The sequence below is a fragment of the Gilliamella sp. Bif1-4 genome, assembly GCF_001690535.1.
Taxonomy (GTDB): domain Bacteria; phylum Pseudomonadota; class Gammaproteobacteria; order Enterobacterales; family Orbaceae; genus Gilliamella; species Gilliamella bombi.
The window spans coordinates 1-57,671 of the sequence record NZ_LZHC01000062.1 but is presented as its reverse complement, the minus strand read 5'-3'; the positions used below and the strand labels follow the sequence as shown (position 1 = coordinate 57,671).

49 protein-coding genes, 1 tRNA gene, 1 pseudogene and 1 other annotated feature are annotated in these 57,671 nt (G+C 34.0%); of the genes and pseudogenes, 26 read left to right on the top strand and 25 right to left on the bottom strand.

The window, feature by feature from the left end:
• The first annotated feature begins 121 nt into the window (after positions 1-121).
• From htpX to A9G25_RS09670, 4 genes are all read left to right on the top strand, one after another.
• The gene (gene htpX, locus A9G25_RS09685; protein WP_065626751.1) at positions 122-991 is read left to right on the top strand and encodes a protease HtpX; all 870 of its coding nucleotides are present in this window, start codon (positions 122-124) and stop codon (positions 989-991) included.
• 137 nt (positions 992-1,128) lie between these two features.
• Positions 1,129-3,066 carry a peptidase U32 family protein gene (locus tag A9G25_RS09680; RefSeq protein WP_065626750.1) on the top strand — a complete coding sequence of 646 codons (1,938 nt, stop codon included), beginning with the start codon at positions 1,129-1,131 and terminating at the stop codon, positions 3,064-3,066.
• A gap of 546 nt (positions 3,067-3,612) precedes the next feature.
• Positions 3,613-4,200, top strand: a complete 588-nt coding sequence (locus A9G25_RS09675; protein WP_176701112.1) for a helix-turn-helix domain-containing protein — start codon at positions 3,613-3,615, stop codon at positions 4,198-4,200.
• Between the two features lie 49 nt (positions 4,201-4,249).
• Positions 4,250-5,293 carry a YdgH/BhsA/McbA-like domain containing protein gene (locus A9G25_RS09670; RefSeq protein ID WP_065626748.1) on the top strand — a complete coding sequence of 348 codons (1,044 nt, stop codon included), beginning with the start codon at positions 4,250-4,252 and terminating at the stop codon, positions 5,291-5,293.
• A gap of 49 nt (positions 5,294-5,342) precedes the next feature.
• Here the strand turns inward: A9G25_RS09670 and hrpA are convergent, their stop codons facing one another.
• Positions 5,343-9,218, bottom strand: a complete 3,876-nt coding sequence (gene hrpA, locus A9G25_RS09665; RefSeq protein WP_081297219.1) for an ATP-dependent RNA helicase HrpA — start codon at positions 9,216-9,218, stop codon at positions 5,343-5,345.
• Positions 9,219-9,293: 75 nt separating this feature from the next.
• Between hrpA and A9G25_RS09660 the strand changes: the two genes are divergently transcribed.
• The 5 genes from A9G25_RS09660 to A9G25_RS09640 all read left to right on the top strand — a co-directional run bounded on the left by A9G25_RS09660 (position 9,294) and on the right by A9G25_RS09640 (position 16,069).
• A complete protein-coding gene (locus tag A9G25_RS09660; RefSeq protein ID WP_065626747.1) occupies positions 9,294-9,713 on the top strand; it encodes an META domain-containing protein in 420 nt (139 codons plus the stop codon).
• A 323-nt stretch (positions 9,714-10,036) separates the two neighbouring features.
• Positions 10,037-11,449 carry a pyruvate kinase PykF gene (gene pykF / locus A9G25_RS09655; protein WP_065560213.1) on the top strand — a complete coding sequence of 471 codons (1,413 nt, stop codon included), beginning with the start codon at positions 10,037-10,039 and terminating at the stop codon, positions 11,447-11,449.
• Positions 11,450-11,561: 112 nt separating this feature from the next.
• A complete protein-coding gene (gene ppk1, locus A9G25_RS09650) occupies positions 11,562-13,619 on the top strand; it encodes a polyphosphate kinase 1 (RefSeq protein ID WP_065626746.1) in 2,058 nt (685 codons plus the stop codon).
• Between the two features lie 64 nt (positions 13,620-13,683).
• Positions 13,684-15,153 carry a Ppx/GppA phosphatase family protein gene (locus A9G25_RS09645; RefSeq protein ID WP_081297243.1) on the top strand — a complete coding sequence of 490 codons (1,470 nt, stop codon included), beginning with the start codon at positions 13,684-13,686 and terminating at the stop codon, positions 15,151-15,153.
• Between the two features lie 193 nt (positions 15,154-15,346).
• Positions 15,347-16,069, top strand: coding sequence for an outer membrane protein (locus A9G25_RS09640; RefSeq protein ID WP_065626744.1), 723 nt, complete (start codon positions 15,347-15,349; stop codon positions 16,067-16,069).
• A gap of 448 nt (positions 16,070-16,517) precedes the next feature.
• Here A9G25_RS09640 and A9G25_RS09635 read toward each other — a convergent pair whose 3' ends face one another.
• The gene (locus A9G25_RS09635) at positions 16,518-17,501 is read right to left on the bottom strand and encodes an AEC family transporter (RefSeq protein ID WP_065626743.1); all 984 of its coding nucleotides are present in this window, start codon (positions 17,499-17,501) and stop codon (positions 16,518-16,520) included.
• 857 nt (positions 17,502-18,358) lie between these two features.
• Positions 18,359-18,479, top strand: a sequence feature (His leader region).
• A 38-nt stretch (positions 18,480-18,517) separates the two neighbouring features.
• Here A9G25_RS09635 and hisG point away from each other — a divergent pair.
• The 8 genes from hisG to hisIE are packed head-to-tail and all read left to right on the top strand — an operon-like array spanning position 18,518 to position 25,588.
• Entirely contained in the window at positions 18,518-19,417 is a 900-nt protein-coding gene (gene hisG / locus A9G25_RS09630; RefSeq protein ID WP_065626742.1) for an ATP phosphoribosyltransferase, read from the top strand.
• A gap of 4 nt (positions 19,418-19,421) precedes the next feature.
• Complete coding sequence (gene hisD / locus A9G25_RS09625) at positions 19,422-20,723, top strand: histidinol dehydrogenase (RefSeq protein ID WP_065626741.1); 1,302 nt, start codon at positions 19,422-19,424, stop codon at positions 20,721-20,723.
• Between the two features lie 9 nt (positions 20,724-20,732).
• Positions 20,733-21,791 carry a histidinol-phosphate transaminase gene (hisC, locus tag A9G25_RS09620; protein ID WP_065626740.1) on the top strand — a complete coding sequence of 353 codons (1,059 nt, stop codon included), beginning with the start codon at positions 20,733-20,735 and terminating at the stop codon, positions 21,789-21,791.
• 8 nt (positions 21,792-21,799) lie between these two features.
• Positions 21,800-22,867 (top strand): bifunctional histidinol-phosphatase/imidazoleglycerol-phosphate dehydratase HisB, encoded by a 1,068-nt coding sequence (hisB, locus tag A9G25_RS09615; protein WP_065626739.1) that lies wholly within the window; start codon positions 21,800-21,802, stop codon positions 22,865-22,867.
• Positions 22,868-23,455, top strand: coding sequence for an imidazole glycerol phosphate synthase subunit HisH (hisH, locus tag A9G25_RS09610; protein WP_034913047.1), 588 nt, complete (start codon positions 22,868-22,870; stop codon positions 23,453-23,455).
• 17 nt (positions 23,456-23,472) lie between these two features.
• On the top strand, positions 23,473-24,210 hold the full coding sequence (hisA, locus tag A9G25_RS09605) for a 1-(5-phosphoribosyl)-5-[(5-phosphoribosylamino)methylideneamino]imidazole-4-carboxamide isomerase (protein WP_065626953.1): 738 nt from the start codon (positions 23,473-23,475) through the stop codon (positions 24,208-24,210).
• Positions 24,192-24,968 carry an imidazole glycerol phosphate synthase subunit HisF gene (hisF, locus tag A9G25_RS09600; protein WP_065626738.1) on the top strand — a complete coding sequence of 259 codons (777 nt, stop codon included), beginning with the start codon at positions 24,192-24,194 and terminating at the stop codon, positions 24,966-24,968. The genes hisA and hisF overlap by 19 nt, the downstream gene beginning before the upstream one ends.
• Positions 24,962-25,588 carry a bifunctional phosphoribosyl-AMP cyclohydrolase/phosphoribosyl-ATP diphosphatase HisIE gene (gene hisIE / locus A9G25_RS09595; RefSeq protein WP_065626737.1) on the top strand — a complete coding sequence of 209 codons (627 nt, stop codon included), beginning with the start codon at positions 24,962-24,964 and terminating at the stop codon, positions 25,586-25,588. The genes hisF and hisIE overlap by 7 nt, the downstream gene beginning before the upstream one ends.
• Positions 25,589-25,663: 75 nt before the next feature.
• Here the strand turns inward: hisIE and cysB are convergent, their stop codons facing one another.
• The 3 genes from cysB to matP form a co-directional block, all read right to left on the bottom strand.
• Positions 25,664-26,635, bottom strand: coding sequence for an HTH-type transcriptional regulator CysB (gene cysB / locus A9G25_RS09590; RefSeq protein ID WP_065626736.1), 972 nt, complete (start codon positions 26,633-26,635; stop codon positions 25,664-25,666).
• A 168-nt stretch (positions 26,636-26,803) separates the two neighbouring features.
• Entirely contained in the window at positions 26,804-29,413 is a 2,610-nt protein-coding gene (gene topA / locus A9G25_RS09585; protein WP_065626735.1) for a type I DNA topoisomerase, read from the bottom strand.
• Positions 29,414-29,442: 29 nt separating this feature from the next.
• Positions 29,443-29,907 (bottom strand): macrodomain Ter protein MatP, encoded by a 465-nt coding sequence (matP, locus tag A9G25_RS09580; protein WP_034913031.1) that lies wholly within the window; start codon positions 29,905-29,907, stop codon positions 29,443-29,445.
• A 147-nt stretch (positions 29,908-30,054) separates the two neighbouring features.
• Here matP and A9G25_RS09575 point away from each other — a divergent pair, with 147 nt between their 5' ends.
• Both A9G25_RS09575 and A9G25_RS09570 read left to right on the top strand, forming a co-directional pair.
• Positions 30,055-31,737, top strand: a complete 1,683-nt coding sequence (locus A9G25_RS09575) for an amidohydrolase (RefSeq protein ID WP_065626734.1) — start codon at positions 30,055-30,057, stop codon at positions 31,735-31,737.
• A gap of 521 nt (positions 31,738-32,258) precedes the next feature.
• A complete protein-coding gene (locus A9G25_RS09570) occupies positions 32,259-33,620 on the top strand; it encodes an APC family permease (RefSeq protein ID WP_065626733.1) in 1,362 nt (453 codons plus the stop codon).
• A 120-nt stretch (positions 33,621-33,740) separates the two neighbouring features.
• Here the strand turns inward: A9G25_RS09570 and A9G25_RS09565 are convergent, their stop codons facing one another.
• The 9 genes from A9G25_RS09565 to A9G25_RS09530 all read right to left on the bottom strand — a co-directional run bounded on the left by A9G25_RS09565 (position 33,741) and on the right by A9G25_RS09530 (position 40,761).
• Complete coding sequence (locus A9G25_RS09565) at positions 33,741-34,004, bottom strand: HPr family phosphocarrier protein (RefSeq protein WP_065613052.1); 264 nt, start codon at positions 34,002-34,004, stop codon at positions 33,741-33,743.
• A gap of 139 nt (positions 34,005-34,143) precedes the next feature.
• The gene (locus A9G25_RS09560; RefSeq protein ID WP_065626732.1) at positions 34,144-35,082 is read right to left on the bottom strand and encodes a phosphatidate cytidylyltransferase; all 939 of its coding nucleotides are present in this window, start codon (positions 35,080-35,082) and stop codon (positions 34,144-34,146) included.
• Positions 35,083-35,142: 60 nt separating this feature from the next.
• Positions 35,143-35,628 carry a hypothetical protein gene (locus A9G25_RS09555; RefSeq protein WP_065626731.1) on the bottom strand — a complete coding sequence of 162 codons (486 nt, stop codon included), beginning with the start codon at positions 35,626-35,628 and terminating at the stop codon, positions 35,143-35,145.
• A complete protein-coding gene (locus A9G25_RS09550) occupies positions 35,615-36,952 on the bottom strand; it encodes a phosphatase PAP2/dual specificity phosphatase family protein (RefSeq protein WP_065626730.1) in 1,338 nt (445 codons plus the stop codon). Before A9G25_RS09550 ends, A9G25_RS09555 begins: the two co-directional genes overlap by 14 nt.
• Positions 36,952-38,703, bottom strand: coding sequence for a bifunctional alpha/beta hydrolase/class I SAM-dependent methyltransferase (locus tag A9G25_RS09545; RefSeq protein WP_065626952.1), 1,752 nt, complete (start codon positions 38,701-38,703; stop codon positions 36,952-36,954). Before A9G25_RS09545 ends, A9G25_RS09550 begins: the two co-directional genes overlap by 1 nt.
• A gap of 16 nt (positions 38,704-38,719) precedes the next feature.
• A complete protein-coding gene (locus tag A9G25_RS09540) occupies positions 38,720-39,322 on the bottom strand; it encodes a CDP-alcohol phosphatidyltransferase family protein (protein ID WP_065626729.1) in 603 nt (200 codons plus the stop codon).
• Between the two features lie 27 nt (positions 39,323-39,349).
• Positions 39,350-39,715: a hypothetical protein gene (locus tag A9G25_RS09535; RefSeq protein ID WP_065626728.1), complete on the bottom strand. Its 366-nt coding sequence runs from the start codon at positions 39,713-39,715 to the stop codon at positions 39,350-39,352.
• A 1-nt stretch (position 39,716) separates the two neighbouring features.
• A complete protein-coding gene (locus A9G25_RS12640; RefSeq protein WP_141675074.1) occupies positions 39,717-39,905 on the bottom strand; it encodes a hypothetical protein in 189 nt (62 codons plus the stop codon).
• A 136-nt stretch (positions 39,906-40,041) separates the two neighbouring features.
• Positions 40,042-40,761 (bottom strand): epoxyqueuosine reductase QueH, encoded by a 720-nt coding sequence (locus A9G25_RS09530; RefSeq protein WP_065626727.1) that lies wholly within the window; start codon positions 40,759-40,761, stop codon positions 40,042-40,044.
• A 676-nt stretch (positions 40,762-41,437) separates the two neighbouring features.
• Between A9G25_RS09530 and A9G25_RS13095 the strand changes: the two genes are divergently transcribed.
• Complete coding sequence (locus A9G25_RS13095; protein ID WP_218057595.1) at positions 41,438-41,593, top strand: integrase core domain-containing protein; 156 nt, start codon at positions 41,438-41,440, stop codon at positions 41,591-41,593.
• Between the two features lie 51 nt (positions 41,594-41,644).
• Here the strand turns inward: A9G25_RS13095 and A9G25_RS13090 are convergent, their stop codons facing one another.
• The 9 genes from A9G25_RS13090 to A9G25_RS09480 all read right to left on the bottom strand — a co-directional run bounded on the left by A9G25_RS13090 (position 41,645) and on the right by A9G25_RS09480 (position 53,267).
• The gene (locus A9G25_RS13090; protein ID WP_218057594.1) at positions 41,645-43,228 is read right to left on the bottom strand and encodes a hypothetical protein; all 1,584 of its coding nucleotides are present in this window, start codon (positions 43,226-43,228) and stop codon (positions 41,645-41,647) included.
• A gap of 210 nt (positions 43,229-43,438) precedes the next feature.
• Complete coding sequence (locus A9G25_RS09515; RefSeq protein WP_218057593.1) at positions 43,439-44,107, bottom strand: DDE-type integrase/transposase/recombinase; 669 nt, start codon at positions 44,105-44,107, stop codon at positions 43,439-43,441.
• Between the two features lie 184 nt (positions 44,108-44,291).
• Positions 44,292-45,485, bottom strand: a complete 1,194-nt coding sequence (locus A9G25_RS09510; protein WP_065626726.1) for an ABC transporter permease — start codon at positions 45,483-45,485, stop codon at positions 44,292-44,294.
• Positions 45,482-46,642, bottom strand: a complete 1,161-nt coding sequence (locus tag A9G25_RS09505) for an ABC transporter permease (protein WP_065626725.1) — start codon at positions 46,640-46,642, stop codon at positions 45,482-45,484. Before A9G25_RS09505 ends, A9G25_RS09510 begins: the two co-directional genes overlap by 4 nt.
• A gap of 42 nt (positions 46,643-46,684) precedes the next feature.
• Positions 46,685-47,662, bottom strand: coding sequence for an HlyD family secretion protein (locus A9G25_RS09500; RefSeq protein WP_065626724.1), 978 nt, complete (start codon positions 47,660-47,662; stop codon positions 46,685-46,687).
• Between the two features lie 152 nt (positions 47,663-47,814).
• Complete coding sequence (locus A9G25_RS09495; RefSeq protein WP_065626723.1) at positions 47,815-48,036, bottom strand: IS3 family transposase; 222 nt, start codon at positions 48,034-48,036, stop codon at positions 47,815-47,817.
• A 209-nt stretch (positions 48,037-48,245) separates the two neighbouring features.
• Complete coding sequence (locus tag A9G25_RS09490) at positions 48,246-49,376, bottom strand: ABC transporter permease (protein ID WP_065626722.1); 1,131 nt, start codon at positions 49,374-49,376, stop codon at positions 48,246-48,248.
• A gap of 5 nt (positions 49,377-49,381) precedes the next feature.
• The gene (gene rbbA, locus A9G25_RS09485) at positions 49,382-52,180 is read right to left on the bottom strand and encodes a ribosome-associated ATPase/putative transporter RbbA (protein WP_065626721.1); all 2,799 of its coding nucleotides are present in this window, start codon (positions 52,178-52,180) and stop codon (positions 49,382-49,384) included.
• A 13-nt stretch (positions 52,181-52,193) separates the two neighbouring features.
• Positions 52,194-53,267, bottom strand: coding sequence for an HlyD family secretion protein (locus A9G25_RS09480; protein WP_065626720.1), 1,074 nt, complete (start codon positions 53,265-53,267; stop codon positions 52,194-52,196).
• Between the two features lie 276 nt (positions 53,268-53,543).
• On the opposite strand from A9G25_RS09480, the gene A9G25_RS09475 reads away from it, so the two are divergent.
• Entirely contained in the window at positions 53,544-54,008 is a 465-nt protein-coding gene (locus A9G25_RS09475) for an HTH domain-containing protein (protein WP_218057592.1), read from the top strand.
• A gap of 434 nt (positions 54,009-54,442) precedes the next feature.
• On the opposite strand, the gene A9G25_RS09470 is transcribed toward A9G25_RS09475, so the two are convergent.
• Positions 54,443-54,518, bottom strand: a tRNA-Lys gene (locus tag A9G25_RS09470).
• Positions 54,519-54,754: 236 nt separating this feature from the next.
• Between A9G25_RS09470 and A9G25_RS13220 the strand changes: the two genes are divergently transcribed.
• From A9G25_RS13220 to A9G25_RS13215, 3 genes and pseudogenes are all read left to right on the top strand, one after another.
• Complete coding sequence (locus tag A9G25_RS13220) at positions 54,755-54,883, top strand: hypothetical protein (RefSeq protein WP_255307111.1); 129 nt, start codon at positions 54,755-54,757, stop codon at positions 54,881-54,883.
• A 47-nt stretch (positions 54,884-54,930) separates the two neighbouring features.
• A complete protein-coding gene (locus A9G25_RS09465) occupies positions 54,931-55,269 on the top strand; it encodes an OmpW family outer membrane protein (RefSeq protein WP_065626719.1) in 339 nt (112 codons plus the stop codon).
• A 79-nt stretch (positions 55,270-55,348) separates the two neighbouring features.
• Positions 55,349-55,895 (top strand): annotated as a pseudogene (locus A9G25_RS13215) (transposase); the annotation flags it as partial.
• Between the two features lie 395 nt (positions 55,896-56,290).
• Here A9G25_RS13215 and A9G25_RS09450 read toward each other — a convergent pair.
• The gene (locus tag A9G25_RS09450; RefSeq protein ID WP_141675073.1) at positions 56,291-56,743 is read right to left on the bottom strand and encodes a hypothetical protein; all 453 of its coding nucleotides are present in this window, start codon (positions 56,741-56,743) and stop codon (positions 56,291-56,293) included.
• Between the two features lie 207 nt (positions 56,744-56,950).
• On the opposite strand from A9G25_RS09450, the gene A9G25_RS09445 reads away from it, so the two are divergent.
• Together A9G25_RS09445 and A9G25_RS09440 are read left to right on the top strand one after the other, a co-directional pair.
• Entirely contained in the window at positions 56,951-57,250 is a 300-nt protein-coding gene (locus tag A9G25_RS09445) for a transposase (RefSeq protein ID WP_065626715.1), read from the top strand.
• A gap of 83 nt (positions 57,251-57,333) precedes the next feature.
• The coding region (locus A9G25_RS09440) for an IS3 family transposase (protein ID WP_141675072.1) at positions 57,334-57,671 on the top strand (338 nt) is incomplete at its 3' end.

Below are 57,671 nucleotides of genomic sequence, written 5' to 3'. Positions count from 1 at the left end.
TGTCTGATATTTTGGCTAGGCTCATCTATTAATAACATTGCAGAAAATTGCAGAAAAATTATTTTGAAAATAAATTGAATTATAATTAGTTTCATTAACACCAATAAAAAAGGACACTTTCATGATGCGAGTAGGATTATTTATTTTAACTAACTTAGCTGTTATGTTTGTATTTGGAATCATTCTAAGTATCTTAGGCGTTGATTCACATAGTACGCTAGGATTACTTATATTTGCAGCAATATTTGGTTTTGGAGGATCTTTTATATCCCTTCTTTTATCTAAGCGAATGGCTTTGCGGTCAGTAGGGGGAGAGATCATCACTCAACCAAGTAATAGTCAAGAACAATGGTTGCTTGATATTGTTCGTCGTTTATCAACAGAACTTAATATAAAAATGCCAGATGTTGCCATCTATCATGCTCAAGATGTTAATGCTTTTGCAACCGGCGCAACTAAAAATAGTTCTCTTGTTGCAGTAAGTTCTGGTTTATTAAATACTATGACTCAAGATGAAGCTGAAGCGGTAATCGGTCATGAAATGAGTCATGTTGCTAATGGTGATATGGTCACAATGACTTTATTACAAGGAGTTCTTAATACTTTTGTTATTTTTATTTCAAGAATGTTAGCATCCGTTGTAGCTCAAGCATTGGATGATCGTAATCGTGGTTTATCACAGTTAACCTATTTCTTGATAGTTATGGTTTTTGAAACCGTATTTGGTATTTTAGCAAGCCTTATAGCTATGTGGTTTTCTCGTTATCGAGAATTTCACGCTGATGCTGGTTCGGCTAAATTAGTAGGCAGTACAAAGATGATTGCCGCGTTAGAAAAACTAAAAACTAGCCATGAACCAAGTGAAGATACTTCGATTTTAGCATTCTGCATTAATGGTGCGAAAAAAGCAAAATTTTCTGAATTGTTTATGTCTCATCCACCATTAGAAAAACGTATAGAGGCTTTAAGGAATGAAACTTATCGAAACTAAGACTAGATGATCTATGTCAAATTTATATTCAAACACATACTTTCCTGAAAGTTTTTTACAACTATTATTAATTTTATAATAATGCATGTAAAATAAAAACCAAATTATTCGCTAGTTAGATCTTCAAAGAGTTTATAATGTCATATCTTGTCACCAATAATAAATTAGAATTGCTTAGTCCCGCTAAAAATATTGAGATTGCGCAACAGGCTATTTTACATGGCGCAGATGCCGTATACATTGGTGGGCCAAATTTTGGTGCTAGGCATAATGCTGGAAATTCGGTTAGTGATATAGCCCAGTTAGTTGAATTTGCTCATCATTATTATGCAAAAGTATTTGTAACCTTAAATACCATTCTTCACGATAATGAACTTGAACCAGCAAGACAACTTATATGGCAATTTTATGATGCAGGTGTTGACGCATTAATTGTGCAAGATATGGGCATTTTGAGGATGGATATTCCTCCTATTGATTTACATGCTAGCACTCAAATGGATATAAGAACACCTGAAAAAGCCAAATTTTTATCTGATGTTGGTTTTTCACAAATAGTATTAGCTCGTGAGCTTAATTTAACTGAGATAGCTAAAATCCATGAGCAAATTGATGCAAAAATAGAATTTTTTATACATGGCGCGCTTTGTGTTGCATTTTCAGGGCAGTGTTATATTTCACATGCACACACAGGGCGTAGTGCAAATCGAGGAGATTGCTCCCAAGCTTGTCGACTTCCTTTTACCTTAAAAGATGATCAAGGGCGTATTGTTGCTTACGAAAAACATTTATTATCAATGAAAGATAATAACCAATCAGATAATTTGAGCGAATTAATTCAAGCAGGTGTACGATCCTTTAAAATAGAAGGACGTTATAAAGATCTAAGTTATGTTAAAAATATTACAGCCTTTTATCGTCAAAAATTAGATACTATTTTGTCAAATTGGCCTGATTTACAATCATCGTCAAGTGGCAGAACTGAGCACTTTTTTATACCAGATCCACACCAAACATTTCATCGAGGAAGTACAGATTATTTTGTACATGGAAGAAAATCCAATATAGGCGCATTTGATTCACCTAAATTCATTGGTTTGCAAGTTGGTGAGATAACTCAAATTACACCTAAATCTATCGATATAAAATCTGAGAAAATATTAACTAATGGAGATGGCTTAAATGTACTAATAAAACGCGAGATTTTTGGATTTAGAGCTGATAAGGTGGAGAAACTTTCGGCTAATCAATATCGAATTCACCCGAATGAAATTCCTAAGCCGCTTTTTTCAGTTAAATTACCTTATATAGTGAATCGAAATCTTGATCATGTGTGGCAACAAAATTTATTAAAAGAATCAAGTAATCGCAGAATTGGTGTGTCATTTAAACTATATAATATTGAAAAAGGTATAGAGCTAATTGCAAAAAGTGAAGAGGGCATTTGTGTCAAGTCAGAACTTAAAGGGACATTCGAACTTGCAGAACAACCAGATAAATCATTGAAAAATATTAGAGATAATTTATCTAAATTAGGAAAAACTATATATTATCTTACTGATTTTGAGTTAAATTTATCAAAAATTTATTTTATTCCAAGCAGCCAACTAAATCAGCTTCGAAGGGATAGTATTAATAAATTGACTGCTAAAAGATTAACAAGTTATTGTCGCCAAAAACGTAAACCAGAACAAAATCCAGTTCCGTTTTATCCTGAAAATCATTTGAGCTTTTTGGCAAATGTTTATAATCACAAAGCAAGAGAATTTTATACACAACATGGAGTTGAATTAATTGAAAGTGCCTATGAAGCGCATGAAGTTAAAGAAGATGCGCCCTTAATGATAACCAAACATTGTTTACGGTTTGCGTTTAATTTATGTCCAAAACAAGCAAAAGGAATTCAGGGTGTTAAAACTAAAGTTACGCCAATGAAATTAATTCAAAATAATGAAGAATTATTGCTAAAGTTCAATTGTAAAGCTTGTGAAATGCAAGTATGGGGTAAAATAAAAAAACACATTTTAAAAATACCACTCGCAGGAAGCGAGATTATATTTATGGCAAAGAAATAAAGTATTTGAATAAAAATATCCAAAGTGCAACTAACAAAGATACAAATAATAATTTGTTTTGACAATTATTTTTGAGTGGTAGTTTATTCGTAATAATAATGTATATCATTTAACATAATATACATTATTTAACATGTTGATTTTATTTATTTATTTGTTTGTTGTTTATTTGTTTGTTGTTTATTTATAGGTTGATTATAGGGTTGGTGGATTTGGTAGTCTAAATTTAAATTGACGGCATGATTTTATGGTTTGTATCTACAGAATTAACGTACGTTTATCGTGGTTCGCATAATGTATATTATGTTAAATGATATACATTATTACAAATAAATATAAATATTAATTAATGAGCAATTGTTGTTTTATTATAAAATATGATACTCTAATAACTTAATAAATTTTAATTATTTCTTTTATATGCAAAATATTTTTAAGACATTACGTTCAAAAAGTTATTCTGTCCCATGTGAATTATGTAGTATGGGATCTTTCTGTATTCCCATGTTGCTTAACAATAAATTAAACAGTATATTAGAACGAAAAATGTCTTATGTTAAAAATGAAATCCTAGCAAAATCTAATACACCCTTTACTAAATTTTACATTATTCATTCGGGTGCATTAAAAACTTTTGTTACAACTCCTGATAATCATCAAAAAATTAATGGCTTTTATTTACCAGGAGATATTGTTGGTTTAGATTCAATTGCAACTCAAGTGTATAACAATAATATTCAAGCTCTTAGTAATACAATAGTTTGTGAGCTTTATTATGATGAGCTGATGTCGTTAGTCGATACCCAAAAAAATATTAGAGACCTAGTGTTTAATTTGTTAAGCTCTGATATTTATAATTACCAAAAATTAGTATTATGTTATTCTCAAAAAAAAGCTGATGAACGAGTAGCAACCTTTATTTATTCACTTTATCAGCGTTATGAAAAGAGAGGTCATTCTTCATTGAATATTAAGCTCATGATGAGCCGAGCTGATATCGCTAATTATTTAGGTTTAACAATTGAAACAGTTAGTAGAAATTTATCAAAGTTGCAAGAACAAAATATTTTATTAGCTAGAGGAAAATATTTATTTATCAAAAATTTAAAAGATTTAATAGATTTAGGTAATTAGATTTATTTATGTTAAAATAGTCAGAATAATTTTTGTAAGGTCTTAATATATGACAAGTTTAAAGAAAACGATCATTTTAGCAAGTTTGGCCATAACCTCTTTTTCTTCCTTTGCCTCTCAGCAATTAACGGAACAACAAGCTAAAGGTTTACAATCATTTAAAAGTATAACCATCCGAGGAGCTTTTTATACTGATAGTGATTATGTTATGGCAATGTCAAGAGCTGCTGATAAAGAAGGAGCCGCTTCTTTCTATATAACTACAACTAATATCAGTCCTTCGAACGATACTTTGCGGATTGTGTATGCTAAATTATATAAGGCTGATGCTCCTAAACTAGAAGAACAAGCCGAAAACCTTCGTAAGTTTGAAGGTATTTATGAATATCCAAAATCTAAAGCCATACGCTTAGAACCTTTCAACATTGTGCGTATTCGAGGTTATTTTCCTAGTGAATATGATATTAACCAAGCAATTGCTAAAGAAGCATTAGCAAAAGGTGCTTATGCTTATTATATTGATTCACGTAGTGAATTAGGTAGTAATATACAAGTTGCTGCTTATTTGTTTAAGAAAAATGCACCTGAACGTAAACTTCAACCTGAAAATGCAATTCCATATGACTCTGAAGCTGGCCAACTAGCTCTTGCGCAAGGTGGTGATGTAGCTATGCAGGTAGAGAAACCTGGCTATTATTCTCCTTCAGCTTTTAATGAAAAATTTTATGCTGATAAATTTAATAATAAAGTAAAAGTCATTAATCAAGCCGCTCAAAAAGCAACAACGTCTGCCGCAACTAATACTTCTGCATCTCAAGTTACAACGACAGTTGCTGAGCCACAACGTGTCACACGTTACACTGTAACTCTACCTGATGGACGAAAGATTCAAGAATTGAATGATGCAACTGCAGCAAAAATGGTTGCGTTTGATACAATCAAATTTAGAGGTTATTATGTGACTGATCAGGAAATTTCTTATCAAGCAGGTAAACGAGCTATTGATGCTGGGGCAAAGTATTATCATATTGCTAGAATTGCCCATGACTCAAATGGTCCAAATATAACTGTTTTTGTAGATCTGTATCGATAGTTTATATAGATGATCGGGCGCATGAGCGCCCTATTTTTTAGTTATGAACCTATAATTTTGATTTTACTACATCAATTTGTTGCTTAATGCGTTTTGCCGAAATTGGATATGACGTACCAAGTTGCTGCGCAAATAAATTTACTCTTAATTCTTCAATCATCCAACGGATATCTGTCACTTTAGTGTCTAATCGTTGATTGTTTGATAAACTATTAATCCAATTATCATACTGACTCTGAACATCTTCTATAATACTCATTGATTGTCTATCTCTTGCCATATTTTGAAATAATTTTTCAATTCTTTTCTCAATTGCTGCTAAATATCGAGAGATATCATTCAATCTTCTATAACCTGATTGAGCAACAAATCCTCTATAAACTAATTTATTAATTTGCTGTTTAATATCTGATAAGGCAAATGCTAAAGATAAATCAACGCCCCCTTTTAACTTTTTATTAATGCTAAAATGCAAAGTTAATATTAGTTCGACTTGTTGAGCAATATCAACAACTATCTCATTAATATGAGTTTTAGTATAATCAAGTAATTGCTGATAATCATCAGTTGAATGTATTGCTTTATTGTTTGTTTCAATTAAATAATCAATACCACAAGCAATACAATCATCAATAAGCATTAACACGTTACCAAACGAATTAAAATATAAACTTAATTTCGATTTATTGGGTAATTTTTCATGTAAATACTTGATTGGAGAGGGAATATTAAGCATTAATAAGCGTCTTAAACCTAATTTAGTTAATCTTTGTTGCTCTAATTGATTATCAACTAACTTTATACTTACGGAATTTTGATTATCAATAATTGCTGGATAAGCCTTAATTGTATAGTTTTTTTCTTTTTCTTCATAAACATCAGGAAGTTTTCCAAATGTCCAATTTGTCAAATTATTTTGCTCAATTGAGTTATCTTTTTTATTAATAGTAATAGATGATAAAACTTGTTGAAGCTGAGTTTTGAGTTGCTGTTTTAGCGTATCAAGATCTTTACTTGAAGCAATTTCGTTATTATTACTATCAATAATACTAAAATTCATTTTTAAATGTTCAGGGACTTGTTCTAATTGCCAATTTTCTGATGTAATTTTTACACCTGTCATTTTATAAAATTCATTTTCTAAGCATTCAAGAAGCGGTTTTTCTATGGTATCTACCCTATCTAAAAATGCATCTGCATAATTTGGTGCTGGGACAAGGTTACGTCGTAATGATTTAGGCAATGATTTGATTAATGCAATTATTAAATCTTTTCTAAAACCTGGCACTTGCCAATCAAATCCCCTGTTTTTAATTTGGTTTAAAATATCAAGTGGAATTTTTATAGTGACACCGTCACTTTTATGACCAATATCAAACTGATAACTAAGTGCTAACTTAAAATTATTTTGATACCAGAAATCAGGAAAATTATTTAAATTAACCAATTGCGCTGATTGTTTGATCAGCATCTCCTTTTGTACATTAAGATAATCAGGAACAGATTTTTGTTTCTGCTTCCACCATTTATCAAAATGTCTAGATGAAATAACGGATTCATCTAGACGTTTATCATAGAAATCAAATAATTCATCATCATCAATTAAAATATCCTGTCGACGTGATTTATGTTCTAAATCTTCAACTTCATTAATCAATTTTTGATTTTGCTTGTAAAATTTATGACTTGTTAACCAATCACCTTCAACTAATGCATGCCGAATAAACAGAGTGCGACTTAAAATAGGATCAATTTTACTGTAATTTACTATTCTATTAGTAACAATTGGTAACCCAAATAAAGTTACTTTTTCGTTTGCTATTGTTGTGCCCTGCTTTTTAGACCACCTAGGTTCGCTATAGTTATATTTCACTAAATGTTTAGCTATAGGTTCAATCCATTCAGCTTCAATTTTTGCTGCTGTTCTTCCCCATAATCTATTTGTTTCAACAAGTTCACTAGCAATACACCATTTGGGTTGGTTTTTGAAAAGTGCTGAATTAGGAAAAATTGCAAATTTTATATTACGTGCCCCTACATACTCACGCTTTTCAAGCTCTTTTATTCCAATATGAGATAGTAAACCGCTTAGTAACGAAATATGTAATGAATTATAATCAGCTTCTTTACTATTAATCGGAAACGCTAATTGCTTAATTATTTGTCTAATTTGCGTATAGACATCTTGCCATTCACGGATTCGAAGATAATTTAAAAACTCTTTTTGGCATAATCGTCTAAATTGATTCCCTGATAATACGTTCTGTTGTTCTTTAATGTAGTTCCATAAATTAATTAAAGAAATAAAATCTGACTCTTTATCAACAAAACGACGATGTTTCTCATCCGAAGCTTGCTTTTTATCAAAAGGTCTTTCTCTTGGATCTTGAATCGATAAAGCAGCAGTAATTATCATTATTTCTTTAATGCACCCTAGGCGCCTTGCTTCAACCAACATTCTGGCTAGTCTTGGATCTATTGGTAGTTGTGCTAAAATTTTACCTATTTCAGTTAAATGATATCTATTCTGTATGGTATAAATTGCCCCAAGTTCCTCTAATAAGCGAAGTCCATCACGAATATATTTTGAATCAGGTTTTTCAACAAAAGGAAAAGCGGCAATATCGCCTAAGCCCAATGATGTCATTTGTAATATAACTGAAGCCAAATTGGTCCGCAATATTTCGGGTTCGGTAAATTTGGGGCGAGATAAAAAATCTTGTTCATCATATAAACGTATGCAGATACCATTAGATGTTCGTCCACAACGCCCTTTACGCTGATTGGCAGATGCCTGTGATATTGGTTCAATAGGTAAACGTTGAACTTTAGTTCGGTAACTATAACGACTAATTCTGGCTAACCCCGAATCGATCACATATTTAATGCCCGGAACAGTTAACGATGTTTCTGCCACATTAGTAGCAAGGACAATTCGACGTTTAGTATGTGATTGAAAAATTCGGTTTTGTTCTGATGCTGATAACCTTGCATATAATGGCAAAATATCCGTATGACGAAGTTCTAACTTATTAAGTGTATCGGCAAGATCTCGAATTTCTCGTTCTCCTGTTAAAAAGATTAATATATCTCCAAGACTTTCAGTTGATAATTCATCAATGGCATCTATAATTGGTTGAAAATCACAACTTTTATCATTATTATCATCTTCATTCAGGATTGGGGGACGATATCTAACCTCGACAGGATAGGTACGACCCGATACTTCAATAATTGGAGCCTCATTGAAGTGTTTAGAAAAACGTTCCACATCAATAGTCGCTGATGTTATTATGACTTTTAAGTCTGGGCGTTTAGATAATAATTGCTTAAGATAGCCTAAAATAAAATCAATATTCAAACTGCGTTCATGAGCTTCGTCAATAATAATAGTATCATATTGTAGTAAGAGTTTATCTTTCTGAATTTCAGCAAGCAATATTCCGTCAGTCATTAATTTAATCAGGGTTGTGTCACTGACATGATCAGAAAATCTTACTTTAAAACCAACTAACTGCCCTATTTCTGTTTTTAGCTCTTCAGCTATACGATTAGCTACTGAACGTGCCGCTAATCGTCTTGGTTGAGTATGACCAATATAGCCTTTAACGCCTAAGCCTAATTCTAAACAGATTTTGGGAATTTGTGTTGTTTTCCCCGAGCCAGTTTCACCAGCAATTATAACTACTTGATTATGTCTAATAACATCATAAATTTCTTGTTTTTTTTCAGTTACAGGCAAATTTTCGGGAAAAACAATATTTTTCGGTAACGATTCTATTCGGCTTTGATAATGTAAGTTAGCATCTTGTATGGCAGAATCTATATCTGCTATAGTTTGACTTTTCTTAGCTAATTTTATTATTTTATGCTTATTTAGGAAAGTCATTGAGTCAAGATTTTTTAATTGCTGTTGAGATAGCATAGCGTGTCAAATATTTTAATTAAAGTCTCATTAATGCCTAATTATAACAAACTTAACCTATTATTAGGAGTTCAAATGAAAAAAACGCCCTTGTTAACTGCTCTATTTACAGCCTCATTGGTTCTGTCTGGATGTGAGGGGGCAAAAACTCTACAAGAAGCCGATCTTATGCATCATCGTTTTGTGCTCACTAAAGCAAACGGCCAAGATATTTCGTTAGATGATCAAGCTGAAATTATATTTGGTGAAAACCTGACAATTACAGGTAAAATGTGTAACCATTTTTCTGGTAAAGTTACTTTAGACAACGGTAGCATAAAAGGTAGTGGTATTGTGATGACTAAAATGCTTTGTAATGATGATCAATTAAATCAATTAGATTATATCATTGAGAACTTAATTACTGACGGTACAAAGATCAATTTAAAAAATAATCAACTAACCTTAAAAAATAACAATAACGAACTAATTTATCAACTTAAAGACTTAATGTAAGCCAAATGTTTAGTTGCTATAATTTATTATGTTATTATAAATAACAAAATATATTAAAGATAAAAAACTTTATTTAAAGTACTGTTAAGAATATAATAAGAATAATTTTAAAGGGTTTAACTTATTGATGAAATTATTATATTCTTCAAAGATTTTATGTGATTTTGGTAGCTGTATCGAGCTACAAGCCTCTCTTTTAATCAATAAAATTACCAATGCTTTACTATTGGGTTTGCTTTTGCATAACGTTTGTTTATCGAATTTTTTGAATCGAATTAAAACCTTAACTTTAACATTAAATAAATTACTAAGTAGATACTATTATGAAAAAGACAAAAATTGTTTGTACGATCGGACCAAAATCTGAATCAAAAGAAATGTTAGCAAAATTATTAAATGCTGGCATGAATGTTATGCGTTTGAATTTTTCTCATGGTGATTACGAAGAACATGGTAACCGTATCAAAAACTTACGTGAAGTAATGCAAGAAACCGGTTTAAAAGCCGCTATTATGCTAGACACCAAAGGCCCTGAAATTCGCACTATTAAATTAGAAGGCGGTAATGATGTATCCCTAGTCGCGGGTCAAACATTCACGTTTACCACAGACAAAAATGTTATCGGAAACAAAGACCGTGTAGCCGTAACTTACGATGGTTTTGCGCATGATCTTAAACCAGGTAATCGTGTTTTAGTTGATGACGGCTTAATTGCTATGGACGTTAAAGAAATTAAAGGTAATGAAGTTATCTGTACTGTTTTAAATAATGGTGAACTTGGTGAAAATAAAGGTATTAATTTACCTGGTGTTTCAATTAAATTGCCAGCACTAGCAGAAAAAGATAAAAATGACCTCATTTTTGGTTGTGAACAAGGTGTTGACTTTATTGCTGCATCATTCATTCGAAAACGTTCTGATGTAGAAGATATTCGTGCTCACTTAAAAGCTCATGGCGGTGAAAACATTAAAATTATATCTAAAATTGAAAACCAAGAAGGTTTAGATAATTTTGATGAAATTCTTGATGCTTCTGACGGTATTATGGTTGCACGTGGTGATTTAGGGGTTGAGATCGCTGTTGAAGAAGTTATTTTTGCTCAAAAAATGATGATCAAGAAATGTAATAAAGCATCTAAACCAGTCATTACAGCAACACAAATGCTTGATTCAATGATTAAAAACCCACGCCCAACTCGTGCAGAAGCTGGTGATGTAGCTAATGCAATTATTGATGGTACAGATGCTGTTATGCTTTCGGGTGAAAGTGCTAAAGGTAAATATCCTCTCGAAACTGTGAATGTTATGGCGACTATCTGTAACCGAACTGATAGCACAATTCCAGCATCGTTAGAATTGACATCAAAAGAAGAAAAGTTAAGTATAACTTCAGCTGTTTGCTGTGGTGCTGTAGAAATTGCTGAGCGTTTAAATGCTCCATTAATTGTTGTAGCAACTCGTAGTGGTAAATCAGCTAGGGAAGTTCGTCATTATTTCCCTAGAGCTCGTATTTTAGCATTATCTTCAAGTCAAAAGACAGTTAATCAGTTAGCCGTGACAAAAGGTGTAGAGCCTATTTTAATTGATTCAATTAACTCAACAGACGATTTTTATCGTTTAGGTAAAGAAATGGCTGTGAAAGTATGCGGTTTACAACAAGGTGATATTATTGTGATGGTATCTGGTGCTTTAGTACCAAGTGGAACTACTAACACAACATCTGTTCACCGTATTTAAAACGGCATACTTATTATTTGTCTTACAATAAAAAAGTTAGCTACATGCTAGCTTTTTTTTTTACATAAGATATCCTGTATAAAATACTATTAATAGAGTTTGAAAGATTAAAATGATTGAAGAAAAAGTATACTCACCAAAAGAGCTAAGTTGGTTATCTTTCAATCAGCGAGTTTTACAAGAAGCTGCTGATAAAAGTAATCCACTTATAGAGAGGATACATTTTTTAGGTATATACTCAAGTAATCTTGATGAATTTTATAAAGTACAGTTTGCCAATTTAAAAAAATATGTGCTTATTGAACAAGAACAAGCCAACTCATCTTCTAACTCTAAAAACTTATTACGCCAAGTAAACCAAAAAGTTATTCAACTAGAATTACAGTTTGACCAACTTTATAATGAACTATTATTAGAAATGGCAAGAAATCAAATCTTTTTGATTAACGAAAGACAACTTTCAACTTACCAAGAAACTTGGATAAAAAATTATTATAAACAGAATCTTAGGCAATACATTACCCCTATTTTACTCGATAGTCATACCGAACTTATTCAATTTTTAAAAGATGATCATGCCTATTTGGCTGTAGAAATTATTTCTGAAGATAAAACCAATTATGCGTTACTTGAGTTACCGACAGATAATATTCCTCGTTTTGTTTTATTACCGTCAGAAGTTTCAACTAAAAATAAATCGATCATTTTTTTGGATAACATATTACGTTACTGTTTGCCCGATATTTTTAAAGTGTTTTTTGATGCCAAAGAATTAAATGCTTATTCTATTAATATTAATAGAGATGCTGAATACGAATTAAACACGGAATTAGACAGTTTGCTTGAACTTATGTCACAAGGTTTAAAACAACGTTTGACTGCTCAACCAGTTCGTTTTACTTACCAAAAAGATATGCCAAAAGCATTATTTGAGTTATTGATTAATAAATTGTTATTAACTGAACAAGACGCAATGCCAAGTGGACGCTATCCTAATTTTAAAGATCTTGTAAAATTTCCGGACTTTGGACAAAAAAGGCTATTAAATAAAAAAATTCCAAGCCTAAGCTATAATCGATTTAAAAAATTTCGTAATTCGTTTGATGCGATTAAAGATCGAGATGTGTTGCTTTATTATCCCTACTATTCTTTTGGACACGTACTAGAAATTATGCGTCAGGCTTCGTTTGATCCATCTGTTACACATATTCGCATGAATATCTATCGCGTAGCGAAAGACTCACGTTTTATTCACGCTGCAATTAATGCAGCCAATAATGGTAAAAAGGTCACTGTAGTTGTTGAATTACAAGCACGGTTCGATGAGGAGGCAAATATAAAATGGGCAAAACGATTAATTAGTAGTGGAATTAAAGTCATCTATTCACAACCAAAACTAAAGATCCACGCCAAATTATTTTTGATTGACCGTAAAGAAAATGGCGAAATTGTTCGTTACGCCCATATTGGTTCAGGTAATTTTAATGAAAGGACTGCAAGAATTTATACCGATTTTTCGTTATTAACTGCAGATCCTGTAATTACAGATGAAGTTAAAAATGTATTTAATTTCATTGAAAACCCATTTAAACCAGTATCGTTCCATCATTTACTTGTTTCTCCACAAAATACCCGATTGAGATTTTATGAATTTATCCAACAAGAAATAAATAATGCCAAATCAGGTAAAGTAGCAGGTATCTATTTAAAGCTTAATGCAATAACCGATAAGGATATGATAGATCAATTATATCGTGCATCTTGCGCCGGTGTAAAAATCAGAATGGTAATAAGAGGAACTTGTGTTTTGGTACCACAAATACCTAATTTAAGTGAAAACATTACTGTGACAAGTATTGTCGATCAGTTTTTAGAACATGCTCGTGTGTATATTTTTGAAAATGATGGGAAAAAAGATACTTATATTTCTTCTGCGGATTGGATGCCTCGTAACCTAGATAATCGTATTGAAGTAGGAGTAAAAATCTTCGACCCAATAATAAAATCAACTATACATAATATTTTTAATATTCAATGCAATGATAATGTAAAAGCTCGTATTATTGATAAAGATGCAACTAATAATTATGTACAAAGAGGTAATAAGAAAAAAATTAGAGCACAATATGCCATTTATGATTATTTGAATCAGTTAGAAACGGTTGCATAAGGGATTTAAAGTGAATAAATTCAATGAATATGCGGTAGTTGATCTTGGTTCAAATAGTTTTCACATGGTTATTGCTCGTATTATAGATGGTGCTGTACAGATTATTTATAAAAATAAAAAAAATATTCATCTTGCTACAGGGCTTAATACTAATAACCATTTAAGTGAATTAAGCATTATGCGAGGTGTTGAATGCCTTACACTATTTGCCGAAAGATTAAATGGATTTCCACCCGAACATGTTCGTGTTGTAGCAACCCACACATTACGGGTTGCAAAAAATAGATATAAATTTTTAATGGCTGCGGCTAAAGTATTTCCATTTCCTATAGAAATCATATCAGGACAAGAAGAAGCCCGTCTTATTTATTTAGGTACTATGACATTTGAACCAACATCGTCAAATGATACTAAATTTGTAATAGATATCGGTGGAGGATCTACAGAAATTGCAATAGGTAGAGGAAATGATCTAAAACCGATGATTGTTGCTAGCCGCCCTATGGGATGCATAACTTATGCTAAACAGTTTTTTCATGAAAATAAAATTAACGCTATTTCATTTGAACAAGCAAAGCTTGCCGCCGAGCAACAAATTGAAAGCTTGATTAATATTATAAAAAAACAAAATATTACTGTTGCATTTGGTACATCTGGAACTATTAAGTCTATTTATCGTATCTTATTAGATATTGGTGTTTGTGATGGAATTATTACCAAAAAAAGGCTCGATGATTTAACTAGTTATGTTTTAGAATTCAACTCTTTTCATGATATTGACTACCCATCACTTTCTATTGAAAGAAAAAATGTATTTGTTAGCGGGCTAGCTATATTTAGTGGGGTTTTTAACGCATTTGGGTTAAATACTTTACAATTTAGCCCATGCGCATTACGTGAAGGGGTGCTTTATGAATTGATTGGAGGTCCTAATTTCCAAGATATTAGACAAAATACCGCGCAAACTCTTTCAGAACATTACAATATAGACCAACGTCATGCCACGCAAGTTGTTAAAACTGCAAAATATTTATTTTCGCAATGGCAACAACAAGCACCAACATCTATTCCGGCAAGCCTTGAATCTATTTTATATTGGGCTGCTTTGTTACATGAGGTAGGATTAAAAATTAACTTTTCTTCAGTTCATAAACATTCAAGCTATATTTTACAAAATAGTAATTTACCCGGATTTAACGAAGAACAGCAATTACTTTTATCTACCCTTGTACGTTACCATAGAAAAACTATCAATATAGATACACTACCCTATTTTAGTTTGTTCGAATACAAACATATAATACCGCTAATGCAAATCCTAAGATTATCTATACTCATCAATAATCAACGAAATTCAGAAATTGATTTACATGTATTTCGTCTAAAATTATTAAAAAATAAACTAACTATAGTTACTTTAGAAATCAACAAGGAGTTTGTTGAAAATAATAAATTGATATTACTTGATTTAGAACAAGAACAAAAATATTGGGAAGAAATTGAGAATTGGAAACTATCGGTTATAGTATGTTAATTGTAAAAAATTTATATGTAGAAAAAACGTTTAGTTTACACTTCATAGAAAACTAAACCTACCCTAAATTTTGTATATTTGTAAGTTTGTAATGTAGCAATCTCCTAAAATAGGATAAATACCTCAAATTGATTTTTAATTTATTTGCTTTATAATCAGCGAGTCTTAAACAACCATAATAAAGGAAATAAAAATGAAGAAAACATTAATTGCATTAACAACTTTTGCTTGTTTTTCAAATTTTGCTTATGCTGAAACAAATGAATTTTATCTAGGAGGTCAATTAGGGGCTTCTATAATAAAAGTGAAAAATATTAAGGATACCTTACATTATAATTACGACGCTGTTGTCAACGATGGTATTTTTAACTCAATGCATAAAGCTAAATTAGCAGGTGCTTTAAATTTAGGTTACAACTTTTCTAATTATGATATTCCTGCACGTGTAGAATTATCTCTTACCTTACGTGGCAATGCGGATAAAAAAGAAAATAGATATACTAATTATGAAGAATATCGTCTTCGTACTACTCAAAAAGTCAAATCCCGTATGAATACATTAATGTTAAACGGTTATTATGATATCGATATTGACTCGCCAATTACTCCATTTATTGGTGCTGGATTTGGTGTTGCGTTTACTAAATTAGAAAATAGCCATAAGGAAAAATATAACGTTTCTGTTGATGGTTCTAATTATGAACGTTCATTATCAAAAACAAAAACAAAGTTTGCATGGAATGTTGCTACTGGCGTAGCTTATAAGTTAAATAATAATATGGTTGTTGATTTCACTGCTCGTTATGTGGATGCAGGAAAAGTAAACATCAAAAAACATAATGAATACTATCGAACTAATGCTAGTGCTGAGCTAAGTTCAATTGATTTATTAGCAGGTGTTCGCTATAGCTTCTAGTTAGCAAACTAAAAAAGACAATGGCTCTTTTTAGTTTAGTTACCAATATTATCGCTACATTTCTTGCTATTGTTAATGTGTAGAAAAAAACTGGGTTATTTACACTTCATGGTTAAATAACCACTCCAAAACCCCATAAGGCGTTTTTTCTAAAATCACCTTATGGCGGTTAACAAAATTATAATAATTAATCAATTAAGACTTAGTCTTCACCTTTTGAATCACTACATACTTGTTGATTATGCCGTATCTTAATCCAAAGTTGGTATTACTCTTTTTACTTTTCCATTCATTTGTGAGCAGCAAGTTTAGTTGATTTTTGAAATACGATGGTTATTATTACTGTAAACAACCGAGTAATTCCAGCATGGCTTGCCAAAGAAACATGTAATTGATAATAAAAGCTCTCATCTAAAATTAAATGAGAGCTTTTATATTTAGCTTTTAATTAAGCAACACCTGGAATGGTAAAGTCCATAATAAGCAGTAAGGTTGGTAAAATGAAGATAGATAAAACTGTAGATGCGAAGAAAATGCTTGATGCTTGTTCTTGCTCAACATTCCAATTGTAAGCCAAAATAACCGCTGTTGATGCCGTTGGCATTGCCAATAAGAAGACTAATTCTTCTGCTTCCATACCTGTGATGCCAAACAGATATACGGAAATAAGTGCAACAATTGGTGTAATGAAACTTTTCAACACAACATTAATCATTAATGGTTTAGATAATTTCAATTTAACACCATGAATACCAACACCGACCGCAATAAGCGAAATAAAGTTACAGGCATTTGACATAATATCAAAGGTATTAAACACAAAATGTGGTAGCCATTTAGTTCCATCGGTAACGCTAACAATTAATCCTAAAATAACGGCTAAAAACATCGGCTTCATAAGTGAATTTTTTACTGCACTAAGGATCATACCACCAGTAACTTTACCGCCAGACAATTTAGTATCACAAAGTTCTAATAAAAATATTGTCATTGGGATCAATGATAATGCAACAACAAAATTAGCAATCGCAACGGAAATAGTTGATGCAGCCCCTAACATTAACGTCAAGAAAGGAACTCCCATCCCGCCCATGTTGGGAAAGCAACATAGCATTGCATTCATAGCCGTCGACTTTAACTCTTTGTGCAAAATGTATTTATTGGTTAAAAAACAAATTATCCATAAAAAAGACATAGTACAGAAAAACGCAATCATCCAAATACCATTGAATATTTGCGATGGCTTAGCATGAGACGTATGCACAAAAAGTAAAGCTGGAAATACAAAGTTTGATACCAGCCCTGATAATAATTTTTTAGAATCCTTCGAAAAGATCCCTTGTTGTACACATAACCATCCAAGAAAGATTAACAAAAAAACCGGAAGACAAGAACTAACAACTTGCCCAACTGCTGACCAGATCAGATTCATTTTTTAAAACTCCTAAAATAATATTACTAAAAATACAAATTCGGTAAATGTTTGGTAACTTCAGATTAGATATTATATTTATAGACCTAGCTAAAATAAGTGGGTAACAAAATCGAATATATTTATTACATGTAAAACGATATTCTTCGTTGTTGAAACTTGATATTATTAAATGCTATTTCGCACTCAGTATGCTTAATTAAAGACATTCTTTAATAAAAACCTTTGTTATATTCAAATATAAAATATAGTAACTTAGGTATTATTATACTTATTCTTCTCGACCTTGTGTAAATCAAGATCTACTAACTGTCTTAAAAACTCATAAAAACATTAAAACTTTGCTCTAAACTTGTTGATAATAGAGTTTTATTTCTTTAAAAAACAATAAATAAGAAAATATAAAACATGAGTGTTAAATTATAGTAAAAATTAATATTGCGCTAAAATTCCTTAAATGGTGTTTTTTATAACATGTTATTCATTATAAAAAAACATACCTATTATAGATAATAATTTGATTTACTTTATTTATATAGAATTGTTGCCACAAAGCCTTATTATTGATATTCATATAATGACAATAAATATATAAAACAATATATAGTAAAGATTGTTTCTGAATAATCAATTAATAACCAGTATAATGTAAATCATTTATGTGTTATTGTAAAATCAGTAATGCATTTTGACTAATTTTGAGTTAAAAATATTTTACATAAAAACAAAAAAAAGTTGCGAGCAAATAAATTCTGTTATATTTTGTTCAGTAGCTTTAATTATCAACTCAGTTAAAGGTTTTTTATTTTTATGAATTGTTTTTGCGTTTTTATTACTAATGCTATTAGTACACATCATCATCACCATCATTCCTGAATAGTCTTCGGGCAATTGGTGCTGGAAGACTTTGGTCTTCCGGTGATGTTGCAAAAGCAAGCAGAAACCCTCGGAAGATCAAACTTCCGAGGGTTTTTTGTTTGTAGTTTATAAATTTTTAGATAACTTTGGAGAAAGATATGTTGGATAATTCGCGTTTACGCATTGCTATGCAAAAGTCAGGTCGATTAAGTGACGAATCAAAAAAGTTACTTGCCCAATGTGGTATTAAAATTAATCTTCAAGAACAACGTTTGATCGCTTTTGCTGAAAATATGCCCATTGATATCTTGCGTGTTCGTGACGATGATATCCCCGGACTGGTCATTGATGGCGTTGTCGATATTGGGATTGTCGGCGAAAATGTTTTAGAGGAGGAAGTATTAGATAGGCAGGCCGAAGGCGAAGATCCACAATTTAAAAAATTGCGCAGTTTAGATTTTGGTGGCTGTCGGTTGTCGATCGCAGCACCTCGTGATTTTGAGTATACAGGACCAAAATGTTTAAGTGATTTGCGTATTGCCACCACTTACCCTCACCTACTCCGCCGTTATCTTGCTCAATATAATGTTAACTTTAAAACCTGCTTACTTAATGGTTCGGTCGAAGTCGCTCCTCGGGCTGGACTTGCCGATGTAATTTGTGATTTGGTTTCAAGTGGTGCAACGCTTGAAGCCAATGGACTAAAAGAGATCGAAGTTATATATAAATCAAAAGCCTGCTTAATTCAACGTCAAGGCGAAATATCGCCAATAAAACAGGCATTAATCGATAAAATCATGACGCGCATTCAAGGCGTCATTCAAGCTCGTGAATCCAAATATATTATGCTCCATGCCCCGACTGAGGTGTTAGATGATATTGTTGCGCTATTGCCGGGAGCTGAAAATCCAACGATTTTACCGTTAACAGGCGAACAAAATCGTGTTGCGCTACATATGGTGAGTAGTGAATCTCTTTTTTGGGAAACAATGGAAAAATTAAAAGCATTGGGCGCAAGTTCAATTCTTGTATTACCAATTGAAAAAATGATGGAGTAATAATATGAAACTCTCTTATTGGCAACAATGTACTAACGAACAACGCAGGAAACTTCTTACTCGCCCAGCAATTAATGCTTCGGATTCGATTAGCAAAGCAGTGGCTGATATTTTGGCACAAGTAAAACAGCACGGCGATGAGGCTCTAAAAGCATTAAGTAACAAATTTGATAAAATTCAAATTGAGCAAATAAAGCTTACACAAGAAGAAATAAAAACCGCCGCAAATCGTGTTAATCCTGAATTAAAACAAGCTATGCAATTAGCGGTTGCCAACATTGAAAAATTCCACCAAGCACAAGCTTATCAATCCATTATGGTCGAAACAGTGCCGGGCGTAAAATGTCAGTTAGTAACGCGCCCTATTGATTCAGTTGGGCTTTATATTCCAGGTGGTTCTGCCCCTTTATTATCTACTGTGTTAATGCTTGCAACACCTGCTAAAATTGCGGGTTGTCGTCAAATTATTTTATGTTCACCACCGCCCATTGCTGACGAAATTTTATATGCGGCACAATTATGTGGTGTTAGCGAGGTTTATCAATTAGGCGGTGCACAAGCCATTGGCGCAATGGCGCTTGGCACCAAGTCGGTTCCTAAAGTCGATAAGATCTTTGGTCCAGGAAATGCCTACGTTACCGAAGCCAAACGCCAAGTTAGTCAACGCCTTGATGGCGCAGCCATTGATATGCCTGCAGGTCCGTCTGAAGTACTAGTGATTGCAGATAGTTCAGCAAATCCTGCTTTTATTGCTGCCGATCTTTTGTCGCAAGCTGAACATGGTCCTGATTCACAAGTTATTTTGTTAACACCTGATGAAAAAATAGCACAAGCAGTATCGATTGAAGTCGATAAACAACTTACGCAACTAACGCGCCAAAATATCGCTAAAAAAGCATTACAAGAAAGTCGCCTTATTGTAACTAAAGATTTAGATGAATGTGTTGCTATTAGCAATCGCTATGGTCCCGAACACTTAATTATTCAAACTGCGAATGCGGATGAATTAGTTGAACAAATTACTAGTGCTGGCTCGATCTTCTTGGGTGATTGGTCACCGGAGTCAGCAGGTGATTATGCATCAGGAACCAATCATGTATTACCAACTTATGGTTATACAGCCACATATTCTAGCCTTGGGCTTGCTGATTTTCAAAAACGTATGACGGTACAAAAATTAACACCAGAAGGATTAAAAGCAATAGGTAATGCCGTTGAGCTTATGGCAGAGGCTGAACAACTAACCGCCCATAAACAAGCAGTTAGTCTTCGTCTATCGGTATTAAATTCAACAAATCAAAAATAGGTGGCTAAAATGGATATCAATCAATTAGTTCGAAAAAATGTTCAGCAATTAACGCCTTATCAATCTGCGCGCCGTATTGGTGGTCAAGGCGATGTGTGGTTAAATGCTAACGAGTATCCCGTTGCTCCACATTTTGAGTTGACCGCTCAAACCTTAAACCGTTATCCAGAACCACAGCCTGAAAAAGTAATTAAGCGTTATGCTCAATATGCAGGCGTGCAATCTGAGCAGTTAATTGTTAGCCGTGGCGCTGATGAAGCCATTGAACTATTAATGCGTGCATTTTGCGAGCCTGAAAAAGATAGCATTTTGTACTGCCCTCCGACTTATGGTATGTATCAGGTGAGTGCTGAGACATTAGGTATTAAAACTAAAACCGTGCCAACTACTTCTGATTGGCAGCTTGATCTTGAGGGTATAAAACAAAATATTGATACTGTAAAACTAATTTATGTCTGTTCACCAAATAATCCGACCGGTAATTTAATCGATTCTGATGATATCAAAGCTTTACTTAATATTGCCAAAGATCGTGCTTTGGTCATTATTGACGAGGCTTATATTGAGTTTTCGCCTGATTCTAGTGTCGTTAATTGGCTTAATGACTATCCTCACTTGGTGATTTTACGAACATTATCCAAAGCCTTTGCTTTGGCTGGATTACGTTGCGGTTTCACCATTGCTAATAAACCTGTGATCGAAGCCTTACAGAAGGTTATTGCACCATACCCTCTAGCAACTCCTGTTGCTGATATTGCAGCTCAAGCATTGAGTAAAGATGGTGTGAATACCATGAAGCTACATGTGATAAATTTAAATAATCAAAAGGAAAAATTTGCCAATTTACTTCGACAATTGCCAATTGTCGAAAAAGTTTATCCAAGTTATTCCAACTATTTGTGTGTTAAATTTCAACATGATAAAGATGTATTTAATATTTTATGGCGCCAAGGTATTATTTTACGAGATCAAAGTAGATCTATTGGGCAACAAAATATTATTCGTATTACCATTGGAACCCAAGCCGAGTGCGAGGCAGTCATTTCTGCGCTCAAAACAATTAAATAGGAGCAAAAATGTTACAAAAGTACTTATTTATTGATCGAGATGGCACACTAATTACTGAACCTCCGGTTGATTTTCAGGTTGATCAGTTTGAAAAATTGGCTTTTGAACCTGATGTGATCCCAGCCCTACTCAAGCTACAAACTGCGGGATACCATTTAGTGATGGTCACCAATCAAGATGGGCTTGGGACTAGTAGCTATCCACAGGCTGATTTTGATGGTCCACACAATCTGATGATGCAGATTTTTAAATCGCAAGGTGTTAATTTTGAGGATGTCTTAATTTGCCCACACTTTCCAGAAGATAATTGTGAGTGTCGTAAGCCGAAAATCCAATTAGTTTTGCCATATCTTACTAGTGGTAAATTAGATAAACAAAACTGTTATGTTATTGGTGACAGGGTCACAGATATTGAATTGGCTAAAAACATGCAAATCCAAGGGTTACGATATCATCCTGAAAATTTAAATTGGGACGAAATCGCCCAACGATTAACCACTAAAGATCGTTATGCAAAAGTTGAACGCAATACCAAAGAAACTAAAATACTTGTTGAAGTGTGGCTTGATCGCCAAGGAGGTAGTCAAATTAATACTGGAATTGGTTTTTTTGATCATATGCTCGATCAAATTGCGACTCATGGTGGAATTAAACTCAATATCCAAGTTGATGGTGATTTACATATTGATGATCATCATACCATAGAAGATACTGGACTAGCTTTAGGAGAGGCACTAAAAATAGCACTCGGTGATAAACGTGGTATTACCCGTTATGCCTATGTTATCCCTATGGACGAGTGTTTGGCCAGATGTGCAATAGATATTTCAGGACGCCCTTATTTAAAATTTAAAGCAGAGTTTACTCACCCTAAAGTTGGCGATATGAGCACACAAATGGTAGAACATTTCTTTTACTCAATAAGTTATGCTATGGCTATTACATTGCATATTGAAACAGAAGGCGATAATGATCATCATAAAGTAGAAAGTTTATTTAAAGCTTTTGCTAGAACATTAAAACAAGCCATCAAAATTGAAAATGACCGATTACCAAGCTCAAAAGGAGTACTATAAATGAAGATTGTCATCCTCGATACTGGCTGTGCTAATCTATCTTCAGTCAAATATGCCGTGCAACGATTAGGTTATGATCCAATAATTAGCCTTGACCCTGATATCGTGCTCAGCTCAGATAAGTTGTTTTTACCTGGAGTAGGATCCGCAAGTTCAGCAATGGAAAAATTAAAAGAGCGTCATTTAGTTGAACTTATCAAAGTCTGTACTCAACCTGTATTAGGGATCTGCCTTGGTATGCAACTTTTAGCCGATTATAGTACCGAAGGACATGTTAACACATTGGGAATTATTCACGAAAAAGTTAGAGAAATTCCTAATTGTGGTTTACCTTTACCACATATGGGGTGGAATCAGGTTTCACCTAAAGCCGGTCATCATCTATTTCGAGATATTCCTGATGATGCTTATTTTTACTTTGTACATGGATACGCGATGCCATTATGCTCAGCAACAATAGCAGAAACCAATTACGGCGAAAGCTTTACCGCAGCCGTACAAAAAGAAAACTTTTACGGCGTGCAATTTCATCCCGAGCGTTCTGGCTTAGCCGGTGCAAAATTGCTAAAAAACTTTTTGGAGATGTAACTATGACAGCTTTTCCAATAATCATTCCTGCACTTGATTTAATCGATGGTTTTGTTGTGCGATTACATCAAGGTGATTATGAGCAAAAACGTGATTATGGCAACGATCCACTTTTACGCTTACAGGATTATGAAAAACAAGGTGCTAAACTGTTACATCTTGTTGATTTGACAGGTGCGAAAGATCCCCAAAAACGCCAAATTTTGCTAATACAAAATCTGATTAATGGTGTGCAAATACCGGTTCAAGTTGGTGGAGGAATTCGTACTGAAAAAGATATACAATCATTGCTATCTGCCGGCGCTGCTCGCATAGTAATTGGTTCGACAGCTATTAAGCAACCCGAATTGGTCAAACAGTGGTTTTCAAAATATGGTGCAGAAAGGCTAGTATTGGCTCTTGATGTCCGCATTGACAACCAAGGAAATAAATATGTCGCTATTCATGGGTGGCAAGAAGATTCCTGTCAGACACTAGAACAAGTGATTGATGATTACCTTCCTTATGACTTAAGGCATGTATTGTGTACAGATATTTCCAAAGATGGCACACTCAGTGGCTCAAACGTTAAGTTGTATCAGGAAATTAGTCGTAAATACCCAGAGATTGCTTTTCAAGCGTCTGGCGGAATTGGTCAATTGAGTGATGTCAAAGCACTGAAAGACAGTGGTGTTAAAGGTGTCATTGTTGGCCGTGCTTTACTTGAAGAAAAATTTACAGTTCAGGAGGCAATTTCATGTTGGCCAAAAGAATAATTCCCTGTTTAGATGTTCGCGATGGACAAGTGGTTAAAGGTGTACAATTTCGTAATCATGAAATTATTGGAGACATAGTCCCCTTAGCAAAAAGATATGCTAAAGAAGGCGCAGATGAGCTCGTTTTTTATGATATCACCGCTTCGTCAGATGGGCGTGTTGTCGATAAAAGTTGGATCGCAAAAGTTGCTGAAGTGATTGATATCCCTTTTTGTGTTGCTGGTGGTATTAAAACGGTTGAAGATGCAGGTCAAATATTAACCTTTGGAGCTGATAAAATTTCGATCAACTCCCCTGCTCTTACTGATCCTAGTTTAATTACACGGCTTGCAGATCGTTACGGAGTACAGTGCATTGTAGTTGGCATTGATAGCTGGTATGACAAACAGTCAAACAATTATCATGTTTATCAATTTACTGGTGACGAAAAACGTACCGTTGCCACAAAATGGAACACTCTCGACTGGGTACAGGAGGTACAAAAACTTGGTGCAGGTGAAATTGTTCTTAATATGATGAACCAAGACGGCGTTCGTAATGGATATGATATTATTCAACTAAACGCCGTTCGAGAAGTATGCAACGTGCCACTAATTGCTTCAGGCGGTGCTGGTACTATTGAGCATTTTCTACAGGTATTTAATGAAGCACAAGTTGATGGAACATTAGCTGCCTCAGTTTTTCATAAACAAATTATTAATATTGGTGAACTTAAACAATATTTGGCACAAAATGGAGTAAATATTCGATTATGTTAACGCAAAATTGCAATACCCAATTAGAATTACAACAACTGGATTGGCAAAAAGTGGATAATTTAATGCCAGTCATTATTCAGCATTATGCTTCGGGCGATGTTTTAATGCTTGGCTATATGAATCAAGAAGCGTTAGTACAAACACAAAATAGCGGCAAAGTCACTTTTTATTCACGAACCAAACAGCGCCTTTGGACAAAAGGCGAAACTTCTGGCAATTTTCTTAATGTTGTGAGTATTTCAACGGATTGTGATAATGATACATTATTGATTTTAGTTGATCCAGTTGGCCCAACTTGCCATACCGGCTCAACAAGTTGTTTTGCTTCGACTAAAACCCAATGGGGATTTTTATTTGAATTAGAACAGATAATTGCAGGGCGTAAAAATGCCGATCCTAAATCATCATATACCGCAAAACTGTATCATGACGGCACTAAGCGCATAGCTCAAAAAGTGGGAGAAGAAGGCGTTGAAACAGCCCTTGCTGCAACAGTTCATGACAGCGAGGAACTAAAAAATGAATCTGCCGATTTAATTTATCATTTATTAGTTTTACTACAAGACCAGAATCTGTCTTTACAAGATGTCATTGGTATTTTAAAAGCAAGACATGAATAGTTATAATCCATCCAAAGTGCGAGTTATGTCGCACTTTGTTTCAATTTTTTATTCTCATAAAAAAGATAGAATAAATTAGTAAACCGGTAATTTTACTCCGTTAAACATCGTTAATACTTCGGAATTGTTTTCACATAACATAAGTTTGTCAACAGCTTGTCGATTCAAATGAGGCGAAAACTGACTGATAAAATCATACATATAACTGCGTAAATATAATGAGCGAGGAAAAACGATATAGGTCGTGCTGTAAGGAAAAATATGTCCAGCATTAAGTACAACTAAATCGTCATCTGAAGTATTGATCACCGCCATTTTTGCCACAATACCAACGCCAACACCTAATTTAACATAAGTTTTAATTAACTCGGCATCAGTTGTGCTAAAAACAATATTAGGTGATTGGTTAGCACGCAAGAAAGCTTGATTTAAATCTGAACCATCATTAGTAAAATCATAACTAACTAACGGATATTTTGAAAGCTCTTCAATCGAAATTAATTTACTTTTGGTAAGCGGATGATCTTTCATTACAATCACAGCTTGGTTCCAGTGATAACAAGGTAAGGCAATCATACCATCGCTAAGCTGTGAGATATCGGTCACAATAGCAAACTCAGCTAGACCTGCTTGAGTTTGTAAAATACATTGAGGGGATGATCCTTGCTCCATATGCAATATAATACTTGGATATTGCTGCATAAACTGTTGAATCACAACTGGCAATGTATAACGAGCTTGAGTATAGGTAGTGGTAATTGTTAATGAGCCTTGATTTGGTTGACTAAACTCTTTGGCGATAATCTTAATATCATTGGACTTATTGAGGATCTCTCGGGCAAGAGCAATGATTTTTTCACCAACCGGTGTGATTTGAGAAAGGTGTTTACCCGCTCGAGTAAATATCTGAACGCCGAGCTCGTTTTCTAATAATTTTATTTGTTTGCTTATACCGGGTTGAGAGGTATACAGTTTTTCGGATGTTAGCGATACATTGAGGTCGTTATTTGCGACCTCAACAATATAGCGTAATTGTTGCAATTTCATAACACTCAAACGCTCCTTTAACTGTATGCCTTTCTTCCTTTTTAATAACATTACAAAAGGAAGAATTGCTAAGGTAAGTCACTTCACAGCCTAGCACAAAAAAATAATTACTTTATACTAAAACGCATACTTTCCTGAAAGTTTTTAACAAAATTCAGACGTGCCTACCTACTTTTTGCTATTGATCCATTTGCCATCTACATATTGCATCATCCAACCTGTCGATTTTCCATTAACTTCAGAAGTAACATATTGTTGTTTATTTTTACGGCTAAAACGAACAATTGATGGATTACCATTAGGATCTTTATTTGGTGCTTCGGTCAAATAAATGAATTTTTCGGGCAAGCGCTCTTTAAAACGTTGTAACTCTTCTATCAAAGGTGCGCGTGTTTCTCTTGATTTTGGAAAATTATGCGCCGCCAAAAAGATACCCGCAGCACCGTCACGTAATACAAAATGTGCATCTGACTTGGTGCATTTTAGTTCAGGCAGATCAACAGGGTCTTCTTTTGGTGGTGCAACATCACCATTTTTTAAGATCTTACGCGTATTTTTACAATCAGAATTAGTACAGCCCATATATAGGCCAAATCGCCCTGATTTTAAATGCATTTCTGAACCACATTTTTCGCATTCAATAATTGGTCCTTCATAACTTTTAACCTTAAAATTACCTTTTTCGACAATAAAACCATCACAAATCGGGTTATTACCGCAGATATGTAGTTTTCGTTCATTATCAAGTAGATAACTATCCATAGCCGTGTGACATTTTGGACAGCGTTTACGGGCTCTTAAAGCATCTGTTTCTGCTGTTTCAGCTTCTTCTAGAATATTTAATGTTTCGTGCTCAGGAATTAAGTTAATGGTCTGTTTACAACGCTCCTTAGGTGGCAACGCATAGCCTGAACAAGCTAAAAATACACCGGTACCGGCAGTTTTAATACCCATTTCACGCCCACAATTTGGACATTTAATTTCAGGTGTTAGCACCAATGGATTAAGCTGCATTCCACCTTTATCTGGTGCTTGTTCAGCAACCTCAAGATGCTGACTAAAGTCACTGAAAAACTGATCAAGCACTTCACGCCATTCTTGTTTTTTATGAGCAATTTCATCCAGAGCATGTTCCATACGTGCTGTAAAATCATAACTCATTAGATCATTGAAGTTTTCACTAAGTCTATCGGTAACAATTTCACCAATTTTTTCAGCATAAAACCGACGATTATCTAAACGCACATAACCACGATCTTGAATTGTCGAAATAATGGTTGCATAAGTCGATGGTCGCCCAATTTCTCGCTTTTCAAGCTCTTTAACAAGAGATGCTTCGTTATATCTAGCTGGTGGTTTGGTAAAATGTTGATTTGGATTTAAGTTAATTAAATCAAGCTTATCGTTTATCGATAGTGATGGTAATATTTTATCTTCATTATTTTTGGCTAGCTGTGGCTGCACTTTAGTCCAACCATCAAAACGCAATGTCCGACCTTTGGCTTTTAAAGTAAAATCACCTGAATTAACCGTAATTGTTGTTGAGTTATATTCAGCCGATGTCATTTGGCAAGCTACAAATTGGCGCCAAATTAGTTGGTATAATTTAGCGGCATCAGCTTCAACATCACTCAGATTATCAGCTAAGATAGTAACATCTGATGGGCGAATCGCTTCATGCGCTTCTTGCGAGTTCTTTTTACTACTGTATACATTAGCCGATTTTGGTAGATATTTATCGCCAAAATTTTTACCGATATAATCACGTACCATCGCTAGCGCATCCTGACTTAAATTGGTCGAGTCAGTACGCATATAGGTAATGTAACCTGCTTCATATAATCTTTGAGCCAACATCATGGTTTTTTTAACACCAAAACCAAGACGAGTACTTGCTGCTTGCTGTAAAGTTGAGGTAATAAAAGGTGCTGTTGGATTACTTTTAGTTGGCTTTTGTTCAATATTAGTTACTTGATATTGGTTTTTACTAAGTTCAGCTAGCGCAATATCAATGGCAACTTTATCTTTAGGTTCGAATGCTTCGTTTTTATAATGAGTAACTTGCAAACTTAATGGCTCATTTTTACTCGTGTTCAAATCAGCAAACAGATCCCAGTATTCTTCAGGAATGAAAGCATGAATTTCGCGTTCACGTTCAACAACAAGGCGTACAGCAACAGATTGTACACGACCAGCTGATAACCCCCTAGCAACCTTTTTCCAAAGTAATGGCGATAGCATAAAGCCAACTACCCGATCCATAAATCGACGTGCTTGCTGGGCGTTAACACGATCCATATCAAGCATCGACGGTTCATTAAAAGCATTTTTGATCGCCGTTTTGGTAATTTCGTTAAAAACAACACGACGATATTTGCTATCTTCACCACCTATCACGTCTTTAAGATGCCATGCAATGGCTTCTCCTTCTCTATCCAAATCGGTTGCGAGATAGATCATGTCAGCATCTTTAGCCAGTTTTTTCAGTTCGGATACTACTCTTTCTTTACCTGGTAGAATTTCGTAATGCGCTTTCCAGCCGTTATATGGATCAACACTCATCCGATCAACCAAGACCTGTCTTTCTGAACGTTTAACTTTCTTATCTGCTTTATCTTTTTTGTCTTTTGTTGATTTTTCAGCTCGTTGGCTACTACCACTCACAGGTAGATCGCGAATATGACCTACACTTGATTTAACCACGAAATCTTTACCAAGATATTTATTGATCGTTTTTGCTTTAGCTGGTGATTCGACAATAACAAGGGATTTTCCCATAATTAAACCTTTCTATTCTGTTGTTTGTATTATTTACTATCAATATTTACATCTAGGAGTGATAGTAAATCATCTTTAATTGTTGATACTTTCGTTGCATATTGTTCTTTCTGCTCTGCATCTTCAATTAGTTGAGTAATGGTTTGTGACAACGTGCATCCACGGCGTTTAGCTAAATTAGCCAATCGTTGCCAGACTAAAAATTCCAAATCAATGGATTTTTTTCGGGTATTTTGTTGTTCTGCATTAAAATGACGCTTTCGCCTTGCACGAATAGTTTGCTTCAGGCGATTATCTAAGTCAGGGTTTAAATGCTGTTTTATCCAATCAACAACACCAGTTGGGTTATGTTCTAACAACAATAACTCATTGACCGCATGTTGCGCAGCGCTTTTTTCAATATAGCGTGTAATTAACTCGCCTTCTAAGTGCCTTTTAACTAGATAGTTCCATTTCCAACCGCATTCAAGGTTTTCTAGCTGTTGATATTTCATCCGTTCACCTTGTGACGCTGTAACTAAATAGCTATTTTTAGCATAATCTGCTCACACAATAAAGAAAATTATTGCGTTTGACAAATTTTTTATAAATCTGTTATCGTGAGCCTTTCATTTCGATCTTTATTTAAGGAATCCTACATAATGGCTAAAGCTGATGTTATTTATATTAATGGCTATATTTACACTGCCGACAAGCATGACAGCGTGTGTGAAGCTATCGCAATTGAAAATGGCTATATTATTGCAACAGGCTCCACGCAAGAAATAAATAACAGTCACTATGTTGATAATCATACAATAATTTATGATTTGCAAGGCAAAACAATGATGCCTGGCATTATTGACTCACATTTACACACCTTTTGGGGTGGCATGCAATTATCATCGTGTAATTTAAATTATCAAAGTTTAACTATTGATGATACTTTAGCTATTATTCAAGACTATTTAGATAAAGATAATCCCAATCATAACGCTAATTGGTTGCAAGTCCGTGGTTGGTTACGTCAAGAAGTGTTACCAATTGGTACAGATATTACTCGTTTCGATCTTGATAAACTCAATACAAAACGCCCTGTTATTTTGTTTTCAAATGATTGCCATACTTTGGTTGCTAACAGTATAGCATTAGAAAAATTTGGTTTAGATAGAAACACTCCTGAACCATCGGATGGTAAAATTGGTCGTACTGATGACGGCGAATTAAATGGTATATTAGAAGATGCGCCAGCCATGCGTGCTTTTGATAGTATTTCTAAACTAACAGATGAACAAGCACTTAATATTGCTAAATTATCGCAAGCAGAATTAAATAAACAAGGTGTTACTGCTGTTATGGATGCTCGAATTACTGAAACTCAAGCAGATGCCTTTTTAAGACTACAGCAACAAGATGGGCTTTCTATCCGCCTGTTCGGCGCACGGGAATTGCCACCTGATGATGTGTCATCAATTGCCGATATTCCAAATGTCATTGAGAAAGTAAAACAGTTTGCCGCTCGTTATGATGATAAAAACTGGCAACCTAAACCAGGCATTAAAATATCACATACTAAGTTATTTGTAGATGGCGTAATGCAAGCACCTTTGATGACTGCACGATTACTTAAACCATATCAGTTAGAAAACGAAAAAGATCGTTACGGAGATCTTTATTATTCCACAGAAATGTTAGATGCATTAATACTTGAATCCGCAAAAGCAGGTTTTCATCCACATATGCATACTGTTGGTGAAGGGGCAATTGAAGTAGTACTTGACGCTATTGAAAAAATGCGAAAAGCCTTACCTGATGCAGATATCCGTCCAAGCACTGCACATAACGAACTAAGCGCAACACACCAGTTTGCCAGATATAAACAATTAAATGCTTGCGTAGTATTTTCTTTTCAGTGGGCTGGTTGTAGTTCAGCAATGGTTGAGCAGTATCAAACTCTATTTGGTCCAGAACGTTATAATGGATTAGAAGCGCACGGGCAATACATTGATGCTGGTGTAAACTGTGCATTTGGTAGCGATTGGCCAATTGATCCTTTAAACGAATGGTATGATTTCCAAATTGCTATGACTCGACAAATTGATGCTGATCATCCACGATTAGACAGCGATCGTAATTTAACCATTACTGAAGTATTGCGTAGTGCTACTATCAATGCTGCATATGTATTAAATCAAGATGAATATATTGGTTCAATTGAAAAAGGTAAATTTGCTGATTTAATTATTTTAGATCGCAACCCATTTACCATACCAACTAATGATATCCAAAACGTTAACGTGTTAACAACTATTGTTGGCGGTAAAACGGTTTATCAACAAACGTAATTTAAAATTTAAATTCTTTATGTCAAAATTGCTACATCAATAATTATTAATGGTGTAGCATAAATAATTATTCAAGCATTAATCAACTTCAATTGCTTTTTCTGTTTCCCCGCTGTCGTTTTTGTGAAATGTAAGATAGCAGCAATAATCAATACTCCGATAAACATATCAATCACATACCATATAGCTCCTGACCATACCTCATAATTCCACTAAAGATCAATACAATAATCTATACTTATTTTATAAACTGATTTGTTAAATTAGTATTTCTGTTGCTACTCATATGTAAAAATAGAAATTCAAAGTTTTAACTAACCCGTTTAAATTAAATAGGTCTTAATTAACAGCTAATATACTTTAAAATTTATAATTTGCCCGCTTTAATATTTTTTACAAAAAATTAGCTTGCATAATTATTATAATATGGCAGAATTCCCTGCCGCTTTAAGCGGGTAAAAAGGCAAAACTATACTTAGTAGTTTTTTATTGTTTTTTGGGACAGAGGAGCAAAGTAAGTCATGTCCGCAATAAAAATGAAACGAGTTTTAACCACACCTGCATTAATTGCATTTGGTTTAGCTTATATGGTTCCTTTAGGGATCTTTACCACTTATGGGGAAGTCACTGTTGCCAGTAATGGACACTTACCTATAGCCTATATCATCACCCTTGCCATGATTTTTTTCACTGCATTAAGCTATTGTCGTATGGCAAATAAGCTACCTATTGCTGGTTCTGCTTATTCTTATGTACAACGTACTTTTGGTGGAAAAGTTGGTTTTTTGGTAGGTTGGGCACAAATCCTTGATTACCTATTTTTACCAATATTAAATTATTTGGTATTAGGTATTTATCTTAATGAAGCATTTCCAAGTATTCCTGCTTATGTATTTGTACTTGGTTCATTGTGTAGTGTTAGCTTATTAAACTATTTAGGTATTAAATTAATTAATTCAGTAAATTTTACATTGATTATCATTCAGATTTTTTTTATTGGATTATTTATCTTTTTAACCTTAAGCAATGTGAGTTTAACTCCAGAAACGATGATAAAGCCTCTGCAAGTTAACGCTGGTGATTTTAACGGTTTGCTCTCTGGCGCAGCAATTTTATGCCTAGCCTTTTTAGGTTTTGATGCCATTGCTACCCTAGCAGAAGAGTCTAATGATGCACAAAAATCACTACCAAGAGCGATTATATGGACAGTTCTTATTGCAGGCTGTATCTTTTTAGTTGTCTCTTACTGTGCTCACTTAGCTTATCCCGTATGGCAGGATTTTATAGATAATAAAGATACTGCAAGTTTAGACGTAGTTCGTCGAGTTGGTGATATTAGCCAATTAGGGGGGGATTTTATGTATAACTTCTTCCAAGCGGCTTATTTAACAGGTGTTTTTGCTTCAGCAATGACTGCACAAACCAGTGTCTCTAGAATTTTCTATGCCATGGGTCGAGAAGGTGTGTTACCTAAACAAATCTTTTATAAGATTCACCCACGCTTTAGAACACCTTACTTATCGATTATTTTTGTTGCCAGCTTTTCATTGCTATCATTAGTATTAGATCTTAGTTTAGTGGTTTCAATGATAAGTTTTGGTGCGTTAGTGGCTTTTACTTTCGTCAACTTATGTGTGCTCAAAAGCCACCTGGGTGGTAATAATGCAAAAACAGCATCAATGCTATTTAAATATGGATTATTGCCAGCAATTGGATTTTTTCTTTCGTTATGGCTATGGACCAGTCTTGATGCAACAGCGATGATTGTTGGTTTAGTTTGGTTAGCGGTTGGATTTATTTATTTAACTTATCTAACTAAAGGTTTTTCTAAAGTATTACCATCAATTGATCATAAAGAATTAAGTTCAATAATTAAAGATTAATTTAAAATCTTTTTAAACAGGTCTACTTAAAAGTATTTAGTTATGCCTAAAAAAATCCCGTCGACTAAAGTCGACGAGATTTTTAAAAGATTTTAAGTTAACTTATATTAACTAAGTTAATTATTCACCAAAACCAGTTGCAAATAATTCACGGATTTCGTCCATTGCTGCTTGTTCATCTTCACCATCACAGATGATTTCTACAGTTGAACCACCTTTAACGCCAGCACCAAGTAACCCCATCATACTTTTTAATTTAATTGTTTTATCATTATAAACAAGTTCAATTGATGATTTATAACGTCCAGCTAATTTAACTAGCGTTGTTACAGGGCGAGCATGCAAGCCCGTTGAATTTTTTACTACCATTTGCTCTTTTAACATAATAAAGTCCTTATTTATATTTTAAAGTTAAAACTATAACTGTATTTATATCATAAATTAAACGATTTTGCTCTTTTTTTGCATGTGAATTTGTATAATTTAGATAAACTAGTTTGCTTATTTAAAGTTAATATTAAAGTTAGACCCAAAAATAACGTACAAGATGAAAAAAGATCGGTGCGGCAAAACAAACAGAATCTAAACGGTCGAGTACACCACCATGACCACTAATTAAATTTCCCCAATCTTTTATGCCTCTATCTCGTTTGATGGCCGACATAACCAAGCCACCCAAAAAACCCAATAATGTAAGCATGAGTGAAATAAAACCTGCTTGGATAAAACTAAAAGGTGTTATCCAAAATAGGCACGCACCAATTAAACTTGCTGATAAGGTTCCTCCAATAAATCCTTCAAGAGTTTTAGATGGTGATAGATTTGGGCTAATTTTATGTTTGCCGAATAATTTCCCAAACACATATTGCAACACGTCTGAAAGCTCTACAACCACTACTAAAAAAGCAATCAAAAGAAGATTGCGATCTTGATAATTGTCGATTGGTAATATTAATAATGCTGGTACGCAAGAAATACTATAGACTGTAATCATTAATCCCCATTGTACTTCAGCCGTTCTCTCCAAAAAATTATTGCTTGAGCCGGTTATTGCCGCCAAAATGGCTAATAATAAAAAGCCATAAACAGGAATAAAGATACTAAATAATCCATACCAAGACATAGCAACTAAAATATATTGCAAAGGTAAAACAATAAAATAGGCAAATATCAATGCATAAGAATCATAACGACTAACAGGCGTTAAAATTAAGAACTCTCGTAATGCAATGCTGGATGCTACAAAAAACAGAAAAACTATAGCAAATTTTCCTATCAAAAATGCAATACCTATAACAGCCACCATTACCCACCATGCATTAATTCGAGTGATAAGATTATCAATTACCCTATTTGGGCTACGAAGATACCGTTTTAATAGCCAACCTACAGTAGAGGCAATAACAAGTAAAATACCAATACCAGCAAATAATAATAAGGTATCATTTTGATAATTAGGCATATTCCTTTCTCCTTATTACTTGTCCGCTGTTAAATATGAACCAATTTTACTTTAACTGAATTACCAAGATTGAATAATGCCACTAAACCATGCTCCTATTAATAATATAATTTGTATAATCAGTAATGTTATTTGTTTTCTAAACAACCTTAACGCACCTTGTTGGCGTTCAATGATAGTCCGTTTTGTTAACTGATTGGACTTAATTAAATGAAGGGTTAACAGTGCATTATCTAACTCAATAAGTGTATTGGCGAGTTGTTTATTGCGAGTAGACAAATATTTAAACAGTTGTTTATCAAACTGAATTCGTAATGTGTAATAAATCCCAATCAGTCCCATAATAAAAGCAGCAAAACAAAATAAGGTTAATGGTAAAGCATTGTTAATCATCCAATTAGAGATCAATCCAAAGCATAATGCTGTAATAGTGAAAAATAACAATAATAAACCAATTGATAAACTGATAGTCAGTAAACTACAAAATGTCACAAGTGATGTTTGACAATCTGTTGTAAATTTTTTGGGTTCATCATGATTTAACATACTGACTTCCTTTTTTTATTTGTAAAAACCAGTCTAACAAAATTATTCGTTGCTTGGCTGTAATAACAATTGTATGACGGCGTTCTTTTACCATACTTATTGCTTCATCTAAGTTTGATGCTCTTTTAGTTAATAATAGCCAAGCAATAATAGCGGTAGCACTGCGTGAATATCCCAAAGCACAACAAACTAATAATTTGCCTTTTTTGTAATGCTGATTAATAATTTCGGCTGCCTGCTGACATTGTTCAATCGTCAGTGGCGTCATATCTAATACAGGGATCAGATTGTAATGGCCATTAAAATGAGGAATTGGTAATTCAGCGCAAAGATCAACAATTGCGGAAAAATGATCTGTGCACAAAGTATTATTAGAAGGTATTTTGCCTAAATAAACATTATCACAAATCAAATCTACCGGCTTATTTTTAAATGTCCACAATCGTGAATTAATCCACATTATCACAAAATAAGGCAGATATAAAATAGTAACTGCAAGATTAAAATTTCCATTAGTCTGTTTTTGAAAACCGATTGTACCAACTAATAAATAATTTACTGAAACTAATAAAAATGTAACAGAAAACCATAATAGCCACAATGCCCACGAATAAAAGTAAATAGCAATAGAAAAGGATAATGCGAACAGTAAAAAATAGACGCTACTCCAAATATATTGCTTAGGTAATTGGTAATTTTTTATTGGTGATAGCCCTTCATCGGGCCATAACCAAATACAAAAACACCCTACTCCGATCCCAGTAGGGACATCAAAAAAGTGATGTTGCCAAGTTGTTAATACAGATAAAGCAATTAATAAACACCAAATATGTAAAATATAGCGCCACACATTACGAAAATAGCTAGCATAAAATTGCCATAAAATAACCAATAATGTAATGTGAAGCGATGGCGCTTGATTAAAGGGTTTATCAAATCCCATCAAAATATCAAATAATAATCCCGATAATCCATCTAATGTTGGACGCTCAAAAGAAAACTTAAGCGGAAAAATCAAAAAACAGATAATACAAATGATCTGAGCCGATAAAAGCCGAAGACAAAGTATTTTTAGATCTCGATAAGAGCAAACAAGTAATATTGCTAGCCCATACATAAGGTCTATCGACCAATAAGGTACGATAGACCAAGGCCACAATGGAATTGAATGCTCCCATTTAAAAACTATACTTCCTACATCACTACGTGTAGATGTAAACCAATTGGCAAAATTATAGCTAGTAAAAAAGAAAATAGCTAAACAGATTAACCATATAAACTTATAAATAGTTAGTTTATTAAATCCTAGTTTTACTTTATCCATTATCTAATTCGTTGTGCTAGCGATACAGTAAAAATCCCCCACTGATCAATACGCATTGTTATTTTTTTAAACCCAGCAGTTGCAACCAACTGATCCATTTCACGTTGAGTTCGTCTTCGCATAATCCATGGTTGACCATCACGATGTGATGTTAACGCTCTTGCTATAAATTCCAATTGGGGATGCCATGGCTGATTGGTATAAATTAAATATCCCCCTTCAGGTATTGATTCAGCAAGGCCAGATAACGAGTTACGTATCAACTGATTATCACTAAACAGCTCATACAAACCAGATACAACGGCTAAAGTTGGTTTAGGAGATAATTGGGCTAGTTGCTCACGATTAAAAGCATCGCCTTTTTCAAAACGTGCTATATTAACTAAACCCTTCTCTTCTATTAATGTTTGACCTGCAAGCACATTAATATCACTATAGTCTCGTAGTAAAATCGAATTGGGTTTATTGGCAATTTGATTAATCGTTTCTAAAATATAACGCCCATGCCCAGCTGCTATATCAACAATATCGACAGGATAGTTCTGATCATATAATTTATTGATAGCTAGTTTTAATAATTCTTCAAGATGTGTTTTTCTTTGTCGAATTCCTCGCCAGCCTATAGATTGTAAATAAACATAATCAAAAAAACGCCCCAGTTTTGATGTTCCCGATGGTTCATTACGGTAAACATAATCAAGCGTACTACCCGAATCAAACCCCGTATCGCTACCAAGCCTAATTCCATCTGATATTTTACTGGCATATTTTAAATTGGCTTTAATAAACTTCCAGTATATAGGTTTAATTAAACCCGATGGAGGCATCGTTAAATTATCTGCTTCTTGCCTAGTATATCCTACAAGATCAGCATTAACTAATGACGGTACACAAAGTTGATTGGCAAAACAACCAATAATAAATCGCCTTGCACGTGCGATGGCAAATTTTCGCTCTTTTTCGCCAAATGTATCATGATAAAACCCTGTGAGAATGTGAAATTCTTTTTGTTGTGTACCCAAATTATCATAAAACTGTTTTTGTGGTTTACGTCTTACTACATAATCCGATCCAGAAACTAACAACTGTGTTGGGACAGTGATTGCATTTGCATCTTTAACAATACGATCTGACACTGAATACAAATCAAGCAAAAGGCGTACAGAAATAGGTCGAGTGATTAATGGATCTTTTGTAAATGAAGTTGCTCGTTCTGAATCATGCGTTAATAAATTAGGTTTGACATAACTATTAACAAAAAAATTACCTTTCAAATTATAGAGTAATTTCAATCCTTGCACCGCTAATGGCACATATAATTTTACGCTAAAAGCGGGTGAGCCTAATACTAAGGCACGAATATTTGGCACATAGTCATGTACCCATGCCGAAGCAATAACAGCACCAACACTTTGGGCTATAATGGCAATATCTTCTTGACGAAGGTTATACTCCTGCATGATATGTTCAATGAAACAGTTAGCATCTTTAATTAACGTTGCAAAATTAGGAGCATCACCTCGCTCGCCTTCTGATTGGCCATTGCCTCTAGCATCCCAGGCAAAAATTTGATAATCAGGTAAATTTAATTCATCAGCAAGATGTGCAACACGCCCCGAATGTTCATGCCCACGATGAAAAATGACTATTGCTTGTGGTTGATTAGCTTTGCTATCAACCACAGGCCAATAGCGATAGAATAACTGACAGCCATCATGGCTAATAAATGTTTTTTGCTGCTGTTGACGCATATTTCCCTCGTTATTTTTAGGCTTCTTGAATACCATTTCGTATCCTGTTAATTACAGTATAAATAAGCAAAATGCTAATGATCCATAATAACGTATTGAGCCAGCTTAGAGGTAATAAATAAGTCGCAATAGCTAGACTAATTCCACCAAAAACAAACGCACGATCACTCTTACCCATTGGACCATCGTACCGCCGTGAAGCACCAATCATAACACCTAGCACACCACTATATTCCGTTAACAACGACAATAAAACAATCAAAATGACTAAATAATTACTAACACATTCAATTTGTGTAAAAATGAGTATCAATGCGCTATCTGACACAACATCACAAATCTCATTTAAATAAGCTCCTAAATCTGATTTTTGCTGATATTCTCTAGCTAACATACCATCGATGGCATTAAGTGCCATACGGATAAACATCCATATTGGAATAAGAAAAAAAATCCATTGATATTTGGCTAATGTTCCAACAATCAAAGCGATAAAAATCGATCCAAATCCAGCTATTAATGTTACTTGATTGGCAGTAAAATTTACATTATAAAGCGCTCTAGCATATGGCTTAAGTAATGCTTGAAACTTAGGTTTTAATTTATAAACTGACAACACGCAATTTTCCTCGTTGTAAATACACTACTATGAATAATTTAAATTATCATATAGCCATATTCTATTATAGTTATTAAACAATACGTTGTAATTGCCTATACTTTTTGGTAGAATCACTGGCTCAATACCTTGATCAACTAGCCAATCAATACTTTGTTGATTAGCAAAATTATTATATTTAACATAAATTTCTCCTACAACACCAATTTGTAGGCAATCTTTGTTTAGAATTTCTATTTGGTTAAAGTCTTTAACTGCATTGACTAATAGCATATAAATTGCTTTATGGCCTTTATGCTGGCTAATAAACTGTTCTAACTTTCTTATGTAAAACTCCTTAAGTTGATCAACTTGTTGTTTTAGCTTTGCTATAGGCGCAACAGCATAATACATTTTATGCTAACGAATCAGCAAACAGCATAGCAAAAAAAAAAAAAGAAATTGGCAGTGCTTTAAGCCTGTTAATTTTAAAACCAGGTTGCTCTCGGTGATTCATATCATCAGGGCTAAGTGATATTATTGGTATATTTTCAAAACCATTACTAATCATAGCCTTTTTAATTAATGACAGATAACTACTCACACGACACTGTCCGCCTGTCTGAGTAATACCAAATAGTTCTGTTTAAAAAAATATCTTTCAGCAGATAGCAACAGTGTCAAAAAGTTTCAGGTAACTATACGTTTGAGTATGGTCTATAATTAAATGTCCCTAATAGTTATAAACCTTTTTCTAAACCTTGCTTAGCTATCGCAATCACATTTTTCAAATCAACACCTTGTGCTTTGGCAGCAAAAATACAACCGCAATAACATTGACGATATACATTATACTCCTTGCATAATTCAATAGATCGTTTATAACCGTTATTCTTTTTGAAATCAGAAGGCAGATAATTGACCGAAAAGATCTCTTGAATTTCAAACCCCAGTTCGTTTATTTTCTGGCTATTCTTTTTAGGGCTTAGTGTTAAAGCACTTGCAAAATAGTCAAAGCCCAATTCTTGTGCTTTAATAGCGGCCAGATCTAATCGCATTTTGTAACAAATATGGCAACGCTCTCCTCCTTCTGGCGCATCACGTAAATGACCAACTTGTTTAATAAATTCTGCTGGCTGATAAGGTGCTTCTAAGAATTGAATGTTATTACCCGTTTTTTGATTAAAGTCAGCAATAAATTTTTGTTGCACCACACTACGGTGCTCATATTCAACTCTGGGATGAATATTAGAATTAGCAAAATAAATTGTAATATCAGCATATTGTGCTAAATACTCTAAAACATAGGTACTACAAGGTGCACAACAACTATGAATTAGTAACTTTGGTCGAACTGATTCTGATTGCCAATTATTAATTACTTCTTTTAAAACAGAATCATAATTTATTTTATTATGTGGATTTAATTTTTCAAGAATATTTTTAGCGTTGATTAACATAGAGATAGTTTTATTTATTATTTTTACTGATTAGAAATTTTATGCTGCTCATAATATAGAGATATTCGTCACCATTCAAGGTAATCTATAATGAATTCACTTATCATTTGGTAATCCTCCCATTTTTAATGGAAGTTCGGCGTAGAGTTTTGCTATAGTATTAATTTAAGTGTAGGATTTACTCGCGTTGTTTACAGTAATTTAAGAAACGACTGTAATGAATATACATAAAAAACAAAACTAACTCCTTATCGCAGGCAAGAGATATGGCGGTTATATCATAAAGAAAAAATAACGGTTACTGATTTAGCTAAACACTATAACAAAATCATCCGAGTGAAATGCTACACGTTGATACCAAACGCTTACCTTTGCTTAAACATGAAACGAAACAGTAAACTAGAGAATATTTATTTGTCGGCATTGATGATTTGTCACGTGAGCTTTATACGGGTATTTACCCCCAATAAACCCCAATTAGCTCGGCACCATTTTTACAAAATCTCCTTATAGATTGAATGTATTTATTCCGATAATGGGCTGTGAGTATCAAGGCTCAAGTGAACACTTATTTGTTAAAACTTGCCATAGCTATCGTATTAATCAAAATTTCACCAAACCCGTCTGCCCACAAACGAATGGGAAAGCAGAAAGAGTAATATGACTTTGAATTACGATGTGGCATAATCAGCAAATATTTAGCGATTCAAAAGAGAGAAAACAAAAACTTAAACGTTTTATTGATTTTTATAATACCTTTAAACCGCATAAAGCGATTTCAGGAAAAACGCCTTATGAATTTTTAGAGGATTATTTTAACCATGAAGTGTAAACAACTCGGCATTTACCTACATTTATGGTTATCTTGGCATAACCATAAAAGTTATTTTAGCGTTTTAGCACATACAATATTTGAGTAATTTTCCCCCTTACCTTTAGAGACTTCTCCATTTGTTTTATTATAAAAACGATAGTGGCCAACCAGCGCGATTTCGTCAGCAAAATAATGAGCAATTAAAATATTAGGCGAACCACCTATCACTTTTTCTAAATTGCCCCATTCTCCCATTAAAGTGAAATCAATTTTGTGACGAAATCGACCACCTTTATTACGCATACTATTATTTGAGACATTACGTAAAGAATAACCTTTTCCTGCTTTACTCTGACAATAGCGCTCAATGTTATCATCCGATTTTAAAACATTGCGCGCCTTATCTTCAGCTACGTAAACATACCAATCTTTTATCTTAAAGCGATATATTACTTGAGTTTTTGCTTTATCGGCATAAATGGTAAACGTGGTTGCTTGGGCGACATCTTTAGGGCCATGTAGTACAATTTGTGCATTATTATTAGCTTTTGGTGTGATTTCTAAACTGAGTTTTGAGCTTTCAGGCGATTTGCTGTAAGTGATATTGTTAGCTGATGCCCCTGTTATAAATAGATTAAAACTGGCATTATTGATGCCTGTTGTTGGAAAGTTAATTTCAGGCTTTTTAATATCTCGTGGACTAAACCCTTTTTTGCCGACCCAAGGAGCGTCAAAACCACCGGGACTAGAGATATCACCAAACGGTAAGGCAAAACATGCGCGTGGCGTTGCCGAGGTAGTCGCAATTTTGTAAATCGCGCTATTGCCTTTGTATTCGGTTGTCTTTGGGATCCCATAGCGCGTTGTTAATTTGCCATCTTTGCTTGTTAATGTCATTTTATAGGGCGAATAGCAGCTATCTAGTACGTCATCTAAATGTACTGTTTGATCAATGTTGTTTTTTACATTCATCGACAAGTTACCTGTTGCCGACGCTGAAACATCACCGTCATCATCACCCCAATTTCCTTTTGCAATCAAGTCATTTAATGTAATACTTTCGACGCCATCCGGTAGATATGTTTTAATTGTGTTCAGTTTGGGTTCTGGCGTCGGTAATAAAATGGGATCTTGTTTAAATGAAGGGTCACTATCTTCAAAGGTGTATTTGCGCCCATCCGATAAGGTAATACTTAATAACTCTTCACTATTAGTGATCTTCGTTTTGCCATCGTCAAACGTTAAATACGGTGCAGAGCCATGGATTTCACCCGAAGTAGAAGCGGTAAGAGCCAATGCGTGACTGCTTATCAGTGGAATCAATAAGATCGCCATTTTCCGCAATGTATGGTGTTGAGTAAGCGGTTTTAAGGTAAATGAAAAAATATTAGCTATTAGTGGACGTAATGTTGATAACGTTAAAACTAAATCAGGCTTAACATTAAGCCGTGAAAATAAATAAGATGATTTAAATAAAGAGCTATCTTGCTGAGTTAATTTTTCAGGTTGTTCAATGTGCTGTGCTGTGCTGTGCTGTGCTGTGCTGTGCTGTGCTGTGCTGTGCTGTGCTGTGCTGTGCTGTGCTGTGCTGTGCTGTGCTGTGCTGTGCTGTGCTGCTTTCCTCATTTTATCACTACCTATTCCTTTATTCAAGTGCTTCAGATTCCAAGTGATTAACTTTTAACGTTTTTAGCTAATCTGTGATCGCATTCAGATTAATAAAAACATTTTCTGTTTTTCTGTGTATTCTTTCAGAATATGGTGTTAGGTTATCATAATAGTAATGATTAAACAATACGTTATATCATAAAATCTGTGTAGGAAAACGCCGAGTTGTTTACACTTCATGGTTAAAATAATCCTTTAAAAACTCATAAGGCGGTTTTCCAAAAATCGTTTTATGCGGTTTAAAGGTATTATAAAAATTAATAAAGCGTTTAAGCTTTTGTTTTCTCTTTTTCGAATCGCTAGATATTTGCTGATTATGCCACATCGTAATTCAAAGTCGTATAACTCTTTCGGCTTTCCCATTGTTTTGTGGGTAGACGGGTTGGTGAATTTTTGATTGATACGATAGCTATGACAGGTTTTAACAAATAAGTGTTCACTTGAGCCTTGATATTCACGCCCATTATCGGAATAAATACATTCAATGGTATAAGGACATTGGGCTAATATATCATTTTGTAAAAATGGTGCTGAGCTAAATTGGGGTTTATCGGGGTAAATATCGGCATAAAGCTCACGTAAAAAATCATCAATATCGACAAATAAATATTCTCTAGTTTGCTGTTTCGTTTCATTTTTCAGTAAAGGTAAACGTTTGGTATCAACGTGTAGCATTTCGCCAGATAGATTTTGATAGCGTTTAGCTTGCCGTCTTAGCTTATCTTCAATCGATTTGTCGACTCTAACCAGACGTTTAATTCCATAACTGATAGTTTTATAACGTTCATTTTTACTCGTTAAAGGCACAAACAGTTTCAATCTAGCTTTCTTTAGTACGTTATAAATGCTCAGACGACTGATCATAAAGCATTTAGCCAATAACCGTTATTTTTTCTTTATGATATAAACGCCATATCTCTTGTCTGTGATAAGGCGTTAGTTTTGTTTTTTATGTATATTCATTACAGTATTTCCTCAAATTACTGTAAACAACGCTAGTAAATCCTACAAATTAGCATTTATAGATTAAAAGTGAACAATAAAGAGGTTAGTTTTCTTCTTTAACATGATGTGCAGCTATTACCTTTTGAAGGTAACGCTTTTCTAAAATAAATGCGATACAAAAATAGACAATGGTTAATATCCACAAATGCCAATATTGCTGACTAAATTCGGAAAAACATGCTCCCATTTGATTTATTTTTACTGACCCAACTATAGCTGGTACAGCTGGAAATATATAGCCAATAAAATGGAACAAAGGAGGCATCAATTCTTTTGGCCAAGATAATCCTGTAACAAAAAAGATAATCATACTTGACGGTATAATTAAGCAAAACACATCACTTACCGTATGGACAAAATGTGAAACAATTTTACCTAATAGCGAAGTGGACAAAATAAAAGGAAGAATAAATAGTAAGGAAACAGATAGATGACTTAGGCGCGGTAAGTCATACCAATAGTTAGCAAATACGGTATAAATAATAAAATAGATTAAATAAAGTACTAAATAAGTCAATAATTTACCAGAAAGCAGTAATAATGCCGATGAAACCGTGTGATTTTGTTTATTAACAAAGGCTATTTCAAAATCAGAATTTTTACTAAATAGACGGCATAAAATACTACCGATAAATAATGTCTGGTTTAAGATCAAAATAAAAGCGGCTGGAATAATATAGGTTGCATATCCTGATTGAGGATTAAATAAACTAATTAACTGGCTATTAAAAGGAGAAACATTATTATTTGCTACTGCAGGATCGACACCTTGCGCTATTTTGCGTGAAATTGAAATTTTAGCGCCAAAATTACTGGCAACGGTATTAATGGCGGTAGCAACATTACTATAAATTAAAATATAGCTCGCATCGCCATAATATGACACTGGGCTAGTTTTTCCTTCTAATATATTCTTTTGAAAACGGTAAGGTATGAGTACAACTCCATATATTTTACGTTCTTCGATAAGTTTTTTAGCCGTTTCTAAGTCTGCAATATGTAAGTCTATATTGATGGACTTATTAGCATCAAGTTGTCTTACTAGATCTCGACTGTAATTGGTATTATCTTGGTCAATAACAGCAATAGGAACATCTCGGATTGCTTCATGTAAATAAGGTTGTGGGTAAAAGATGAAATAGATAAATATTCCCACAAACATAACGCTAACTATCGCTTTGGTTTGGAAAATTCGTTTTAATTCATCATAGGAAATTAATAGTAAAGATTTAATCATATCAACTGCCTACGGATCTTTCGTAAAAAAAGATAAACAAGAATAACCATAACACTTAATTGGATCACTAAATAAACAAACGGTTGTAAGGAAGTTACTATATTTGGCGATCTTAATGTTTGATCAAGACGAATTTGTATATACCATGTTACAGGTAATAAAGCACTCCAAATATAAGCAAAGGTATTCATTGCAATCCGAGGGAAAATAAGCCCAGTAAATCCAAACGCTGGTGATGCTACTAAGCTTGCAGTGCCATAAGCTTGTGCTAGTGTTGATCCCGTTAAACCAAAGAAAATACCATATAAACATGAGGTCAAGATAAAGCCTATATCGCCAAGCATAAGCAATATTAAATATCCATTTAATGGCAAATTAAAATAAGTGATTAAAACTGTATCAAATAAAATCAGACAAAATAAAAAATAGATAAAGTAGGGAATAATGCGTCCTAATAAGAAGATAAAAATATTATGATTAGCTAGGTGTAATATTTGTTGATAACCCGTTTCAGCAAAACGATCACGAGTAATACTGGTAACCATTGCTATCATAATAATGATCTGCAAAATAGTGGGAATTAAACCACTAATTAAGGTATAGAGGTAATTTAATGTTGGATTATATAAGGGATGCAAACTTGTCGGGACGGTTTGCATTTGGCTTTGCGCAACCGGTGAAGCAATCCCTTTTTCTAATAATCCTTGCAATACTATTTGGCTATTTGCCGTTTTTAATGCGGAACTCATGGCTCGAAAAATAATGGTACCAGCAGACATATACTGATTATTATAAAAAGCCACTACTTCAGGCTGATGTCCTGCGATAAGATTTTTTTCAAACTCAGGTTGAATAAACAGCACGGCATAAACATTACCTTTGATTAATGCATGTTTGGCAGAGGAAAGATCTTGATAACGTTCGGCGACGAGTAGCTGTGGTGAAGCGGCCACTTGTTGAATTAATGTGCGTGATGACTTAGTTGTATCTTGATCAACGACAGCGATAGGTACCTGAGTAATCACACCAGCATGGTACATATAAACGAATAAAAAAATAAATAATAAAGGATAGATGAAAACCAATAAACACAAAATACGTTGTTTAATTAATTTACGAAGTTCCCATTCAATTACTTGAAATAGCCGGTGATACATTAATATCGTTCCCTTTTGTGTAAAATCTCGATATTATTCAACCTAGCGAGATTGCCACTTTGTAGTAACACTCATTCCTGGGCGAAGACCTGACACTTTATTAATTGGTTTAGCACGCATTTCAAAAGTCTTTAAGTCAAAATCACCCGTTGCTTTAGTCGCCTGCCAATTCGCATATTGACCTAAAGCATTTAATACAGTGACTTTAACGTCTATAATCTGATTATTTAATGCCGGTACTCTTACTTGAAACGTATCACCAACTTTAAGGTTTCCCAGCAAATCTTCACGTATATTAAAAGTAAACCAAATATCATTTAAATCAATAATAGAATAAAGTGGAGTACCTGGACTGTATAATTGCCCTGTTTCAGCGACTCGAGTCGTAATCTGACCCTTAATTGGAGAAACTAAAGTTAATTCATTAACATCAGCTTTTACTTGCGCCAATGCTGCTTCCGATTGTTCAACTTGCACATCGGCTAATTTTTTCTGTTCTACACTGCTACCGTTTTCGGCTAGTGATAAGTTAGCTTTAGCGGCTTCATATGCTTTAATTGCTGCTTGGTATTGATTAAAGGATTCATCATAGCTTTGCTTTGAAACAGTGCCGTTTTTAGCTAAACGATTAATTCGTTCATAGCTAGTTTGAGCTAAATCTAAATCTGATTTAGCTTTATCTAACTGCGCTTTTTGCACATCAATTGTTTCTGGTCTAGTGCTATAAGTATTATCACGACTCGCCATTGCTACTTTTAATTGCGCTTCTGCTGTTGCAAGCTGAGCTAACAATGCAGAATTTGAAAGAGTAAGAAGAACTTCGCCCTGCTTAACATCGTCACCAACATCATAATTAAATTGGTTTACTCGACCTTGAACTCTGGCAGCAACATCAACACGATTAGATTCAACTTCACCTTGCAAAATAATAGTACTAGGTTGATAAGCAAAATATATAATAACAACCATAGCAATAACTGCAATGACCGCTACAATCAAAGAAAAACGTTTTTTATGCATAAATTGGGCTTATAAAGGTTAAAGCAAAATTGCAATATTAGTATTGAAAATAATATAAAGCCAAACACTTAAATACGCAATAAAATATATATTGTTAGTTACGATATAAAAATATTGGTATGTCCACACTTTTTAGTACCAAAAAGATAAGGTCATCGATTTCTTTTGTATTCAATCGGCGACTGGTAATTTAATGTTGAATGAAGTCGATTATAATTAAACCAATCCACATAGTGATTAAATTCCAATTTAAGTTGCGCCAGTGAATCAAAAATAGTATTTGACACAAATTCTGTTTTTACTGCTTTAAATGTGCTTTCTGCAATTGCGTTGCCATTGTTGTTACCTTCTTTTATTTGTTGCTTATAAATCAAATGGAAGTACGTTCCAGTATTTTTATAATATTCATATCGTTGGCATAAACAATGACATTATTAGGTGCTAAACATTGCTGTCTTGTTTTATTAATAAAATATTGAAAATGAATCTATTCAATTCTTAGTATCCATATTATACGTTTCTCAAATTGTTGTAAACAATACGAGTAATCCCTACAACTAATTTTACAATAAAATATAAGACATTATGATCCCATATTCACAATTGAACTACGAAAACGTCTTAAAGCAATTAGAAAGAATACGGTACCAATTACCAATAACCACGTAAATGAAGTCCAAACCACACTTAAACCAGCACCTCGATACAGTATTGCCTGCCCTAATTCAACAAAATGCGTGGTTGGAGCAAACATCATAATGTTTTGCACAATTTCAGGCATGCTTTCACGCGGAGTACTTCCCCCGGATAGCATTTGTAATGGTAATAAAACTAAAATAAGTAACATTGCGAATTGCGCAGTGGATTTTGCTACAGTTGCCATAAATATCCCAAGTGACGTTGTAACAAAAAGATGCAATGCTGCTCCAATCAAAAATAAACTTACTGAACCTGCAATTGGTACTTTTAGCCAACTATGAACAACTAACAACAACGCTACCCATGTTGATATTAATACCACAAGCCCCATTGACCATACTTTGGAGAGCATAATTTCAAAAGGGGTAACAGGCATAGCAAGGAGATGGTCAATCGTACCATGTTCGCGCTCTTTCATTAAGGCGGCCCCAGTTAAAATAATGGATAATGTTGTCACAATATTGATAATTTCCATGACCGAACCAAACCAAGATCGCATTAAATTAGGATTAAATGCAGTATGCACTTGTATATTAACTGGCAAATTCGTTGTCTTATTGTAACGATTAACATATTCACTCACTTCACCGGTAATAATCTGTGTTATATAACCATTTCCAACAAACGCTTGTCCCATTCGTGTTGCATCAATATTAAGTTGAATTTCTGGACTTTGACTATTTAGCACATCACGTTGAAAATTAGGCGGAATATTTAAAGCAAACGTATAATTATCCGTATCCATACCATGATCAACATCGTTCATTGAGTACAATTTGACAGGATCATTAAACATTGGCGGATAAAATGCTGCAATAATTTGCCGTGATAACGGTGAATCATCTTCATCAACAACTGCAATTGAAGCATGGTGCAACGAATCAGATGTAGCTGTTGCGGCAATGTAAATATCAAAGGTAAAGCAATAGGCAATTAACAACAACATGATAGGATCACGCAATAACCCCCATAACTCTTTAATTCCTAAGCGATAAATATTAATTAAACTTTGCATAATATCTATCCTTCTTGTTTTTTAAGAAGAAAAATACTTGCCCCAAGAACAATGGGGATTGTGACCAATAAAGCAAATATTGAATTGTGCAGATCCATAAAACCAAGTGCTTTATTAAACACACCGCGAGCAATAATTAGCATATGTGTTGTTGGATAAACCTCACCAATATAACGACCACCACCTTCTAAAGATGCGACAGGATTGAGTAATCCCGAGAATTGAATTGCTGGTAGCATTGTACCTACACAAGTTAAAAAGATAACAGCAATTTGACTACGAGTAACAGTTGAAGCTAACAAACCAAAACCCGTTGAAATAATGCAGTAAGCAAAGGCAGAAAGGCATAAAGTAAATAGACTTCCTTTTACGGGAACAGAAAAAATGGTGATTGCCATAAATAACAATAATAAAAAGCTAAACATGGAAATAATGATATAAGGCACTTGTTTACCTAGCAAAAATTCAGCTTTAGTTACTGGAGTTACATATAAATTGATAATTGAACCCATCTCTTTTTCACGCACAACCGATAAAGCCGCCAGCATAGATGGAATCATCAATAATAAAATTGGTATTACAGCCGGTACCATAGAAGGTAAGCTTTCAATATCAGGATTATATCGATACCTTGTTTCGATATTTGCTAGGCTAGTTGATGATTTCCCAGTTATTTCTTTTACTTTATCACTTAGCCAAGCAAGATGCATTCCTTGAACGTAACCTTTAATTGTTTCAGCTCGTAGCGGCATTGCCCCATCAATCCAAATAGCAATATCAACAGGAGCACCTCGTTGTATATCTCGACCAAAATTGGGAGGGATTTCAATTGCTAAAGCGATTTCATTACTTTTTAACCGCGCATCCATATCGTTATAATCTGTAATTGGCACTCTTTCAATAAAATAACGTTTAGAGCCCGATACATTAAGAATATAATTTTGACTAATTACACTTTGATCTCGATCAAGCACAGCAAAATTCAGATCTTCAACATCCATCGTAATACCATATCCCATAACTAACATTAAAATTGCTGAACCTAATAACGCTAATAATGCTCGTAAAGGATCTCTAGATAACTCAAGTGTTTCACGCCATAGACAACCTATCATACGGTTAAGACTAAACCCTTGAACGTAATGATTTTGTAAAGTTTTTGTTGCTTGAATGGAGGATTCTTGTGGTGGTTTAATAGGGTGATCTCCTGCATTACTATCATCAGCCCCAGCATCAACAAGATAGCTAATAAAGGCTTCTTCTAATGTTTTAGCATTTTTAGAGCTAATAATGTGATCAGGTGTATCGCTTGCTAATACTTTGCCTGCATGCATTAACGAAATTCTATCACACCTTGCAGCCTCATTCATAAAATGAGTTGTGATAAACACCGTTACTTTATCTTTTCTAGACAGTTCGATAATTAAACGCCAAAAATCATCTCGAGCAATGGGGTCAACGCCGGATGTTGGTTCATCAAGGATAAGAATTTGTGGATTATGCACAACAGCAACTGACAATGAAAGCCGTTGCTTTACCCCTAAAGGTAAGCTATCGGGTAGATTTTCTGCATCTTGTTCTAAACCAAAACGTTTTAGTAATTCTTCAACACGGGCAGGTATTTTACTTTCTTCAATACCAAACAGGCGTGCATGTAGAACTAAATTTTGTTTGACCGTTAACTCACTATATAAAGAAAATGCCTGAGACATATACCCCAAATGACGCCTAACGTTAATATCACTAGCATCAACAGGTTTACCAAATAACCATGCTTCTCCTGATGAAATCGGTAATAAACCCGTTAACATTTTCATGGTGGTTGATTTACCACAGCCATTTGAACCTAAAAAGCCAAATATTTCACCTTGTTTAATTGAAAAATTAACATGATCAACTGCGATAAAATTACCAAATTGTTTAGTTAAATCTTTTGCTTCTATGGCTGTTTGCAAATCTTTATTAAGATCTAAAGGTGGAATTTCGACAGTTTGATAACCTTGTCTAGCACTTTCTGGCATTAGCTGAATGAATGCATCATCTAAATTATCTTTTCCTGTCTTAGCTAGTAAGGATTTTGGTGTGCCAGTTTCAAGAATCTTACCGCCATACATCGCCACCAACCAATCAAAATTTTGTGCTTCGTCCATATAGGCTGTTGCAACAATCACACTCATTTGTGGTCTTTGTTTACGAATTTTGTTAATTAACTGCCAAAATTGGGCTCTGGAAAGTGGATCCACCCCAGTTGTAGGTTCATCAAGAATTAACAAATCAGGATCGTGGATTAAAGCCGAACATAAGCTAACTTTTTGCTTCATACCACCAGATAGTCGCCCTGCTGGTCTTGATAAAAATGGGTATAATCCAGTACTACGCGTTAATTCATCAATACGGCGACGACGCTCGGCCGCATCATTACCAAACAGACGAGCAAAAAATTGCAAATTTTCTTCAACGGATAAAGTAGGATAAAGGTTTTTGCCTAACCCTTGCGGCATATAAGCAATACGTGTGCAAACATTTTTACGGTGTGTTTTATCTTTCATGTCGCCGTCAAGTACATATACTAAACCATCTTGAATAACGTGCGAACCAGCAATTAATGATAATAAACTTGATTTTCCAACACCGTCTGGTCCTATCAATCCAACCATACATCTTGGTGGTATAGCTAAAGTGATATTATCAAGAGCAAGGTTCTTTTTATAATGCAACGATACATCACTAATTTTTACCACTGCATCATCAAGCGATTTAGCTTCGGTTGATAAAGCTAAATCCTTATTGTCGGATTCTGACATCTGCTATCTCCAATTATTTTGTTGGACATTTTGCAACATCAGATAAACCAGACGGCCACGGAGCTTTTGAATCAAGTTTTACCCAAGCTACGCCTGGTAAGCCTGTTTTAACTTGATTAATAAAGCATTTTAATAATTCAGGGCTTAATTGCGCTTTTACTCTAAACATCAATTTTTGACGCTCATCTTTAGTTTCAACTGTTTTAGGCGTAAACTGCGCAACACTTGATACAAACGATATTTTGGCAGAAATTGCTTTATCTGGTAGTGCATCTAAAATCAATCTCACTTCATCACCAATACCCACTTTACCTGCAACTGTTTCAGGTAAAAAGAATGTGAGATAAACATCATATAAATTAACTAAATTTAATACTTTTCCACCTGAAGGTAAAACTTCACCTAATTGTGCAATTCGGTATTGAATACGACCGTCAACAGGGGCATTTAAAGTACTATCATCAATATCAGCTTGAATTTTTCTAATATTAGCACTTGCAACATTGATTGCCGATGTGGCGCTATCAACACCAGCTTCGGCCACTGCAATCGCTGCGTCAGCGGCAGTAACTTGTGATTTGGCAGAATCTAGTGCTGCTTTAGCATTGTTTACTTTAGCAGTATCATCATCAAATTGTTGAATAGATATTGCACCTTTTTGATATAGGGCAGTAGTTCGTTGTAGATGTTTTGAGGCGATATCTAAGTCACTTTCCTTTTGGCTTACACCTGCTTGTGCTGCGACTTTATCACTCATTTTTAATGCCACTTGTGCTTTAGCACTTGCTTCATTGCTAACCGCTTGGCGATATTGTGCTTGGGCTTCATTAAGTTGTGCTTGTAAGGTATCAGTTTGCATGACGACTAAAGCTTGACCGGTTTTAACAAAATCGCCCTCATCAACACTAATTTTTTCTATTCTACCGGCTAATTTAGCTGAAATATTGATTTCAGTCGCTTCAATACGTCCGTTGCCACTAATAAAATCTGAACCATATCCATCGGGTTTTAATTGCTGCCATAAAATAAAAATTATAGAAATAATAACAACTACAATAATGATCCATTTCCTGCTTATGTTTTTCATATAACACCTTATTTTTTTAAACGATCTATAAAAAATCTTAACGAAATAATAAATCGTTATAGTCTATTTAATTGTATTGATTAAATAGTATCAAATGTTTATGGCAAATAATATCTGTTCATAAAACAATCGCAATAAAAGCTAAAAAATTAAGTAGGATGGTTTTATATTTTATTTATAGATTTGAAATTAATAACATCGCTATATTACGTAATAAAGCTGATATGCCAGTAAGAGTTCCTAGCATTGTTTACAGTAATTTGAGAAACTACGGTAATGAATATATATAAGAAAACAAAACTAACGCCTTATCACAGACAAGAATTATGGCGTTTATATCATAAAGAGAAAATAACGGTCACTGATTTGGCTAAACACTTTATGGTCAATCGTCCTACCATTTATAACGTACTAAAGAAAGCCCGATTGAAGCTTTTTGTTCCATTAACCAGTAAGAATGTACGTTATAAAACCATTCGTTATGGAATTAAACGTCTGGTTAAAGTCGAAAAATCGATTGAAGATAAATTAAGACGGCAAGCTAAACGCAATAACAAAACCTATCCTGGTGAAATGCTACACGTTGATACCAAACGTTTACCTTTACTTAAAAATGAAACAAAACAGCAAACTAGAGAATATTTATTTGTTGGCATTGATGATTTTTCACGTGAGCTGCCGGTATTTACCCTGCTAAATCCCAATTTAGCTCAGCACAGTTTTTACAAAACGATGTGTTAGCCCTGTGTCCTTATACCACTGAATGTGTTTATTCCGACAATGGATGTGAATATCAAGGCACAAGTGAACACCTGTTTGTTAAAACGTGTCATAACCATCGTATTAATCAAAAATTCACCAAACCCGCCTGTCCACAAACGAATGGGAAAACCAAAAAGAGTGATACGAACTTTGAATTGAGATGTGACAAATCAGTAAATATCTAAACTACTAAATTTTAGACTCATTTTTTATAAAAAAGTAAACTATAAAATTTTATTATTTCATAATTTTTTCTTTTGATATCAGTTAGTTTATTACTAGCTAACTTATCCCAAAAGGGTTGTATACAAATGTATACGCAATTCAGTGCAATTTAATGAAAATGATTTTTAGCTTAACTATTTATATTATAATATTTTTTTGAAATTAAATGAGAGTTTAAATAAGAGGAATGGTGGGTTGTGAGGGGATCGAACCCGCGACCAATTGATTAAGAGTCAACTGCTCTACCGACTGAGCTAACAACCCACTTAAATATTTCCGTTTATTATATATAAAATAGATTAATAATGCAAATTATCAATTTGATTTTATTTATCCGGATATTTTGATATAAATCTAATAAATATCAAATTTAGCATTATAATTAAAAAAAATATTTATAAAATTAACACCATTTATCTAACTAAAACTTATTGTCTATAATTCACAATTTAACTTTGGAGGCAAAAATAAAAGTTTCATCAATTACAATGCTTATCTCAATGGGATTAGTAAACTCTTTGGCTTATGCTCATACAGCAAATGAAATTATTATCCGTGGAGCACCAATTTATGTTGATCTTCAAGATAAAATTGATCATATTAAAGTTGGTGGAGTAAAAGCGATCTAAAAGCAAAAGCAGATAACACCCCCCAACTTGGATTAAACTTCCAATATATGGTTACTGATAATGTTGGTGTCGAATTGTTAGCTACTACGCCTTTTATCCATCAGCTTAAGTTAGGTCGAGGTAATTCAACAGGTCTTGCTGGTGCGCATTTAGGTAAAATTAGACATCTACCACCAACATTAAACGCGGTTTGGTACCCACTTGATTCTAATTATGAATTCCAATATTATGTTGGACTTGGTCTTAACTATACTTTCTTTTTTGACGAAAAGCTCAGTGGTGAAGCTAAAAAAGCAGAATTTCATGGCTTAGATCTTGATAGTTTTTGGAGACTTGCTGCACAAGTTGGGGCGGATTACAACTTAAACGAAAACTGGCATTATTAATGCAAAGCTTCTAGAGAGGAGTCCATTATAAGAGGAATTCTTCTATGCTAAAAAACCAACTCCAGCGACACCAGAAAAAATAGAGCAAATCTCGCTAAATGTGCTTGTCCCTGAAAATCATCTTGTTCGTAAAATAGCTAAAGTCATGGATTTTGAATTTATTCAAGAAGCGGTAGCACCTCTTTATTGCCCTAATAACGGTCGTCTGGCAGAAGATCCGGTCAGACTATTAAAAATCATGCTATTGGGGTATCTTTTCGGTATCCCCAGTGAGCATCGTCTGGTTTAGGAAATTCAGGTCAATTTAGCTGACCACTGGTTTCTGGGAATGGGATTAACCGAAAAAGTGATTGACGCCTCAACACTCAGCCAAAATCGTCGCCGTCGGTTTAATGACAGTGAAATCTATCAACAGATTTTTGATAATATTGTTGAGCAGGCCATTGCCAAAGGGTTGATAAGTGGTCGGGTTTTATATACGAACAGTACTCACCTGAAAGCAAATGCCAATAAAGGCAAGCCGCGTATTGTTGAGCCCAGTCAATATATTGATGCGCTTAATCAATCCATCAACGGTAGAGAAATACAAGAATGTCAAAGTCAGTACAACAGATCCGGATTTAGGTATTGATTTTGATTAATATTGCCAAATTCATGTCCATGTTTTTCATAATGTCCTTGTAATCCAGTTTTACCTGTTAATGAATTATTTCTTTGGATTAAAGCCTTTCCATTTAACAGAATCAGCAATGCCACATTTCATTAGCCCCCACGGATCTACCCAAGTTAATGTATTAGGCGCATACTGGTAAAGATTGAACGGGTCCAGTTGAGTAAATATACCTATGTTTTATTATTTTTATAAATAAATTTCATAATTGATTTTTATCTTAAAATAAGTGATATGTGTCATTTTACTGTAACTATCCCATAGTTAGTACATCTAGATTTCAGTTTTCATTAATAATAAATTGCTAAAATAAAGTTGGAATATCACAAGTTGCTCTTTTCTAGTTTTTTATCAATGTAATATATCTACGTAAAAAAATGTTTCTTCGTAAGAAAAAATCATTTTATTCCTATTAGCAATAAAAAGAATGCTTGTTTCATCGCTGGGATAAAAAAAATCACTCCATGATTTTACAAAAATATCCGTAGGTATAATCGCACTTGCTTTTTTACCCCAAAAGAAAAAAACAAGTGAAATGTCTGTTAATTTTTTTTTAAAGAATAAAGAAGACTCCTTAGGACAACTAAAATCTAAATTAATTTTTTCGATGGTAGAAAAAAATGATGGATCCATTTTTATTAAATGATCAAATGGGAATATCATATCCCAAAAGTGACTAGACTCTTCTGTATCAAGAAAAACAATCTTTCTTTTTTCATCAGAAGATAACAAGCAATCTTTAGAATTAAATCTCCATGCAATAGGATATTTTTTTTCATCAATGGTTAGTAATTTTTTATTCATAAAATATATGTCCTGTTCCACCCGATTTTTTACCTAGACTCCAATCTTTCCATTTTATATGATGTAGATTATTCTGCGGTGCATTTATTGTATGTGATTCATTAGGATGATATTCATACCCCTTTTTGTATGTGGATAGGCTACACTAAATCATACAACTTTTTTAAGGGGTAAGGTAAACTTATCACAACTAAAAAAGGAACAAATATGAATAAGATTAAACGCAAAAGACGAACATTCACAGATGATTTTAAACACCAAATGGTCAGTCTTTATCAACATGGTAAATCACGTAGTGAAATCGTTGCCGAATATGATTTGACACCATCAGCTTTGGACCGTTGGATAACGCAAGCAAGCCAAAGCGGCTCATTTAAAACAAAAGATAATCGCAGTCCACAAGAACAAGAGTTAATCGCGTTGCGTAAAGAGCTTAAACAACTCCGTATGGAAAACGATATTCTAAAGCAAGCAGCACTGATAACAGGGCGAAAATCGCTATCCTAAAAGCAAATCGACATCGTTATAGCATAACAAAGCTATGTCAATATTTAGGATTATCAAGACATTATGCTTATTATCAGTGTAAATTGAATAGACAAAAATCAGTAGGGCTTTATGCCGATAAAATCGTAACGCTATTTAATCAGAGCTATCAGTCTTATGGTACAAGACGAATTCGTTTTGATTTACAGAAAGAGAATATTTGGGTGTCACGCCGTTACATTGCTCGGGTGATGAAAGCCTTATTGCTGGTATCAAAATACACCGTTAAACGTTATCAATCTCACAATACGGAAGTGAATGAAACCGCCACAGAAAATCACCTGCAACGACAATTTGATGTAGGTGATAAAAAACAAATTGTTGTTGCGGATTTAACGTATATTCAAGTTAAGCAACGTTGGAACTATTTATGTGTTTTAGT

Excerpts from the sequence above, each read along its gene's own strand:
- htpX (WP_065626751.1), top strand. The coding sequence starts at position 122 with ATGATGCGAGTAGGATTATTTATTTTAACTAACTTAGCTGTTATGTTT.
- A9G25_RS09680 (WP_065626750.1), top strand. The coding sequence starts at position 1,129 with ATGTCATATCTTGTCACCAATAATAAATTAGAATTGCTTAGTCCCGCT.
- A9G25_RS09675 (WP_176701112.1), top strand. The coding sequence starts at position 3,613 with ATGTCTTATGTTAAAAATGAAATCCTAGCAAAATCTAATACACCCTTT.
- A9G25_RS09670 (WP_065626748.1), top strand. The coding sequence starts at position 4,250 with ATGACAAGTTTAAAGAAAACGATCATTTTAGCAAGTTTGGCCATAACC.
- hrpA (WP_081297219.1), bottom strand. The coding sequence starts at position 9,218 with ATGCTATCTCAACAGCAATTAAAAAATCTTGACTCAATGACTTTCCTA.
- A9G25_RS09660 (WP_065626747.1), top strand. The coding sequence starts at position 9,294 with ATGAAAAAAACGCCCTTGTTAACTGCTCTATTTACAGCCTCATTGGTT.
- pykF (WP_065560213.1), top strand. The coding sequence starts at position 10,037 with ATGAAAAAGACAAAAATTGTTTGTACGATCGGACCAAAATCTGAATCA.
- ppk1 (WP_065626746.1), top strand. The coding sequence starts at position 11,562 with ATGATTGAAGAAAAAGTATACTCACCAAAAGAGCTAAGTTGGTTATCT.
- A9G25_RS09645 (WP_081297243.1), top strand. The coding sequence starts at position 13,684 with ATGGTTATTGCTCGTATTATAGATGGTGCTGTACAGATTATTTATAAA.
- A9G25_RS09640 (WP_065626744.1), top strand. The coding sequence starts at position 15,347 with ATGAAGAAAACATTAATTGCATTAACAACTTTTGCTTGTTTTTCAAAT.
- A9G25_RS09635 (WP_065626743.1), bottom strand. The coding sequence starts at position 17,501 with ATGAATCTGATCTGGTCAGCAGTTGGGCAAGTTGTTAGTTCTTGTCTT.
- hisG (WP_065626742.1), top strand. The coding sequence starts at position 18,518 with ATGTTGGATAATTCGCGTTTACGCATTGCTATGCAAAAGTCAGGTCGA.
- hisD (WP_065626741.1), top strand. The coding sequence starts at position 19,422 with ATGAAACTCTCTTATTGGCAACAATGTACTAACGAACAACGCAGGAAA.
- hisC (WP_065626740.1), top strand. The coding sequence starts at position 20,733 with ATGGATATCAATCAATTAGTTCGAAAAAATGTTCAGCAATTAACGCCT.
- hisB (WP_065626739.1), top strand. The coding sequence starts at position 21,800 with ATGTTACAAAAGTACTTATTTATTGATCGAGATGGCACACTAATTACT.
- hisH (WP_034913047.1), top strand. The coding sequence starts at position 22,868 with ATGAAGATTGTCATCCTCGATACTGGCTGTGCTAATCTATCTTCAGTC.
- hisF (WP_065626738.1), top strand. The coding sequence starts at position 24,192 with ATGTTGGCCAAAAGAATAATTCCCTGTTTAGATGTTCGCGATGGACAA.
- hisIE (WP_065626737.1), top strand. The coding sequence starts at position 24,962 with ATGTTAACGCAAAATTGCAATACCCAATTAGAATTACAACAACTGGAT.
- cysB (WP_065626736.1), bottom strand. The coding sequence starts at position 26,635 with ATGAAATTGCAACAATTACGCTATATTGTTGAGGTCGCAAATAACGAC.
- topA (WP_065626735.1), bottom strand. The coding sequence starts at position 29,413 with ATGGGAAAATCCCTTGTTATTGTCGAATCACCAGCTAAAGCAAAAACG.
- matP (WP_034913031.1), bottom strand. The coding sequence starts at position 29,907 with ATGAAATATCAACAGCTAGAAAACCTTGAATGCGGTTGGAAATGGAAC.
- A9G25_RS09575 (WP_065626734.1), top strand. The coding sequence starts at position 30,055 with ATGGCTAAAGCTGATGTTATTTATATTAATGGCTATATTTACACTGCC.
- A9G25_RS09570 (WP_065626733.1), top strand. The coding sequence starts at position 32,259 with ATGTCCGCAATAAAAATGAAACGAGTTTTAACCACACCTGCATTAATT.
- A9G25_RS09565 (WP_065613052.1), bottom strand. The coding sequence starts at position 34,004 with ATGTTAAAAGAGCAAATGGTAGTAAAAAATTCAACGGGCTTGCATGCT.
- A9G25_RS09560 (WP_065626732.1), bottom strand. The coding sequence starts at position 35,082 with ATGCCTAATTATCAAAATGATACCTTATTATTATTTGCTGGTATTGGT.
- A9G25_RS09555 (WP_065626731.1), bottom strand. The coding sequence starts at position 35,628 with ATGTTAAATCATGATGAACCCAAAAAATTTACAACAGATTGTCAAACA.
- A9G25_RS09550 (WP_065626730.1), bottom strand. The coding sequence starts at position 36,952 with ATGGATAAAGTAAAACTAGGATTTAATAAACTAACTATTTATAAGTTT.
- A9G25_RS09545 (WP_065626952.1), bottom strand. The coding sequence starts at position 38,703 with ATGCGTCAACAGCAGCAAAAAACATTTATTAGCCATGATGGCTGTCAG.
- A9G25_RS09535 (WP_065626728.1), bottom strand. The coding sequence starts at position 39,715 with ATGTATTATGCTGTTGCGCCTATAGCAAAGCTAAAACAACAAGTTGAT.
- A9G25_RS09530 (WP_065626727.1), bottom strand. The coding sequence starts at position 40,761 with ATGTTAATCAACGCTAAAAATATTCTTGAAAAATTAAATCCACATAAT.
- A9G25_RS13095 (WP_218057595.1), top strand. The coding sequence starts at position 41,438 with ATGTGGCATAATCAGCAAATATTTAGCGATTCAAAAGAGAGAAAACAA.
- A9G25_RS09515 (WP_218057593.1), bottom strand. The coding sequence starts at position 44,107 with ATGATCAGTCGTCTGAGCATTTATAACGTACTAAAGAAAGCTAGATTG.
- A9G25_RS09510 (WP_065626726.1), bottom strand. The coding sequence starts at position 45,485 with ATGATTAAATCTTTACTATTAATTTCCTATGATGAATTAAAACGAATT.
- A9G25_RS09505 (WP_065626725.1), bottom strand. The coding sequence starts at position 46,642 with ATGTATCACCGGCTATTTCAAGTAATTGAATGGGAACTTCGTAAATTA.
- A9G25_RS09500 (WP_065626724.1), bottom strand. The coding sequence starts at position 47,662 with ATGCATAAAAAACGTTTTTCTTTGATTGTAGCGGTCATTGCAGTTATT.
- A9G25_RS09490 (WP_065626722.1), bottom strand. The coding sequence starts at position 49,376 with ATGCAAAGTTTAATTAATATTTATCGCTTAGGAATTAAAGAGTTATGG.
- rbbA (WP_065626721.1), bottom strand. The coding sequence starts at position 52,180 with ATGTCAGAATCCGACAATAAGGATTTAGCTTTATCAACCGAAGCTAAA.
- A9G25_RS09480 (WP_065626720.1), bottom strand. The coding sequence starts at position 53,267 with ATGAAAAACATAAGCAGGAAATGGATCATTATTGTAGTTGTTATTATT.
- A9G25_RS09475 (WP_218057592.1), top strand. The coding sequence starts at position 53,544 with ATGAATATATATAAGAAAACAAAACTAACGCCTTATCACAGACAAGAA.
- A9G25_RS13220 (WP_255307111.1), top strand. The coding sequence starts at position 54,755 with ATGGGATTAGTAAACTCTTTGGCTTATGCTCATACAGCAAATGAAATT.
- A9G25_RS09465 (WP_065626719.1), top strand. The coding sequence starts at position 54,931 with ATGGTTACTGATAATGTTGGTGTCGAATTGTTAGCTACTACGCCTTTT.
- A9G25_RS09450 (WP_141675073.1), bottom strand. The coding sequence starts at position 56,743 with ATGAATAAAAAATTACTAACCATTGATGAAAAAAAATATCCTATTGCA.
- A9G25_RS09445 (WP_065626715.1), top strand. The coding sequence starts at position 56,951 with ATGAATAAGATTAAACGCAAAAGACGAACATTCACAGATGATTTTAAA.